General features: G+C 53.5%; 51 protein-coding genes, 1 tRNA gene and 6 pseudogenes (2 of these 58 only partly in view). 27 read left to right on the top strand and 31 right to left on the bottom strand.

Annotation, left to right across the window (positions count from 1 at the left end; translation table 11 throughout):
* The 6 genes and pseudogenes from GKR98_17585 to GKR98_17560 form a co-directional block, all read right to left on the bottom strand.
* Nucleotides 1-37, bottom strand: the start of a protein-coding gene (locus GKR98_17585) for a glycine/betaine ABC transporter substrate-binding protein (protein ID QMU59826.1). 932 nt of this gene lie to the left of the window's left edge; the window shows 37 of its 969 coding nt (coding positions 1-37); its start codon is at nt 35-37; its stop codon lies off the left edge, out of view.
* Between the two features lie 671 nt (nt 38-708).
* Nucleotides 709-978 (bottom strand): annotated as a pseudogene (locus tag GKR98_17580) (ISKra4 family transposase).
* Between the two features lie 39 nt (nt 979-1017).
* Complete coding sequence (locus GKR98_17575) at nt 1018-2514, bottom strand: C4-dicarboxylate ABC transporter permease (protein QMU59825.1); 1497 nt, start codon at nt 2512-2514, stop codon at nt 1018-1020.
* A gap of 3 nt (nt 2515-2517) precedes the next feature.
* Entirely contained in the window at nt 2518-2967 is a 450-nt protein-coding gene (locus GKR98_17570; GenBank protein QMU59824.1) for a tripartite tricarboxylate transporter TctB family protein, read from the bottom strand.
* Between the two features lie 3 nt (nt 2968-2970).
* The gene (locus GKR98_17565) at nt 2971-3909 is read right to left on the bottom strand and encodes a tripartite tricarboxylate transporter substrate binding protein (GenBank protein QMU60160.1); all 939 of its coding nucleotides are present in this window, start codon (nt 3907-3909) and stop codon (nt 2971-2973) included.
* Between the two features lie 44 nt (nt 3910-3953).
* Nucleotides 3954-4685 (bottom strand): UTRA domain-containing protein, encoded by a 732-nt coding sequence (locus tag GKR98_17560; GenBank protein ID QMU59823.1) that lies wholly within the window; start codon nt 4683-4685, stop codon nt 3954-3956.
* Nucleotides 4686-4766: 81 nt separating this feature from the next.
* Between GKR98_17560 and GKR98_17555 the strand changes: the two genes are divergently transcribed.
* Nucleotides 4767-5546 carry an amidohydrolase family protein gene (locus tag GKR98_17555; GenBank protein QMU59822.1) on the top strand — a complete coding sequence of 260 codons (780 nt, stop codon included), beginning with the start codon at nt 4767-4769 and terminating at the stop codon, nt 5544-5546.
* On the opposite strand, the gene GKR98_17550 is transcribed toward GKR98_17555, so the two are convergent.
* Nucleotides 5539-6027, bottom strand: a complete 489-nt coding sequence (locus GKR98_17550; protein ID QMU59821.1) for a transposase — start codon at nt 6025-6027, stop codon at nt 5539-5541. The two genes, GKR98_17555 and GKR98_17550, sit on opposite strands and share 8 nt — an antisense overlap.
* Before the next feature lie 274 nt (nt 6028-6301).
* On the opposite strand from GKR98_17550, the gene GKR98_17545 reads away from it, so the two are divergent.
* From GKR98_17545 to rocF, 5 genes and pseudogenes are all read left to right on the top strand, one after another.
* The gene (locus tag GKR98_17545; protein ID QMU59820.1) at nt 6302-6796 is read left to right on the top strand and encodes a hypothetical protein; all 495 of its coding nucleotides are present in this window, start codon (nt 6302-6304) and stop codon (nt 6794-6796) included.
* A 54-nt stretch (nt 6797-6850) separates the two neighbouring features.
* On the top strand, nt 6851-8155 hold the full coding sequence (locus tag GKR98_17540) for a hypothetical protein (GenBank protein QMU59819.1): 1305 nt from the start codon (nt 6851-6853) through the stop codon (nt 8153-8155).
* 60 nt (nt 8156-8215) lie between these two features.
* Nucleotides 8216-9679, top strand: a complete 1464-nt coding sequence (gene pepD / locus GKR98_17535) for a beta-Ala-His dipeptidase (GenBank protein QMU59818.1) — start codon at nt 8216-8218, stop codon at nt 9677-9679.
* Nucleotides 9676-10719, top strand: coding sequence for a hypothetical protein (locus tag GKR98_17530; protein QMU59817.1), 1044 nt, complete (start codon nt 9676-9678; stop codon nt 10717-10719). The genes pepD and GKR98_17530 overlap by 4 nt, the downstream gene beginning before the upstream one ends.
* Nucleotides 10720-10875: 156 nt before the next feature.
* A pseudogene (rocF, locus tag GKR98_17525) lies at nt 10876-12867 on the top strand (arginase).
* 73 nt (nt 12868-12940) lie between these two features.
* Here rocF and GKR98_17520 read toward each other — a convergent pair.
* Nucleotides 12941-13017, bottom strand: a tRNA-Met gene (locus GKR98_17520).
* Between the two features lie 116 nt (nt 13018-13133).
* Between GKR98_17520 and GKR98_17515 the strand changes: the two genes are divergently transcribed.
* Together GKR98_17515 and GKR98_17510 are read left to right on the top strand one after the other, a co-directional pair.
* On the top strand, nt 13134-13883 hold the full coding sequence (locus GKR98_17515; GenBank protein ID QMU59816.1) for a carboxyltransferase domain-containing protein: 750 nt from the start codon (nt 13134-13136) through the stop codon (nt 13881-13883).
* On the top strand, nt 13880-14881 hold the full coding sequence (locus GKR98_17510; protein ID QMU59815.1) for an urea amidolyase: 1002 nt from the start codon (nt 13880-13882) through the stop codon (nt 14879-14881). The genes GKR98_17515 and GKR98_17510 overlap by 4 nt, the downstream gene beginning before the upstream one ends.
* Here GKR98_17510 and GKR98_17505 read toward each other — a convergent pair.
* The 5 genes and pseudogenes from GKR98_17505 to GKR98_17485 all read right to left on the bottom strand — a co-directional run bounded on the left by GKR98_17505 (nt 14878) and on the right by GKR98_17485 (nt 20574).
* Nucleotides 14878-15615 carry an ATP-binding cassette domain-containing protein gene (locus tag GKR98_17505; GenBank protein QMU59814.1) on the bottom strand — a complete coding sequence of 246 codons (738 nt, stop codon included), beginning with the start codon at nt 15613-15615 and terminating at the stop codon, nt 14878-14880. The two genes, GKR98_17510 and GKR98_17505, sit on opposite strands and share 4 nt — an antisense overlap.
* A complete protein-coding gene (locus GKR98_17500; protein ID QMU59813.1) occupies nt 15615-16475 on the bottom strand; it encodes an ABC transporter permease subunit in 861 nt (286 codons plus the stop codon). Before GKR98_17500 ends, GKR98_17505 begins: the two co-directional genes overlap by 1 nt.
* Nucleotides 16476-17294 carry a transporter substrate-binding domain-containing protein gene (locus GKR98_17495; protein ID QMU59812.1) on the bottom strand — a complete coding sequence of 273 codons (819 nt, stop codon included), beginning with the start codon at nt 17292-17294 and terminating at the stop codon, nt 16476-16478.
* Between the two features lie 181 nt (nt 17295-17475).
* A pseudogene (locus tag GKR98_17490) lies at nt 17476-19882 on the bottom strand (FtsX-like permease family protein).
* Nucleotides 19879-20574, bottom strand: coding sequence for an ATP-binding cassette domain-containing protein (locus GKR98_17485; protein ID QMU59811.1), 696 nt, complete (start codon nt 20572-20574; stop codon nt 19879-19881). Before GKR98_17485 ends, GKR98_17490 begins: the two are co-directional and overlap by 4 nt.
* Before the next feature lie 40 nt (nt 20575-20614).
* Here GKR98_17485 and GKR98_17480 point away from each other — a divergent pair, with 40 nt between their 5' ends.
* Together GKR98_17480 and pxpA are read left to right on the top strand one after the other, a co-directional pair.
* Complete coding sequence (locus GKR98_17480) at nt 20615-21259, top strand: arylesterase (protein QMU60159.1); 645 nt, start codon at nt 20615-20617, stop codon at nt 21257-21259.
* A gap of 59 nt (nt 21260-21318) precedes the next feature.
* Nucleotides 21319-22095, top strand: a complete 777-nt coding sequence (gene pxpA, locus GKR98_17475; GenBank protein QMU59810.1) for a 5-oxoprolinase subunit PxpA — start codon at nt 21319-21321, stop codon at nt 22093-22095.
* On the opposite strand, the gene GKR98_17470 is transcribed toward pxpA, so the two are convergent.
* Nucleotides 22096-22362, bottom strand: coding sequence for a hypothetical protein (locus GKR98_17470; protein QMU59809.1), 267 nt, complete (start codon nt 22360-22362; stop codon nt 22096-22098).
* Between the two features lie 235 nt (nt 22363-22597).
* On the opposite strand from GKR98_17470, the gene GKR98_17465 reads away from it, so the two are divergent.
* Nucleotides 22598-22813: a hypothetical protein gene (locus GKR98_17465; protein QMU59808.1), complete on the top strand. Its 216-nt coding sequence runs from the start codon at nt 22598-22600 to the stop codon at nt 22811-22813.
* Between the two features lie 88 nt (nt 22814-22901).
* Here the strand turns inward: GKR98_17465 and GKR98_17460 are convergent, their stop codons facing one another.
* The 3 genes and pseudogenes from GKR98_17460 to GKR98_17450 form a co-directional block, all read right to left on the bottom strand.
* Complete coding sequence (locus GKR98_17460) at nt 22902-24233, bottom strand: trigger factor (GenBank protein QMU59807.1); 1332 nt, start codon at nt 24231-24233, stop codon at nt 22902-22904.
* A 370-nt stretch (nt 24234-24603) separates the two neighbouring features.
* Nucleotides 24604-25026, bottom strand: coding sequence for a hypothetical protein (locus GKR98_17455; protein ID QMU59806.1), 423 nt, complete (start codon nt 25024-25026; stop codon nt 24604-24606).
* A 559-nt stretch (nt 25027-25585) separates the two neighbouring features.
* A pseudogene (locus tag GKR98_17450) lies at nt 25586-27468 on the bottom strand (SLC13 family permease).
* 321 nt (nt 27469-27789) lie between these two features.
* Here GKR98_17450 and GKR98_17445 point away from each other — a divergent pair.
* The 6 genes and pseudogenes from GKR98_17445 to GKR98_17420 all read left to right on the top strand — a co-directional run bounded on the left by GKR98_17445 (nt 27790) and on the right by GKR98_17420 (nt 34597).
* On the top strand, nt 27790-28191 hold the full coding sequence (locus tag GKR98_17445; protein ID QMU59805.1) for a hypothetical protein: 402 nt from the start codon (nt 27790-27792) through the stop codon (nt 28189-28191).
* A 79-nt stretch (nt 28192-28270) separates the two neighbouring features.
* A protein-coding gene (locus tag GKR98_17440) for an IS3 family transposase (protein ID QMU59804.1) occupies nt 28271-29622 on the top strand; the annotation gives its coding sequence in 2 pieces (ribosomal slippage) (nt 28271-28606 and nt 28609-29622; 1350 coding nt in all).
* Between the two features lie 113 nt (nt 29623-29735).
* On the top strand, nt 29736-30569 hold the full coding sequence (locus tag GKR98_17435) for a 3-phosphoglycerate dehydrogenase (protein ID QMU59803.1): 834 nt from the start codon (nt 29736-29738) through the stop codon (nt 30567-30569).
* A 141-nt stretch (nt 30570-30710) separates the two neighbouring features.
* Nucleotides 30711-32075 (top strand): glutamine synthetase, encoded by a 1365-nt coding sequence (locus tag GKR98_17430; protein QMU59802.1) that lies wholly within the window; start codon nt 30711-30713, stop codon nt 32073-32075.
* A gap of 1 nt (nt 32076) precedes the next feature.
* A pseudogene (locus GKR98_17425) lies at nt 32077-33447 on the top strand (aldehyde dehydrogenase family protein).
* A 4-nt stretch (nt 33448-33451) separates the two neighbouring features.
* Nucleotides 33452-34597, top strand: coding sequence for an iron-containing alcohol dehydrogenase (locus GKR98_17420; protein ID QMU59801.1), 1146 nt, complete (start codon nt 33452-33454; stop codon nt 34595-34597).
* A 32-nt stretch (nt 34598-34629) separates the two neighbouring features.
* Here the strand turns inward: GKR98_17420 and GKR98_17415 are convergent, their stop codons facing one another.
* The 12 genes and pseudogenes from GKR98_17415 to GKR98_17360 all read right to left on the bottom strand — a co-directional run bounded on the left by GKR98_17415 (nt 34630) and on the right by GKR98_17360 (nt 45281).
* Nucleotides 34630-35511 (bottom strand): helix-turn-helix transcriptional regulator, encoded by an 882-nt coding sequence (locus tag GKR98_17415; protein ID QMU59800.1) that lies wholly within the window; start codon nt 35509-35511, stop codon nt 34630-34632.
* Between the two features lie 279 nt (nt 35512-35790).
* Nucleotides 35791-36786 carry a type II secretion system F family protein gene (locus GKR98_17410; protein ID QMU59799.1) on the bottom strand — a complete coding sequence of 332 codons (996 nt, stop codon included), beginning with the start codon at nt 36784-36786 and terminating at the stop codon, nt 35791-35793.
* A 10-nt stretch (nt 36787-36796) separates the two neighbouring features.
* The gene (locus GKR98_17405) at nt 36797-37777 is read right to left on the bottom strand and encodes a hypothetical protein (GenBank protein ID QMU59798.1); all 981 of its coding nucleotides are present in this window, start codon (nt 37775-37777) and stop codon (nt 36797-36799) included.
* A gap of 3 nt (nt 37778-37780) precedes the next feature.
* Nucleotides 37781-39175, bottom strand: a complete 1395-nt coding sequence (locus tag GKR98_17400) for an ATP-binding cassette domain-containing protein (GenBank protein QMU59797.1) — start codon at nt 39173-39175, stop codon at nt 37781-37783.
* Nucleotides 39176-39187: 12 nt separating this feature from the next.
* Entirely contained in the window at nt 39188-40396 is a 1209-nt protein-coding gene (locus tag GKR98_17395) for an AAA family ATPase (protein ID QMU59796.1), read from the bottom strand.
* A 34-nt stretch (nt 40397-40430) separates the two neighbouring features.
* Nucleotides 40431-41210, bottom strand: coding sequence for a hypothetical protein (locus GKR98_17390; GenBank protein ID QMU59795.1), 780 nt, complete (start codon nt 41208-41210; stop codon nt 40431-40433).
* Nucleotides 41131-41679: a hypothetical protein gene (locus GKR98_17385; GenBank protein ID QMU59794.1), complete on the bottom strand. Its 549-nt coding sequence runs from the start codon at nt 41677-41679 to the stop codon at nt 41131-41133. Before GKR98_17385 ends, GKR98_17390 begins: the two co-directional genes overlap by 80 nt.
* Nucleotides 41680-41683: 4 nt before the next feature.
* Nucleotides 41684-43609, bottom strand: coding sequence for a hypothetical protein (locus GKR98_17380; protein QMU59793.1), 1926 nt, complete (start codon nt 43607-43609; stop codon nt 41684-41686).
* A gap of 88 nt (nt 43610-43697) precedes the next feature.
* Nucleotides 43698-44531, bottom strand: coding sequence for a Flp pilus assembly protein CpaB (gene cpaB / locus GKR98_17375; protein ID QMU59792.1), 834 nt, complete (start codon nt 44529-44531; stop codon nt 43698-43700).
* A 48-nt stretch (nt 44532-44579) separates the two neighbouring features.
* Nucleotides 44580-44774: a Flp family type IVb pilin gene (locus GKR98_17370; GenBank protein ID QMU59791.1), complete on the bottom strand. Its 195-nt coding sequence runs from the start codon at nt 44772-44774 to the stop codon at nt 44580-44582.
* 13 nt (nt 44775-44787) lie between these two features.
* The gene (locus GKR98_17365) at nt 44788-44976 is read right to left on the bottom strand and encodes a Flp family type IVb pilin (GenBank protein QMU59790.1); all 189 of its coding nucleotides are present in this window, start codon (nt 44974-44976) and stop codon (nt 44788-44790) included.
* Between the two features lie 191 nt (nt 44977-45167).
* Nucleotides 45168-45281 (bottom strand): annotated as a pseudogene (locus tag GKR98_17360) (Flp family type IVb pilin).
* 791 nt (nt 45282-46072) lie between these two features.
* Here GKR98_17360 and GKR98_17355 point away from each other — a divergent pair.
* Both GKR98_17355 and GKR98_17350 read left to right on the top strand, forming a co-directional pair.
* A complete protein-coding gene (locus tag GKR98_17355; protein ID QMU59789.1) occupies nt 46073-46420 on the top strand; it encodes a competence protein TfoX in 348 nt (115 codons plus the stop codon).
* Nucleotides 46421-46423: 3 nt separating this feature from the next.
* Complete coding sequence (locus GKR98_17350; GenBank protein ID QMU59788.1) at nt 46424-47239, top strand: GNAT family N-acetyltransferase; 816 nt, start codon at nt 46424-46426, stop codon at nt 47237-47239.
* A gap of 54 nt (nt 47240-47293) precedes the next feature.
* Here GKR98_17350 and GKR98_17345 read toward each other — a convergent pair whose 3' ends face one another.
* A complete protein-coding gene (locus GKR98_17345; protein QMU59787.1) occupies nt 47294-47716 on the bottom strand; it encodes a nucleoside-diphosphate kinase in 423 nt (140 codons plus the stop codon).
* A 160-nt stretch (nt 47717-47876) separates the two neighbouring features.
* On the opposite strand from GKR98_17345, the gene GKR98_17340 reads away from it, so the two are divergent.
* From GKR98_17340 to GKR98_17330, 3 genes are all read left to right on the top strand, one after another.
* A complete protein-coding gene (locus GKR98_17340) occupies nt 47877-49727 on the top strand; it encodes an ATP-binding cassette domain-containing protein (GenBank protein QMU59786.1) in 1851 nt (616 codons plus the stop codon).
* Nucleotides 49728-50155: 428 nt separating this feature from the next.
* Nucleotides 50156-50719, top strand: coding sequence for a hypothetical protein (locus GKR98_17335; GenBank protein QMU59785.1), 564 nt, complete (start codon nt 50156-50158; stop codon nt 50717-50719).
* Between the two features lie 83 nt (nt 50720-50802).
* A complete protein-coding gene (locus GKR98_17330) occupies nt 50803-51384 on the top strand; it encodes a TIGR02281 family clan AA aspartic protease (GenBank protein ID QMU59784.1) in 582 nt (193 codons plus the stop codon).
* A gap of 7 nt (nt 51385-51391) precedes the next feature.
* On the opposite strand, the gene GKR98_17325 is transcribed toward GKR98_17330, so the two are convergent.
* Nucleotides 51392-51856 carry a DNA polymerase III subunit chi gene (locus GKR98_17325; protein QMU60158.1) on the bottom strand — a complete coding sequence of 155 codons (465 nt, stop codon included), beginning with the start codon at nt 51854-51856 and terminating at the stop codon, nt 51392-51394.
* A gap of 196 nt (nt 51857-52052) precedes the next feature.
* Here GKR98_17325 and lptF point away from each other — a divergent pair, with 196 nt between their 5' ends.
* The 5 genes in view from lptF to pdxA are tightly spaced (at most 11 nt apart) and all read left to right on the top strand, a layout consistent with a single transcriptional unit that may run on beyond the window.
* Nucleotides 52053-53195 carry an LPS export ABC transporter permease LptF gene (gene lptF / locus GKR98_17320; protein ID QMU60157.1) on the top strand — a complete coding sequence of 381 codons (1143 nt, stop codon included), beginning with the start codon at nt 52053-52055 and terminating at the stop codon, nt 53193-53195.
* Entirely contained in the window at nt 53192-54292 is a 1101-nt protein-coding gene (lptG, locus tag GKR98_17315) for an LPS export ABC transporter permease LptG (protein QMU59783.1), read from the top strand. The genes lptF and lptG overlap by 4 nt, the downstream gene beginning before the upstream one ends.
* The gene (lptD, locus tag GKR98_17310) at nt 54289-56418 is read left to right on the top strand and encodes an LPS assembly protein LptD (GenBank protein QMU59782.1); all 2130 of its coding nucleotides are present in this window, start codon (nt 54289-54291) and stop codon (nt 56416-56418) included. The genes lptG and lptD overlap by 4 nt, the downstream gene beginning before the upstream one ends.
* Entirely contained in the window at nt 56363-57649 is a 1287-nt protein-coding gene (locus tag GKR98_17305) for a peptidylprolyl isomerase (GenBank protein QMU59781.1), read from the top strand. The genes lptD and GKR98_17305 overlap by 56 nt, the downstream gene beginning before the upstream one ends.
* An 11-nt stretch (nt 57650-57660) precedes the next feature.
* Nucleotides 57661-57671: the start of a 4-hydroxythreonine-4-phosphate dehydrogenase PdxA gene (gene pdxA, locus GKR98_17300; protein QMU59780.1), read on the top strand. The gene runs 970 nt beyond the window's last position; only the first 11 of its 981 coding nucleotides appear in the window; it begins with the start codon at nt 57661-57663; its stop codon lies off the right edge, out of view.

Below are 57671 nucleotides of genomic sequence, written 5' to 3'. Positions count from 1 at the left end.
CCAACACGACGCCGGCAAAAAGCTTCGAAATTCTCATTTTGTCCTCCAGGTTTTATTTTTGGTTTGGGCCCTTGTAGAACAAGGCGGCACCAGTGTCACAAAATACCGAAGAAAAGTTAGTGATTACTGGTCAGCCTTTTATCAATAATGGCCGCCTTCACCTCGATGGAGGCGAGAATTCCGACAATGAAGTGCTGTTAACGTCAACCCGTCAGGAGTTTTGTCCGTAAGTTACTCACAAATTCCTTCGTCTAAACTTCCAAATTGAACACTACAAAACGACTACACAGTGCATTGCGCTACCGTCCACCGGCTCCCGAAACCATCCTCCCGATGGCAACGAGGCCGATCATGACCTAAAATACAATCTCGACCAGTCAGATGGGTTTGATCATCAGCACCCCACGTTCGGTCCATTGCCGACATTTGAAGCACCTCTTGAATGCCATTTTGGTTTCCGTAAGCCGCCATTCGGAATCGCTCAGCAATTTGACACGAGCAGATGCTTGCAATCCAGTGAAACGCTGGTTCTTGCGCAATGCCCGCGTTTGATCGGGAGAGTTAAAACTCCGTTTCAGGCATTGCAGCTGGTGGGTGTTTGATCAGGTCCGCGATCTCCGCCATTACGTCCGCAAGCAACGCCCCAAACTCTATCGCCCCAGCGATACCTTTGATTTGCTCCATCGTCCGCCCGGGATTGGAATGTCTACGGCGCTTTTTGCCCCTGCGGGCGTTCGCAATATCATTGACCAGTCCTTCGGCCCGCGATGTCGAGCCTGCTTTCCCGTTTCAACGGCGACGACCATAATCAAAGAGCGCCGCGCGATTGTGCTCCAGACAGATCCGCAGCTCCGGTGTTCGCACAATTGCCGAAAAGGCCGCGTCATTGGTTTTGCCAAAAGTCTCTCCACGCAAGTGCATGCCAAATCCGGAAAATGTTTCTATCAGATCAATGACCCGGGCTGTTTGCCCATGCCATTACGCCATTAGGCGGCTTCAAGATTTCTTTTCGAATTTTCAGTTCTGGGTGGCTGCCCTTCTGTTGCGTATTGCTTTTATGATTGGCCAAGCAATGATGAGGATTGTGGCTATCGCCAAAGCGGCTGAAATTGGACGAGTCAATAGTTCTGTCGCGTCTCCGCGGCTGATTAGCAATGCGCGGCGCACGCTTTGCTCGGCCATTGGGCCCAGGATCATTCCAAGGATGATGGGAGCAAGAGGGACGTTCACCTTTTCAAGAAAATAACCAGCAACACCGGCTGCCAGCATGACCCATAGGTCAACGGGTCTGCCATTGATGACATAGACGCCAACGCACATGAGGATCAGGATGGACGGCACTAATAGTACACCGGGAAGCCGCTGGAATTGCGCAAAGACCCGTGTCGCGATAGTGCCTCCAAGAAGGAAGATCAAAAGCGACGTGATCAGCATCTCCATCATGAATCCCCCAACGAGGACGGGGTTCTGGTGGAATAGCTGCGGACCTGGCTGCAATCCGTGAATCGTCAGCGCGCTCAGAACCAGCGCGGCGACCACGTTACCGGGGATTCCGAGCGACAATGCTGGAATCATCGATGCAGCGTTGTCGGCGTTGTTGCCGCATTCCGCAGCCGCGATGCCCTGCGGGTTTCCCTTGCCGAAACTATCAGGATCGTTTGAGGCATTCTTAGCCGCACCATAGCTAAGGAAAGCGGCGATATTGCCGCCAGCCCCGGGAAGGATGCCCACGCCAATTCCGATACCCGAAGAGCGCAACCAGGTCGGGAAAAGTCCTCGGATTTCGCCTTTCTTGAAAGGAACGTTGGTCAATTTCAACTGTGCCGCCGAAAGTCCCTTCAAATCGCATTTCTCAGCTAATTGAAGAACGGGCGGCAAGGCATATAGGCCTACAAGGACGACGATCAGGTCGAGCCCGCCCAAAAGCCAAGTTTGACCAAATGTATAGCGCGCTTGTCCAGACAGACTGTCGATGCCGATCGTTCCAATCAAAAGACCCAGAACTGCTGCCGTAATTCCCTTAATCGCATCTGAACCGACGAGGACACCAACTGATGCCATGCCAAAGATGGCTATCCAGAAATACTCTGCAGGGCCGAAGAAAAGAGTCACGCGGGCCAGAAGCGGGCCGATTGTCATCAAAGCGATTGCGGACGCGATGCCGCCGACCGCTGAGGACCAACACGCGATTTTAAGCGCTTTGGCGGCTTCGCCTTTATCAGCCATCGGAAAGCCATCGAAAGTGGTTGCAATGGATGCGGGCGTGCCGGGGATGCGCAGTAGGATCGCTGGAATTGCGCCGCCATACATGGAGCCGTTGTAGATGCCCGCGACCATGGCCAAAGCGACCAGTGGGTCCATCGAATACGTCAGCGGCAAAAGCAGAGCGATCGTCATGACCGGGTTCAAGCCCGGTAGAGCGCCGATAAAAACACCAAGAAGAGTGGCTCCAATCATGGCCACTATTGGCCAAAATGTCAGAACATTGCTGAGGGCATTTGTATAAAAATCCATAGCTTAGCCCCCTGCACCAAATATCGATTGCAGCGCTTCACGTGGTAGCGGCTTTTCGAGAAGGACTGAGAAGACGACGTAGACAACGCTCATAAACACTGCAGCCACAATCAGTGCATAGACCACTTGCCGAAACCCCAAAGCGAGCGGCAAAAGTACCATGAGCAACAACGAGGCAGTGTAAAACCCTAGTGGCACCACCAGCGCCACAAAGGCCACACCAGCAGCCACTGTGGTGAACATCTTGACGGGCGCACCGATCAATTCTCGTTCGTCGTCCGAGGCGGACCGGATGGCTTTGGCTGCCACCGCTCCGCCCAGAAGCGTCAGGATAATGCCCAGCACCATTGGGTATGTCCCTCCGGCACCTTGGTAGGACGTTGCCATCCATGCAGCGAAAATGCCCAGAGCCATGACAATGGCTCCAAGCGTGATATCCTGACGGCGTTCCATGATTTACAGCCCGAGGCCTTTGGACACTTCGGCTAGCGCATCAAACTCGGCTTGCAGACGTGCGCCAAGGTCAGAGCCCTTAACAACGTTTGGCACTTCGCCTTTTGTGGCCAAAAACTCCACATAGCCTGGATCGTTCACAGAAGCTTCGATGATGTTGGCCAGCATTTCAACGATCGCAGGGTCCATGTCTTTTGGCCCAAGGATTGCACGCCACAACAGGGTTTCCTTGTCGCCCATCCCAAGCGCTTCAAGGCCCGATGCCTGTGGAAGCGCGGGCACGTCCGCACCTGAAGTTACAAGCAGGCATTTGGCCTCGCCTGTTTCGACATATGGCAATACGGTCGAGATCGACCCGCCGTAAATATCAACATGTCCGCCAAGGAAGTTCTGCAATGTTTCACCTGCACCACCGAAGGGGATCGCGATAGCGTCAATGCCCTTGGCCTGGAAAACGCGTTCGGCAGCCAATTGCATCGTGCCGCCGATTCCATCATTTCCGTAGGTGTATTTCGCAGGATTTGCTGCCAGTTCCTCAAGGAAACCAGCACCATCATCTGCAGGGAAATCGGCATTGACGCAAAGGGTGTAAGCCGTTTCGGATGTCGATGCTATCGGCGTAAAGCTGTCCAAAGAATACGCCACGTTTTGCACTTGTGGCACTGTCGTAAGCGGGCTGTTCCAAGTGGCAAAAAGAGAATACCCGTCTGGCTTGGCTTGCATGAATTGTGATGCGCCGACGGAGCCACCGCCGCCGCCTACATTCAGAACCGCGATGGATGTACCAAGCGCCTCTTCTAGCAAGATCGCCAGCTTTCGTGCGCTGGTATCTGTGCCGCCGCCGGCCCCTGCCGGAATAGTCAGTTCAATGGCACGCTCAGGGTATTCCGCGAGTGCTGGTGTGGCCAGCGCCGCAACAGCTGTCAGGCCAATTAAAGTCACTTTAGTGTTCATTCTATTTCTCCCATTGATTGGTCGTAGTCTGTTCATGTGATTTCGCTGCGGTAGAGGAATTGCGCGGCACTTCCCTGCGCTATCCTCCATTCGACGGGGTTATCTTCGATATCAAAGGCTGTGCGGCGGATGACGGCCAGCGGTGCGCGGGGTTCTAGCCGCAACTGCTGCGCCACTGCGTCCGAGGCGAACCCAAACGACAAATCATCAATTGCTCGCTTCACCAGAACGCCAAATTTCTCGAAATAGAGCGGATAAAGCAGCGGCCCAAAATCTGTATCTGGCATTTGCTCAAACCCAGAGAAGCGTTTCAGCGGGATATATATTTCCTCGAACAGAACTGGGACGTCAGACAGGCTCCGCAGACGAACTATTTTTATGACGTTGTCAGTTCCAAGAGCATCAGCTGCTTCCTTCGGCGCGGCGGCGATGCTTCGCAGGATCAATTGGCTGGAGGGGATCGATAGCGGCGAGCCGTCGGATTCGCGTAATTGAAAGAACCGGAACAAGGTTGCATCAAACGAGGGCGCGCGAACAAACGTGCCAGAGCCTTGCCGCCGCTCTAACAATCCTTCGATAACGAGGCCATCGATGCCTTTGCGCACGGTTCCGACGGAAAGCCCATATTCTTTAGCCAGGCGCGACTCAGAGGGAATTGGCTCGTCCGCAGTCCACTCACCCTGTGCGATCCGATACGCAAGCGTGTCCCGAAGGCGCACATATGCAGGCAATCGTTCATCTGTCGTTGTAAAACCAGTAGCCATGAACTTCCTCCCGGGTTACTACTAGACCAAGATGATACATTTAGTCAACTAGTCATATATATGAATTGGAGGCCTTGCCGAATGATCCAGTTTGACTGCCACGCGCATGTTTATGAAACGGCGATGGCCATTTCAGGCGCTCGCTATACGCCAAAAACACCTGCGCCACTGGCTCATTGGCTGGATCACCAAACACAGCATGGCCTTAAAGGTGGTGTTATCGTGCAGGTCAGCTTTCTTGGAACAGACAATACTGAACTGTGTGCGGCGTTGGACAAGTTAGACCGCAAACGATTTGCTGGTGTCGCGATTGTCGCGCTGGACGTGAGCGACACCGATTTGGATCGGCTGGTTCAAGCTGGGATTCGCGGGATTCGGTGGAACCTTGTTCGCGGCGCAGAAATTCCAGACCTAGCAGGAAAGACAGCTCAGACGCTTTTTGAAAAACTGCGAAAAAGAAGTTTGCACCTCGAGGTGCACCTCGAAGGGCGGCGGCTGGCAACGAAATTGGCGTCACTGGCTGATCAGGGCGTCAAGCTGGTCGTAGATCACTTTGGATTGCCGTCGGAACCAAATCCAGAAGATGATCCAATGATCCAGGCAGTATCCGGTCTTGGTGATCTTTCAAATCTCTACTTCAAGTTCTCAGCTCATTACCGAACTTCATTCGACCTGCGCCCACATGCTCAATTCCTGCTTTCCAAGCTGCCCAACCACCACGTCGTCTGGGGCAGCGATTGGCCGCATACGCAACACGAAGACCAAATCACTTATCAAAAAACATTTGCGGCTCTGGATGATTGGCGACACGTCACTGACGAAGAATCTGCTAGATCTTTGTATGGTATCCAGATCACCTAAACTTGAATTTAGGGCGCTCTACAATTGTTCGACAACAGTACACAGACCTCAAAGCCGCCATTCGTGTTGTCCAGCCCACAAGCTCAGTGCCATTCCTGATTAGAGTTTCTGGCACGGGTGGCCGCATGTTGAGTGCCTGATGGGGGCGTGTGCGATTGTATTGCCTGAGCCAGTGATTGATGACGATCTGAGCCTGTTTTGTCGTCGCAAACCACTCAGCGTTCAGGACTTCCCGGCGAAGTGTTCCGTTGAACCGTTCGTTGTAGCCGTTCTCCCATGCACTGCCCTGCAGTCGTTTGAGTGCAAACGATGAGTGGGGTGATCCTGAGTAGATGTGGATCGGTTTGATGCCGACCTTTAACAACCAGTCCTGCATCGCTTCGGCGACGATCTCGGGGCCATTATCTGATCGGATAAATTCTGGAGTCCCCTGGCGCAGGAGCGGCGGATACAGCGCCTCCAAGACATCTTCGGCGCCCAACCTTGTGCGAACTGTGACGGCCAAAGCCTGTCGGGTGTATGCTGCAATGCCGCGAGAAAGTCAGCCTACGTTGCGAGGAGTAGATGCTTCGGTGAATGGGTTGGTCCCAAAGTGCAGTTTCGCACATGCTACTTTTACATGTCGGGTCGTGCACCAACTCGTTAACTTTCTCGATTCAGTCACGCCTATTTTTCCAAATTATGAAGAATTCTTGACAATTATTTCCGATAATGGAAAAATAATAATTAAATTATCCATTTTCGGAACTTAACGCGTGAGCAAGAAGCTGGACAGTCTGGACGAAGGCATAGCCAAACTTCTCGCAGAAGACGCTCGGATGTCCGCGAGTCAAATTTCCGAAACGCTGGGCGATGTAACCGAACGCACGGTGCGCAATCGAATTACTTCGTTGATCGAAAGGCGCATCTTGCTGACGACAGCTGTACTCGATCCTGTTGCAACGGGCCGCGTCTATTTGGACCTCAATATCGATACGGCCCCTGGAAAGATGGCGGACGTTGCAGACCGCCTAGTGGACCTGCCTCAAATTGACATGGTGAGCTACGGTGGCGGCTCTCACGACGTCTATGCATACCTATTGGCTGAAAGCCTTCAGTTTGGGTTGGCATTGGTCGAAGAAGTCGACCGAATTCCCGGCGTCATCAGCGTGAAAGTGACAACGCATATGGCTGTTTTGAAATCACACGGGTTTCGATTGCGGGCTGCTGACGATTTGCGGGCAAGGCTAAACGAGGAACGCGGAAATTAATGAAGCTAATGTCGCACCTTCGTGTGCGAACAAGACGACACCTGGGAGGGACAAATGACTGATCAAAATACCGCGCCGCAGGCGCCATTAACAGATCTATTGGATGACTACACAACCGTGCCTGTGCCGTTCGGAATCAATACGACTGGTTGGCAGGTGGCCGCAATTATTTGCGCAATCGGGATAACCTTGCCCGCAATGGTGTTTGGTGCGTTTTTGTCCGCAGAATATGGATTTGCGACAGCGAACCTTGATTTCTGGATTGGCTGTGGCATGGTAGCAGTTTTGGGTGCACTCACGGCTGTCATAGGTTCGCGATCTCGCCTGTCTACCTACATGATCCTGCAATTTCCGTTCGGTCAAAAGGGCGCTCGTTTGGTCAACCTTTTGATGGCAGTAATTCTTTTGGGGTGGTTTGCGGTCACGATTGAAGAATTTGGCATCGCGGTTGCGGCGGCCTTAGACAACATGCTTGGGGTTTCAGTTTCGGTCTGGGTGTGCGTTCTGCTTGGTTCGATTGCCATGACAGCAACAACGATATTCGGGTTTAGCGCGGTTGAGAAATTCTCTCGTTATTCTGTGCCACTTCTCGCACTTTTTCTTTTCTACGTTGCCTTCGCGGCTTCAGGTGGTGGAGAAGGAAGCAATGCCATCGATTTCGCTTTTAATCAGACCGATGGAAGCTTGGTCGCAGTGCTTACTGGCGCAATAGGCATGACGGTACTGACAGCAGTACTGATGCCCGACTTTTCACGCTATTGCCCCAACGACAAGCAGGCGATAATCGGCGCGCTTGTCGGTATCGGAATAACTTTTCCGGCTGTCTTAACTCTGGTCACCATCCCAGCCACGCGTACCGGCGAGGCTGATATCATGGCCATAATGGCTGCCATGGGTGTAGTCTTTGTCGCATTGTTCGTTTTGATATTCGCGACCTGGTCGACCAATATCACTAACCTCTATTCGTCAACGCTGACCATCTCAACTTTTGTGCCGAAGCTTCCATCATGGCAGGTGACGGTCATTGGCTCGGTCATTGCAACTGTGGCTGCATTGTTGGGAATTACGGCATATTTCATCAACTTCCTGATCTTGATCGGCGTGGCTGCTACACCCTTGGCCGGGATATATGTGGTTGATTACTTTTTGGTCAGAAAATCAGGTTACCAGGTCGAGGATCTGGAACAGCGCCCCGCAATTGGCATCCCAGCTTTGGCCGCCTGGGTCATCGGAACAGTCACTGGGTATATGACAGAACAAGGGATGTTCAGCCTTTCCGGCCTGTCGGCTGTGGATGCGCTTTTCACAACCAGTGTCGCTTATTTCATTATTGCGAAGGCCATGAAGACCGAAGGCTGATGGAAATTTCGGGGCGGGCCTGCCAAGGCCCGCCTTCGTTTCGCTGCGAAAGTTCACTCAATGAACTACTTAGATACCCTAAGACCGTCCTCTGTTTGGTCTCACTTCCTTGCTTTAAGCCAGATACCGCGGGGATCTGGAAAAGAAGAAGCGGCCAGTCACTTTGTGGCTGAACTTGGTCATGCACATGGGTTGGAAACTTACTCGTTCGCCAATGGCAATGTCATCGTCCGTAAACCCGCAACCCCGGGCATGGAAAATCGCCCGATGATCGCACTGCAATCGCACTTGGATATGGTTCAGGTGGCGCAGGAAGGGGTGGCAATCGATTTTGATCAGGACCCAATCGTGATTAAGAAATCCGGTGATTGGATAAGTGCCGATGGAACCACACTTGGGGCCGACAACGGCATCGAGGTTGCGATGACGTTGGCGATATTGACAACCGCAGATCATCCGCATCCGCCGATTGAGGCTCTTTTCACGGTGGACGAAGAGGTGGGCATGTCGGGTGCCGCCGCTTTGCGTGCAGGAGATCTGAAAGCCGGCGCACTGATAAACCTCGATTCCGAAGAAGACGACGTTCTAATGCTTGGCTGCGCCGGGGCCATCGATGTGATCATCGAGGCACGTCGCCCTACCGAACCCTGTCCTGCGGAGAATATTGTGCAAGCCGTTACCGTCTCAGGCGGAAAGGGCGGGCACTCCGGTGTTCATATTCATCTGGGGCGCGCCAATGCAATTTTTGAGCTCGCTAGGGTGCTGCGAAATTGTTCTGGCCTTGATCTCACATTGAAGTCGCTGACAGGCGGGCAATCCATCAATGCCATCCCGTCCGAGGCGGTTGCCGTGATTTCCATTCCGGAAGACCAACTGGTCCCGTTACAAAAAGTTATCTTGGACGCTGACCTCACTTTGAAAGATGCTTATCCCAGCGATCCCGGATTGAGCGTTTCGCTTGCAGCAACAACAGCGGATTGCGTTGGGTTTCGAAAAGAAGACAGCACTGCATTGCTAAAGGCGTTATGTGACATTCCCAGCGGTATAGTTGCAATGCGCGAAGACATCGAAGGTGTTGTTGAAACTTCAAACAGCGTCGGTCTGGTGTCTGCGAAGGCCGGACATATCAAAGTAGCCTGTCTGGCGCGAAGTTGTGTGGACACCGAGCTTGCCGCGTTGGTTGAAAACCTCCGGTGCGCGGCGGGATCATTTGCGGAAGACCTGCGCACCGAAAACGCACAACCAGCCTGGGAACCTCAAGGCGAAAGCGTATTGGCACAGGCCGCAGCGGCTGCGTATCGCAGTGTAAATGGCCACGAAATGCGCCGCGAAGTGATCCATGCCGGGCTGGAGTGCGGGGTTTTGTCCGCAATTTTCCCGCATATCGAAATGATTTCCTATGGTCCAACGATCCTGGACGTCCACAGCCCGGACGAACGCATCAGCGTGTCATCCGTCAAAAATTGCTGGTCCGTCCTTCTGGAAACGCTGGCGAACATTCCACCAAAAGAGGTTGCCCCATGACGAACCCTGCGCTGAACAAGATCGTTGCCGATCGTTTGATAAAGGACCTGTATGGCATAAAGGCCGGCGACGTTGTCGCAATTGGCACTAACGAGAAATATGAACCGGCAATCATTCAAGCGATGTTCGACGCGTGCGCAGATGTGGATGCCAAACCTCTTGTTTTGCAATACCGAGAGGCGCGACAGTTTGGTGCAGCGGGTATGGCGGATTGGCCCACCGCCGCTTTAGAGGCTGCATTGAAACACGTCGATGTTTGGCTGGATTTTGGCGAAAACCCGCTTCTTTACTCTCCGGTTTGGGAAAACGTCCTGAAAGAGAATACAAAAATTCGCTACAATGTGTTCGGCCCGTCAACGTCCGAAAGCCTTGAGAGGGTCTTCTGCCACTTTGATGTCTCTCTCATGGAAAAAATCCTGAAACGACTTGCCGAACTAGCCACCCAAACATCACGTGTTCGCGTCACGAACGCCCGGGGCACTGATGTATCCTTTGACACTGACCCTAACAATTTGATCGATTTCGACAGCGGCGATTATTCGGCGAAAAAATTTGGCACCGCTCCTGGTTATCTCAATCTTGTCCCCAAAAGTGGCTCAATGTCTGGACGCATTGTCTTTGACGCCATCATGCATGCGCAACTCACTCAGAACAGCCAGTGCGAATTCATTATGAGGGACGGCAGTATCGTTGAGTTTGTCGGCACGGAAGCGCAGCCGGTCAAAGCTCATGTTGATGCCTTCAATGAAGAAAACATGTACAAAATCAGTCACATGATGGTTGGCCTAAGCCCAAATATCCACGAAATTAGCAACGAGATCGTGGAAGACGAGCGCATTTGGGGCGGTGTTGATTTTGGGTTTGGACACACTTCTCCGATGGACATGCCACCAGACGGCCAACCGGCAAGCTCGCATTTTGACAGTGTTGTCGCCAAAGTGTCCATCTGGTTCGACGATGTGCAGATATTCGATGAAGGCGAAGTCGTTTGGGATGCCATCAAGGCAGATGCTGCAGTCTTGCGGTCCGTTTCGTCTTGAAGATCTGCATGATTGCTAGCCCGCTTCCGCGAAATTTGCTTCTACCTCTGATGCAAAAGCTCATAAGTTCTGAGAATTCCGGCAAGTATGCACGAAATGTGATCGCAGCCCTTCACCTGTTTAAACGTCCTGAAATCACATCAATCGAGGCGCAGCATGAATAAGATACATCTCCTTGGCGTTCCGATGGAGGAAGGTGCCGGTCGTCGTGGCTGTGTTATGGGTCCAGCCGCCTATCGCACTGCCGGACTGGGTGATGAACTTTCAAACCTTGGGTACGAGGTGACGGACCTAGGCGATGCCCAACCCGCCTCGATCAGCGACATCCCGACCAAGCACAGTCATCTAAAATTACTGCCTCAGGTCGCGGGATGGACCCGTTCGCTTCATGCCGAGGCCTTCAGTCTGGCCAAGGCCAACGCCGTCCCCATTTACATGGGCGGCGATCACGCTCTTAGCCTTGGAACGGTAACCGGCCATGTCGCGGCCGCGGCGGAAATGGGCCGTCCCCAGTATGTCCTTTGGCTGGACGCTCACGCCGATTTTAACACGCCAAGCAGTTCGCCAAGCGGAAACATCCATGGGATGCCATTGGCCTACGCCTGCGGGTCATCAGAATTTCCCGATTTATTGGGCAAGCCTTTGCCAGCCACGCTTGATCCAAACAACCTCTGTATAATCGGTTTGCGTTCGGTTGATGGAAAAGAACGCGAGATGCTTCAGGGATCTCGCGCAAGAGCTTACGATATGCGTGCGATTGATGAATCTGGTATCGCCCGCCTTCTAAACCCTTTTCTTGATGATATCCGAGAGAACAATGGGCTGCTCCATGTAAGTCTTGATGTCGATTTCATCGAACCCGATATTGCCCCGGCCGTCGGCACGACTGTTCCAGGTGGCGCTACTTTCCGTGAAGCGCACCTGATTATGGAGATGCTACATGACAGTGGGCTTCTCACATCCCTGGATCTGGTTGAGCTTAACCCGTTTCTTGACGAGCGCGGGCGCACTGCACGGTTGATGGTTGATTTGACAGCCAGCCTCTTTGGCCGCCGGGTGCTTGACCGTTTCACCTCCAGCTACTGAGGAACGACTATGCCTCCGTTACCTTCCAAACTTGCTTATGTCCCCTTTGTCTCGGTCGAACACATGATGGCGCTTGTCCACCATCTCGGAATCGAGAATGTCCTGCGGGCCCTGGCCGATGAAATCGAAAGCGATTTTAGACGCTGGGAACAGTTCGACAAAACTCCACGTGTTGCCAGCCATTCAGATGTTGGTGTCATCGAGTTGATGCCTACCTCGGATGGCGAGATGTACGGTTTTAAATACGTCAATGGTCATCCCAAGAATACCAAAGACGGGCTGCAAACAGTTACCGCTTTTGGATTGCTTGCAGACGTGGACACAGGATACCCGAAACTCCTATCTGAAATGACGCTACTAACTGCCCTACGCACGGCCGCAACTTCTGCAATGGTCGCACGACATCTGGCTCCTAAAGATGCCAAGACAATGGCAATGATCGGCAATGGAGCACAGTCCGAGTTCCAATGTTTGGCCTTTAAGGCGATTTGCGGCATCGAAACCGTGCGGCTCTACGATGTAGAACCGGCAGCAACGGATAAGGCCGCACGAAATCTTTCGGGTCTGGGGTTGAATGTTGTGAGCTGCAGAACCGGAGAAGACAGCATGGAAGGTGCAGAAGTCATCACGACCTGCACTGCAGACAAACAAAATGCCACCATCTTGACGGACAACATGATTGGCGAAGGGGTTCATATTAATGCAATCGGTGGTGACTGCCCTGGTAAAACTGAACTGCACCGCGACATTCTTCTAAGATCGGATATTTTCGTGGAATATCCGGATCAGACTTGGGTGGTGGGTGAAATCCAACAACTTGATCGCACTCACCCGATTACTAAGATTTGGAAAGTCATTGCGGGTCACGCATCTGGGCGCAGTAACGATAAGCAGATAACGCTATTCGATAGCGTTGGTTTTGCCATCGAAGACTTCTCTGCCTTGCGCTATATCCACAGCGCCATTCAAGATACCGAGTTCTTTATCCACCTCGACATGCTTGCCGACCCAGATGATCCGCGCGACCTTTTCGGCATGTTGCAACGTTCAGATGGAGAATAGCCACAATCGTTAGGCGGCTTGTCCGTCGTCAGGTTTACTGGAACGAATGCAGACCTGAACTGAGTGAGTGTTTTGGTAGCGGAGGAGGGACTTGAACCCCCGACACGCGGATTATGATTCCGCTGCTCTAACCACCTGAGCTACTCCGCCAAAAGCGAGGGCTGCGTAAAACGATTGGCCTATCCCGTCAAGACCTCAAACGCCTGTCCTTCTCAATTCGTTTGAACAACTTCCCTTCCCCGCCGCTTTCTGAAAATCTGGCTCCGATGAGTATCAAGACGAAAATGACAGATCCCCAGGTCCTGCCGCTCGGACCCGATGGCATCCTCGTGCGTTTCGGCGAAGCTCTCAGCGACAGCGCAAACCGCGCGGCACTGGCTTTTCGGGGCGCGGTCGAAGCGCGCGCGATCAATGGCGTATGCGAACTGGCCTCTTCACTCACGTCGGTCATGATCCGCTTTCAGCCCGACAGCTTGACCCGAAAAGCCCTATCCGGACATCTGCGTGATCTTCTTGACCAGCAGGACTGGACAAAGGCCCCCCTGCCAAGGGGACGCAAGCTCTGGACCCTGCCCGTTGTCTTTGGCGGTTCTCACGGCCCTGAACTGGATGAAACAGCCGCGCTGGCCAACATCTCACCTGATCAAGCCATCGACCAGATTTGTGCCGCCCAAACCCGTGTCCTCGCTCTGGGGTTCGCGCCCGGCCAACCCTATCTTGGCCTTTTGGACGATCATTGGAACATTCCCCGGCGCGCCGATGTCACCGCCCAGGTCCCGCAAGGGGCCATCGTCGTCGCGGTCCGTCAGATCATCCCCTTCGCCAACGCCGCCCCGACTGGTTGGCGACAAATCGGGCAAACACCGTTCAAATGCTTCGACGCAGTCCGCGAAAATCCAATCGCCTTCACGGCTGGCGACGAAGTCACATTCACCCCGATCAAGGCAAGCGCCTTCGACACCCTTGCCCAAAGCCCCGACGGCCTCGGCGGCGCAACCTTCACACCACTGCCATGACCGTCCGCTTAGATATTCTCGAAGCCGGTCCCGGGCTTTCATTGCAAGACCAGGGTCGCCCTGGCCACATCGGCATTGGTCTTTCCCCCGGCGGAGCGGCCGACCGTGATGCACTTCTTCACGGTCAAACCCTGCTGCAAAACCCACCCGAGGCCCCTGCCCTCGAAATGGCAGGTTTCGGAGGTAAATTCCGTGCCCTATCCACCACCCGCATCGCCCTCACCGGCGCGACCATGCGCGCAACTCTGAACAGCGAAGCGATTGAACCAAACACTACCTTTGCCATCCACCCCGGCGATACCCTCCAGATCGGCGCTGCAATCAGTGGTGTCTTTGGTTACCTCCACATCGCAGGCGGTTTTACAGCACAAGAAGCGCTCGGCGGACGCGGGTATCATGGCATTGCGGGCTTGGGCGCGCTCTGCCAAGCTGGCGACATACTAACAGCCCCGGATGATCCAACCCCCGACGCCCCGCGCCAGCGCCTAACCCTTCCAAAACCCAAAAACGATGCAATCCGCATCATGAACGGCCCGCAAACCGCTCTGTTTCCAGAAGAAACCCGCAGGCGCTTCGAAGAGACCATCTTCACCCGCAGCCCCCGTGGCAACCGTCAGGGCGTGCGCCTTGACCAAACCAGAGAGCCGTTTTCAACCGGCGGCCAACTCACGCTTACGTCCGACTTCATCGCAGCGGGCGATATCCAGATGACCGGCGATGGCACGCCCTACGTGCTGATGGCCGACTGCCAGACCATGGGTGGCTACCCCCGCATTGGAACTGTCCTACCCGCCGACCTGCCCCGCATCGCCCAGGCCCAACCCGGCACAAAGCTGACCTTTCGCTTTGTTTCGCTCGAACAGGCCGAAGCCGCCTGGCAATCTGACGACGCACGACGCGCCGCATTCGCCAAAGCATGCACCCCCCTAATCCGTGACCCGCACGAGATGGGCGATCTTCTCAGCTATGAATTGATATCGCGTCCCGTCGAAGACTAACTGCGCTCCAGAACCCGGCCCAGAAACTCCCGCGTCCGGGCGTGTTTCGGCTCGGAAAACAAAACCTCTGGCGGTCCCTCTTCAAGGATGACGCCTTTTTCCAGAAAACAAACCTTATCCGCCAACTCGCGCGCAAATCCCATCTCATGGGTCGCCAGAACCATGGTCATCCCCTCGCTACGCAACTGGCGCAAAACGTCCAACACCTCGCCCACCAATTCAGGGTCCAAAGCCGAAGTGATCTCATCAAACAACATGATCTCGGGCTTCATCGCCAAAGCCCGCACAATCGCCACCCGTTGCTGCTGCCCGCCCGACAATTGATCCGGGTAATGCCCCATCCGATCCGCCAGTCCGAAACGCTCGAACAACGACGTCACCTCTGGCAGCAACTCATCGCGGGTTTTCCCGCGAATACGGCGCGGTGCCAGCATCACGTTTTCCACGGCCGTCATATGGGGAAACAGGTTAAAGCTCTGAAACACAATTCCGATCCGCTGGCGTATAGGCTGCGGGTCCAATCCGGGCTCCGAAATGTCCTGACCGTCCAGCAGAATGATGCCGTCATCCACCGGCTCAAGCAGGTTCATGCACCTCAAAAGCGTCGACTTTCCCGACCCGGAAGCTCCGATCAGGCAGACCATCTGCCCATTCCCAATGGTCAGATCAATGCCCCGGCAAACCGCATTGTCACCGAAACTCTTGGTGACCCCCTGCAATTCCAGAACCGCCATCAGCTTCGCGCACGTCGTTGTTTTTGCATCAGATAATCCGCATAGCGCGTCGCCGGTATGGTCAGCGCCAAAAAGATCAGTGCAGCCCCGACATAGGGCGTGAAATTCGCCATCAGCGATTTATAGACCCCCGCCTGACGAAAGATCTCCACTGGCCCGATGAAACTCAGCAACGCCACATCCTTTTGCAGCGCAATGAACAGGTTCATATTCGCCGGCACCACGCGACGCACCGCTTGCGGCAGGATCACAAACCGCATGGCATCCGCATGGCTCAACCCTAAAGACGCCGCCGCTGACCGCTGGCTTTGATGGATGCTCTCAATCCCCGAACGGAACACCTCGGCCACATAGGCCGCGTAGGTCAAGACCAGCGCCACGGTCCCCCAGATATAGGGCGAGTTCCAGGGCCTCGGCAGCCCCAGCCCCGGCACGCCGAACCCGATCAGATAGATCACCAGAATGACCGGCACGCCGCGAAAGATATCGGTGTAAAGAATGCCGAACAAGCGCAATGGATACAAAGCAGGCGACTGCGCATCCCGACACAGCGCCACGGCCAGCCCAAGAATGAAGATCAACGGCGCAGACCAGGCAAAAATCGCGACATCCAGCAGGAAGGCATTCAGCAGCCCCGGAAAGGTCTTGGCGAAAACCTCGGCATTGAAGAAGCTTTTCTTCACGCCCTCCCACCCCGGCGCCAATGGCACCAGCACGACTATCGCCAGCAAAACCGCAAGGGTCGAACCCGCCGCGATCATGTTCGAGCGTCGCCGAACCGCAGCCTCGTATATCTGTCGTCGGGTTGGTCCCGAAGGCGCAGCGCCCTGCCCCGCGCCCCCGGATGTCACATCGGCCATTTACTCGATGACCGGCACACCTGTGGTCTCAGACAGCCACTGAGCTTCAATCGCCGCCAGCGTGCCGTTTGCGGTTAGTTCCGCCAAAGCCTCGTCCACGCAAGCCTTCAAAGGGTTGCCCTCTTCCATCAGCATCCCGAATTGATCCGGGTTTTCGCTCCGTTCCGGCGGAAACTGCCCCAGAACAACCCCGTCATCCATCAAGACCGCCGCCGTAAACAAAGCCGTCGGCAAATCCATCAAGGCCGCATCAATCTGATTGGCCTTCATCGCCTCCACCACATCAGCATTGTCACCATAAAGAAGCGGGTCCTTCATCGGCTGCACAATCTCGTTCAGCATTGGCACAGCGGTAGTCGAGGCATGTGCCCCCCAAGCCAATGCCTTCAAAGACGCCAAATTCGCCTCCGCCCCGCCATCCACAACCGGCTGGCGCGTTACAACTGCCATAGCAGCCGAGTAATAAGGCGTCGAAAAGTCAACAATCTCATCACGTTCCGCTGTGATCGAATATTGCTGCATATTGAAATCAAAGTCCTTGGCACCGGGCTGGATCGCCTGATCAAACGAAGACCGAACCCAGTTCACCTGCCCGTCTTCAAACCCCATGGCATTGGCCACCGCATAGGCCACCGCCGCCTCGAACCCTTGCTTGGATTCCGGCGCATCATCAATCACCCAAGGAAAATAAGCCGGGTTACCGGTCGCCACGGTTAACACGCCATCGTCCAAAGTCTTGCCAGCTGCACAATGCCCACCGGCCATAGCCGCCGTCGCGCTCATGGCCATCACAAAGGCCGTCGTTGTCATCAGTTTCATGGTTCTCTCCCCAAATAAGCTGCCAAAGAGAATGCCCCACCACAGCGAATTGTCCACCCCCACAAACAAATATCCGCCGACATCGCAAGCCAGCCGCCAAACTGCACTTCTTCTGATCGAAAATACTCTGGGGGTCCGGGGGTGAAAACCCCGGCGGATCGCTTCCCGAAGGGAAGGGAAACTACTCCCGCGCCCGCAAAACCTGCGCAGGCCGCGCTGCCAGCGCGCTCCAGGCAAACGCCAACCCTGACAAAGTGGTCGCCAACACACCGCCCACGACGATCATCAGCGCCGACACGGGCTCAAAGGCAAACTCCACGCCCATCACAAAGCGCATCACGCCCCAGCCCACCAGCCACAATCGCCACCAATCCGGCAGCCGCGCCCAAGATCGCCGACCGCAAAGCAAAACTCGCCAAGATCGTCGCACGGGTCGCGCCCAGCGTCTTCAAGACCGCCGCTTCATAGGTGCGCGCGCGAACCCCGGCCGCCGCCGCGCCGATTAACACGATCCCTCCGGTCACCAATGTCGCCAAAGCCCCGTAAGTAATCGCCGCCGCAATCCCCGCCAGAACCCCGCTCACCCGATCAATGGCATCACGCACCCGGATCGCGGTCACATTGGGATAGGCATTCGAGATCTCGCGCAAGATCGCCCCTTCCTCATCTTCATCCGCATAAACCGTCGCGATATGCGTATGCGGAGCCCCCTGCAAAGCGCCCAGCTTCAGCCCCATCTCCAGCGCCTCTTCGGTCGCGAAACTCACCAACGGTGGCCCGGCATAATCGTGTGGCCACCATTCCCCATGGGTCACCACCGCCTCATCCGGTTTCTCAGCCGAATAAGTCACGCCACGATCCCCCTGCAAAACCCAGTGATCGCCCCCGACCTCTGCCGCAGGTCGTCCATTAATCTCGGTGATAATCCCGCGCAGCATCGGGGCCGTTTGCACATCCGCCACCGCCCCATTCACGTCCAACCGCTTCCGAAACTCGTCCAACTGCCCCGGCTGAATATCCAACATAAAAAACGACGGTGCCACATCCGGTAAATCCCGCGCAATCGCCCCGCGCAGGTTCGCATCAATCTGCCCGACTGCCGCCAATACCGTCAGCCCAAGACCCAGCGACAAAATAACCGACGAAGCCTCGCCCCCCGGTCCACCAACCGAGCCCATGGCCAGCCGCAAAGCGCTCCGCCCTCGCATCAGCACTGTCACCGCCAGCCGCCACGCAATCCCGCGCACGCCCCATGCGACCAAGACCAACACAACAAATGCACCGCCAAGGCCCAGCGCCGCCCAGACCGTCAGGCTCACCAACCCCGAAAACGTGGCCGCCAACATCACCAGTGCTGTCAGCAACATCAACGTCAGACCAATCCACCGCGCACGGGGCAACTCCCGTCCCCCGCCAGCGCTATCTCGAAATAAGGTCGCCGCCCGCACCTGTTCCGTCCGCGCCAAGGGCCAGATGGTGAACACCAAAGCCGCCAGTGCGCCATACAAAGCCGCCTCGCCCAAGGGCCGCAAATGCAATCCAAACTCTGCTGGCACCGGCAATTGCGCCTCGATCAAGGGCGCAAACAACAGCGGCACCACAGCCCCTAGCCCAACGCCCAGCGCAATACTCAACACGGTCAACACGCCGATTTGCAAGAAGTAGGTCAGGAAGATCACCCGCGCCTCGGCTCCCAATGTCTTCAGCGCCGCGATCACCTCGGTCTTCTCGTCCAGATACGCCCGCACCGCCGCCGAAACGCCAACGCCGCCCACAGCCAGCCCCGCCAGCCCGACCAACACCAGGAATGACCCCAACCGGTCCACAAACTCCGATATCCCCGGCGCGCCATTCCGGCGATCGCGCCACCGCGCACCAGTTATCGCGGCCTCAGCCCCCGCCGCCAGCACATCCAAGTCCGCGCCATCTGCCAGCTTCAGCTTGTATTCGGTTTCAAACAATGTCCCCGGCTGGATCAGCCCACTTTCGGCCAAGGCCTCGGTCCGAACAAGAGTCCGTGGCCCCAAGGCAAAACCACCCGTCGCCGAGTCCGGTTCCCGCAACAATGCCGCCCGCAACTCAAACGCCTGCGCGCCCATCTGAAACTGTTCGCCAACGACGATACCCAACCGAGCGATCAGCACCGGGTCCATCACCGCTCCGGGCACGCCATCCTGTACAGACAGAGCATTATCCAACGCCATCTCAGGCTCCAACGACACCGCGCCATACAAGGGATAGGCATCATCGACACCCTTCACTTGCGTCAACCCACGCTCTGCCCCCTCGCCCGCGCCAAACACCGCCATCGACCGGAAATCGACAATCTCGGAAACTTCCATAGCAACTTCATCGATCCAGATACGCTCTTCAGCTTCGGCAAACCGATAGGTCAGTTCCAGCGCCGCATCGCCCCCCAGGATCACCGCACCTTCGCGGTCCAGCCCGGCCCGGATGCTCTCGCGCACCGTGCCCACAGCAGCAATCGCTGCCACACCCAGTGCCAGACAGGCAAGAAACACACGAAAGCCTTTCAGCCCACCACGCAGCTCGCGCCGCGCAATCCGCGATGCAATCGCAAAGCTCATTCAGCCGCCTCTGCGCCAGCTTCCAAGTCCAATGCGCCATCCACCAGCCGGATCACCCGGTCACAGCGCTCGGCCAACTCGGGCGCATGGGTGACCAAAACCAACGTTGATCCATGCCGGTCGCGCAGCCCAAACAGCAAATCCATGATCGCTTGACCCGTCGCGCCGTCCAGATTGCCCGTCGGCTCATCCGCCAATAGAATATCCGGCCTCGGTGCCGCCGCACGGGCCAGGGCCACCCGTTGTTGCTCGCCGCCCGACATTTGCGCCGGATAGTGATCCACCCGGTCCGCAAGTCCCACAGCTTCTAACTCTGCCCGGGCACGCTCAAACGCATCGCGCACACCCGCCAATTCCAGCGGGGTCGCCACATTCTCCAATGCCGTCATTGTCGGGATCAGGTGGAAAGATTGAAACACCACTCCCATATGTCCCCTGCGAAAGCGCGCCAGCGCGTCTTCGCCCAGAACAGACATATCATGCCCAAGCGCATTGACCTCGCCACCTGTGGCGCGTTCCAATCCGCCCATGAGCATTAGGAGTGATGACTTGCCCGATCCAGAAGGCCCCACCAGCCCAACCGTTTCACCACGGGAAATATCCAGGCTGATGCCTTTCAAAATATCGACACGGCCCGCATTGCCGTCCAGAGTCAATTCAGCGTCTTTCAGGGACAGAATGGTATCGGTCATGAAATCGGGTCCTGAGGCATTGGTCTTAGGGGCATATGGGGTGATACGCGCCATACGCAACGCCGGATTGATGATTATTGTCAGCACCGGGCTGGCTTCCGCGGAACCCGTGACCGTCGCGGCCCTAGGCGACAGCCTCACCCAAGGCTTCGGTCTGCCCTCAAATGACGGCTTCGTACCGCAGCTTCAGCGCTGGCTGGCGGATCAAGGGTCAGACGCCCAACTGATCAATGCTGGCGTCTCCGGCGACACCACCGCTGGCGGCCTCAGCCGCATCGAATGGACTCTGACCCCCGTCGTCGATGCACTCATCGTCGCCCTTGGCGGCAACGACCTTTTGCGCGGCATGGACCCCGCCGCCAGCCGCACCAATCTCGACGGCATACTGAAAATCGCAGCCCAGCGCGATCTGCCTGTCCTACTCGTCGGCATGGTCGCACCGTCCAACTACGGCGTCGATTACAAGCAGGCCTTCGATGCCATGTATCCAGACCTCGCCGCACAGTATGACACCGCTCATTACCCCAACTTCCTGAAGGCCCTCGCTGATCTCGAAGATCGCGCCACCGCCCTGCAACTCTACATGCAAGCCGACGCCATTCACCCCAACGCCGCAGGAGTCACCTTGATAGTAGCCGACATAGGCCCTGCCGTTCTGGCCCTTACTCAAGACGCCACCAACTGACCCCTTGCCAAGCCCGCGAATTTCGCGATCACTCAAAGGCAAGCAATCAGGGGCACCACATGACACTCACCGTCGATCTGAATTCCGACATGGGCGAAGGCTTTGGCCCTTGGCCCATGGGTGACGACGAAAGCCTTTTGAAAATAGTCACCTCCGCCAACATTGCCTGCGGGTTTCACGCGGGCGACGCTGACACCATGTCGAAAACTATGGCCCTCGCCGTCGAAAACAACGTCGGCATCGGCGCGCACCCCGGCTTTGACGACCTCCAAGGGTTCGGACGCCGCCAGATGGAAGTGCCCCACGCAACCCTCGCCAACCAAATCCGATATCAGGTCGGAGCTGCCCAGGCCATGGCCCGCAGCGTCGGCGGTGAAGTGCGCCACCTAAAACTCCACGGCGCACTCTCGAATATGGCCTGCACCGACGAAGCCATGGCCCGCGCCTGTTACGAGGCAGCCCTGGACGTCGCGCCCGACATCATCATCATGGGCCTCGCCGCCACCGCCATGGAAACCGTTGCCCGCGATCTGAAATGCAAATGGGCGGGCGAAATATTCGCCGACCGCGCCTATAACGCCGACGGGACCTTGGTCGACCGCCGCCAACCCGGCGCGATGATCCACGACCCAGCCGAGGCCGCCCGCAATATGATTGAGATGGTAAAAGCCGGTGCCATCATAACCGGCACAGGCGAACGTCTGGAAACTCGCATCGACACGATCTGCGTACATGGAGACAGCGCCGCAGCGCTCACTTTGTCCAAATCTGTCAGGGAAGGATTAGAAAGCGCCGGTGTCACGCTACATGCGTTCACCGGCGCTCCTCTGAGTTGATCAGGCGGCAGCAACCAGATCGGTTGTAACGCCATTCGCCATCATCTGGGACCATCCGGCATCCAACGGCGACAAAGCCGAAAGGATCGACAGAATACGCTGACTTGGCAAACCTGTGAAGGTTGCGAAATTCAGCTCGTCCTCAAGCGAATTCAATTCATCATCGCTCAGATTTTCCAACATGTTCTCTAAAGAAGTCTTGTTCATCGTCTCATTCGATGACGTCAAAACTTCAAAGTCCATGTCTTCACTACAGAAATCAAACATTTGTGCACCTCACTTTACCACGCACTCTGTGTGTAAAAATAAATCTAATGCAGCATAAGGGATATTCCAAGGACTAGATGTGGCAATACCTCGGCATTTGGAAAACAGAGTGTTCACCCCTTTGAACAACGAAACATGCAAATTTCACTAAATCTGACCAGTCCTGCCCCATTTTGGCCCGGATCGGCAGCCATAAAGATGGTGTTACGAGTTGTTCCAAGTGTGAGTAAAGTAAATGACCAAAGAAATTTCCGATGCCGCTATCAAGGCACGCCCATTCACCAAATATGCCTACTTCATCCTGTCCAGCGGCCTGTACTGCAGCTACGCGGCATGGAAGTCCAAAGGCGAACCCAACCCATTCCTGAAAGAAAAAGCCGAACCCCGCTTTACCAATCGCGGCGAGATCGACGCTCTTTTGCATTCCCGCGCTTATACCCGTCTCTGCTAACCTCAAAACCTTTACCACGCTTTGCCTAGCAGAAACAAAAAAAGGCCGTCCTATTTGGACGGCCTTTTTCTACAACTATGGCGGGAAACTATTCGTCGTCCAGCGCCTCAACAGCTTTTTCCAGATCGTCTTTTGACACATCCTTGTCAGTGACATTCACCTGCTCAAAAACGTGATCGACAACTTTGTCTTCAAAGATCGGCGCCTGAATTTGCTGACGCATCTGTGGGTTCTGCTGAACGAACTCAAAGAACTGACGTTCCTGTCCCGGATACTGACGTGCCTGTGTCATGACCGCCTGAGTCATCTCGGCGTCCGACACTTCAACTTCGGCCTTCTGACCAATCTCCGCCAACAGCAGCCCCAGGCGAACACGGCGTTCAGCCAGCTTATTGTGCTCATCAGTCGGCTCGATGTTGTCGTGATCGTGGCCTTCAACGTCAGGGTTCTCGTCATGCCACAACTGATGGGCAATCTGACCGGCTTCGGCTTCCACCAGCGATGGCGGCAAATCAAACGACACGGCCTTATCCAGCGCGTCGAGCAGACCACGCTTCATGACCGCGCGAGCTGCGCCACCAAATTCTGATTCCAAACGCTCTGTTACCTGAGTTTTCAGCGCTTCCAGATCGTCCGCACCAAACTTCTTGGCCAGTTCGTCATCAATCTCGGCAGCCTTCGGCGCTTTCACACCCCTGACTGTCACATCAAAGACCGCAGGCTTACCAGACAGATCGGCATTGCCGTATTCTTCCGGGAAAGTCACTTCGACGGCTTTCTCGTCGCCAACCTTCAAACCGACCAACTGCTCTTCAAAACCGGGGATAAACTGACCCGATCCCAGAACCAGTGGGAAATCTTCCGCCGCGCCACCTTCAAAGGCTTCACCGTCAACCTTGCCCAGGAAGTCGATCACAACCTGATCGCCGTCCTTGGCTTTCGAGCCCTTCTTGCGGTCGTCGAAGTTCTGGGCGTTCTCGGCCAGGTTCTTCAATGCTTCATCGATCGAGGCATCGTCCGGCTTCACAACCAGTTTGTCCAATTTGATCTTGCCGAATTCCACATCCGGAATTTCCGGCAGGGCTTCGTAAGACATGGCAACTTCAACGTCGTCGCCTTCTTTCCAGTCCTCGTTGGTCATCTCGACCTTGGGCTGCATCGCAGGACGATCACCGGAATCTTCAAAGTGACGCGACATCGCACCATCGATGGTTTCCTGCATCGCTTCGCCCAGAATGCGCTGACCAAACTGCTTTTTCAGCAAAGCCATCGGAACCTTGCCCTTGCGGAAGCCCTTCATTTCGATGTCTGGGGCCGCTTCGGTCAGCTTCTCGTTCACTTTCTCGTCCAGCTCACCAGCCGATACAGTGATGTTATAGCCGCGCTTCAGCCCTTCGTTCAGGGTCTCGGTGACCTGCATGTCGTTCCTCATTTCACAAAGCCAGACCCGTCCGCTGACGGGCCTAAAAATCAGCGGCCCTTCTAGGCACCAAAGGCGCAGGTTGCAAGTCGAAAGGACCGGGATCGCTGTGTTTTGAAACGAGTCCGCAAAGGCCTTAGAAATCGCACCGGGTCCGGCGGACCAGTCCAGAGGCCATGGCTGGTCCAAAACCCAGACACCGGACCCAATGCACAGGCACCTTAGCGCGAACTTTTAGGGTGTTGCGTGATCGGGCCAATGACCGTGCGCCGGGGTCGCAACCCCGGCCACAGCATACAGAACCGCCGTCGACATGTTTGGCGCTTCGGCCCGGCTATGCCAGGCAGACACAATGATCGACCGAAAGCTCCTACCGATTGGCGATGATGCCGCCGGCTTCCTGATACACGATGGTGCCATCCGTCCAGATTTGCGTCCCGCCATCCCCGATAAGGTCAAGGTTCCGCGCGTCGATGCCCTCGACCACGATGACGCCAACCATCTCTTCGGCAGTATCCCCAGTCAACAGCACGTCATAGGTTCCGGTCTCAAACGCCGTCGGCGCGCCACCCGCATCAACATAATTACCAATCGATCCCGAGGCCCATCCGTTTTCGTCTCTCACTCCGGGGCCCACGACAAAGACCAAGTCAGGCAACCCTGCGCCAGCAACCGGCTCCACGTCATCGTCAATAGAGAGATTAGTTTCGCTAGAAATAACACGCCGGTCGCTAATGGTTCCGGTGATGGCCCCACCATTCGCGAAAGTTCCAAAATCCACGACCAAAGCCACGTCACCCTCAACGAAATCGAGTCAGATGCCGCGTCATAGGTAATCGACACGGCATAGCCACCGCCATTCGCGTTTTTGGCCTCGTACACTTTTATCGCGTCAGATGCAGGGGCCGTCGGCGCGCCGCCCCAACGATGCCTGTACCACTTCCTCCGCCGCATGCGCTTAAGCCAACCGTAGCCAACGCCAAAACAGAAAATGCTTCATTTCATCCCCTAGGTTCCGTCAGTTGACCAACACTGGAGCCAAGGTTCTTTTAAGGATCGACAATCACCTTCGGTTTGGCACACGGCCGGAGTCGTTTTGAAAACCATGCTCATGCGAACGGCACATGAAAAACGGGAAGTCTGGACGCGATTGAAGACGACATCCGGGCAGGACGCAAAATCACCATAGACCGACGACGCCGAGTGTTGCGTGGTTGCGCAAGTCGTCGCACGCGTAGTTAAGAACACCCTACCGATGCGTTCGGGTCCACCGACGTAATACCGACACGATACAGACAGCAGCGATTTCCACCCAAACACCTCGATTAACCAATGTTATAAGGCCGTGACCGCTAGAAAACTATGTTCAGCATCGTCAATGAAACAACCAGGAACAAAATGGTCATGATCCCTCCGCTCTTGACGAAATCCATCACCTTATAGCCCGCCGGCCCCATGATCAGCGCATTCACCTGATGCGTTGGAATGATGAAGGAATTCGATGTCGAGATCGCCACCGTCAAGGCGAAAACAGCTGGATTTGCCCCTGCCGCTATGGCAATCGAAACCGCCAAAGGCACCAACAGTACCGTCGCGCCCACGTTCGACATCACAAGCGAGAAAACCGTCGCCAGAATGGCAACCCCTACCTGCAAAGACCAGATCGGCCAGCCATCAAGGATGAGCAAAATCTGATGGGCAATCCACTCTGCCGTCCCAGTGTTTTGCACGGCTTGACCCAATGGAATAAGGCTCGCGAGTAAAAATACGGTGTTCCAGCCGACGGCGCGATACGCCTCGTCAATGCTTAGAACTCGAGTCAAAAGCATGCCCACTGCACCAGTCAAAAGACACAACGACAACCGAACATCCGAAAACAAAATCAACGACAGCGAGATGGCGAAAAACAGCAACGCCCAACCAACTTTGTGCGGTCGCAACTCTTCCTCGGGAAAGTCTGTCGTCACCACGATGAAATCCCGATCGCGTTTGATCCGCGTCAAGTTATCCCACCGCGTATGCGCCACCAGCATGTCGCCCGCGTGAAACGGGACCAACCCAATCTGAGTTGGCTCATGCACCTCGGTTTCCACGTGGCTCAAGGTTTCTTCACCACGATGGATCGCCAGCAAACTCAAGCCGTAGGTCTTTCTTAGCAACAATTCCCGCGGACACTTCCCAATCAGACTTGAGTCCGGCGGAATAACCAACTCCGCAATCCCCGCATTGGTCTGCGCAAAGTCCTCGACAAAGATGTCGAGTTCGGGCCGCACATGCAGTCCGAATTTTTCTGCAAAGGAGCGAACAACCCACTCTTGCCCTATGATCGCCAAACGGCACGGGGCAGCAATCTCTGCTGTAAGTATCTGAATCATTGACGACTTACCCCTATAGTAAGTCGAAATGATGTAGATGTGATGCTCATTATTGATATCGGCCAGTATCTTGCCAACCAGCGGGCTGTTCGCGGGCACATCCACTTCGAAGACATTGGCGTGAAGGCCATAAATCCTTTCAAGATATTCTGCAGTGCCATGGCTGGACGACACATCAATCGGCGCCGAAGACTTGGGCAAAACCCAGCGTCCAAGGAACAGGAAGTAAAGAATGCCAGTAATGATCAAAGCCGCACCAATCGGTGTCACCGAGAACAAACCAAAGTGTTCCATTTGCTGATCAGCAGGCAACGTCTGGTTGGCGGTATCGATCAGATCATTCAATAAAATCAACGGCGATGACCCCACCATCGTCATCGTGCCACCAAGAATTGCACAAAAGCCATAGGCATCAGCAACCGGCTGATCGGAATGCCAGAACGCACCGAAATCCGGCTGACCACCGGCAAGAACAACGCAGCCGCCCCAACGTTTTGCAGAAAGCTCAATATAAACCCAACGGTTCCTGAGACAATGGGCAACACTCGTGCCTCGGTCGTGCCGCCATGTTTCAGGATCGCCGAAGCGACCTTGTTCATAAGCCCGGTTCGATCAAGCCCCGCCCCCACGATCATCACCGCAATTATCGAAATCACAGCATTCGACGCAAAGCCATCAAACAGATGCGTGACATCCGCCAATCCATTGAGACCGGGCACATAACTCAGCAGGCCCACGCAGACCAAAACCAAAAGAGCTGCCAGGTCTATTCGGATGAGCTCAGATACAAACAAAAACACCGTGAAAGCCAAAAGCCCCATCACGACGCCCATCTCTGTGGTAAACGCCACTGCCTCCATCGAGCACAATCCCCCGTCCATTTTAAACACGGTGCGAGATCAGTGTCCCTCAGCGCACTGTTTTGCATCGCGCCGTGTGGTTCGGGCACTTTGAACCAGTTCGGGGCGGCTTGTCAGGTGCTAATTGATCTTCGGCGCAACATTGTTGCTTTTTACACCTCAGTTTTGGGCAATAACGTCCCAACGGCACTCTGTAACATTGAACATATCAATGCCCTGGCCGGTCTCTTCACCTAATTTAAATCAAGTGCCGTCAGACACATCGCATAAACAGCTACGAATTCATCTGTAGTTCGGCAAAGACACTGTTCCGGAAATTCAATGCTCAAGATTACAAGTCCGACAGAACGCGAGATCACGGAAATCAAGGCGGTCTTCCAAAGCGACTGGTACGGCAAAATCTATTCAAGACATCTTGCCGCTCTCAAGAAGCGGAATGAAACCAATTTTGATTTCTATATCCGTACCGGCGCTCGGCTTGGGCATGAACCCCATCCTGGATTCTCCGAATTACTTTATCGAAACCGGAATCCGGATATCTGGCAGGAAATCATGCGCGGATCTCTGGCATTTGGATTTGTGCATTGGCTTCGGGCAGGGCTTTTTGAAACCAGCCGGAAATACATTTCCGACGATGATATCGTCATTCAAAGGCGCATTGCCGCCAGCATTGATCTGAACGTCATCGAAAAGAAGCACCCCCAAGTTTACGAAACTGTCTGACGTCAGCGCCTATGGGTCCAATTAGGTTAATTTGATAAGAGAGAGTTGTTGGCTCATCGTAACCACTGAGGAGTGGGACATGAGACAGACAACTGGAACTCGCAGGAGCCCCGGCGAGAAGATCGTCAAAGAGATCAAACGGGCGACGCGCAAACAGTATTCGTCAGAAGAGAAGATCCGGATCGTGCTGGATGGCTTGCGTGGCGAAGACAGCATTGCTGAGTTGTGCCGTCGTGAGGGAATATCTCAAGGTATCTACTACAAATGGTCCAAGGACTTCATGGAAGCTGGCAAACGGCGGCTTGCTGGAGATACGGCGCGTGCGGCTACGACCGACGAAGTCAAGGACCTGCGCCGCGAAGCCCGAGACCTGAAGGAGGTCGTTGCCGAGCAAACACTGGAACTGCGTCTTCTCAAAAAAAGCATGACCGGCGGTGGGGGCGACCAAGAATGAGGTATGCTGCATCTGAGAAGTTGGAGATCATCCGGCTTGTTGAGGGGTCGCATTTGTCTGCTCGTCGAACATTGGCAAAGCTGGGCATCCCCCGCACCACATTTTACCGTTGGTATGATCGGTATCGGCAGCGCGGCGACGCTGGCCTTGTGGATCAAGCGCCTAAGCCCAGACATGTCTGGAACCGCATCCCCGACGAAGTCCGGCGCAAGGTCGTCAAGCTGGCGCTGCAGGAGACGGAGCTGTCGCCGCGCGAACTGGCAGTGACGTTCACGGATCGGGAGCGCTACTTCGTCTCGGAATCTTCAGTCTATCGGGCCCTGAAGGCCCACGATCTGATCACCAGCCCGGCCTTTATCGTGCTCAAGGCGGCAAACGAGTTCAAAGACAAGACCACTGCGATCAACCAGCTTTGGCAAACCGACTTCACCTATCTCAAAGTGCTTGGCTGGGGCTGGTTCTATCTCAGCACAATCCTGGACGACTACAGCCGCTACATCATCTCGTGGAAACTCTGCACGAACATGCGGGCAGAGGACGTGACGGACACCCTGGATTTGGCGCTACAAGCATCAGGGTGCGATCAGGTTCACGTCATCCACAAACCCCGCCTCCTCAGCGACAACGGGTCCAGTTACGTCTCTGGCGATCTGGCTGAATGGCTGCAGGACAAAGGCATGAAGCATTCTCGGGGCGCACCATATCATCCCCAGACACAGGGCAAGATCGAGAGGTGGCATCAAACCCTGAAGAACCGCATCCTATTGGAGAACTACTTCCTTCCGGGAGACCTCGAAACCCAGATCGAAGCCTTCGTCGATCACTACAATCACAAGCGCTACCACGAGAGCCTGAACAACGTCACACCCGCCGACGTCTACTTCGGGCGTGACAAAGCCATTCTAAGACAACGGGAAAGGATCAAACGAAAGACGCTCGAAGCGCGGCGCTTGCATCACAGACAGCGCGCCGCATAATAACATCAACCAGACGAGCCAAACTCTTTACTTGTTTAAGCAACTCTTGGTTCCCAAAACCCTGACGACGGACATTACCACACCTTCCTTCGGCCGAGGCCATTCTGTTGCGGATGCAGGATCTGACAGCCGAGTCCATATCTCAGGCGGAACAACTCCGCCTTGTTTCCCGCCATGGGGTGGGGTTCGACGCCGTTGATGTCGATGCTTTGTCAGCGCGGGGTATTCCTTTGAGTGTCGTTGGAGATGTGAATGCCCAAACAGTGGCAGAACACGCAATGATGCTGCTCTTATCTGCAAGTCACCGCGTCAATTCGTACGACAAAGCTGCCAGACCCGGCGGCAACTGGGATTATCGAAATAGCCTGTGTGCAAGGGAGATTTCGGGAAAAACTCTGTTAATTGTCGGTTTTGGTAGAATTGGAAGACTGTTGGCACGGATGGTTCGAGGATTTGACGTAAATGTCCTGGCGTTCGATCCCTTCCTAGATCCAAATGAAGCTCTACCGGTGGGCGTGACCAGAGTTGACGACTTGCATTCTGGACTTGGACAAGCGGACATGGTGTCGTTGCATATGCCGAAACTTGATGATCGCCCTGTATTGGCAGCTCGGGAACTGGCACTTCTGCCTTCACATGCCGTTGTCGTGAATACTGCCCGCGGCGGATTGGTTGACGAGGTCGCCCTTTCCGAAGCCCTGGCCAACGGTAAACTGCACTCTGCCGGTCTTGACGTATTCGAAGCCGAACCGCCCTCGCCTGAATTGGACCTCTTGAAATCTGACAAAGTCGTTTTGACACCGCACATCGCCAGCATGACTTCGGAATGCGCCGAACGGATGGCCGTAAAAGCGGCGCAAAATATCCTGGATGTGTTTTCAGGCAATCTTGATCCGGCCTTGGTCATAAACTCGAAAGAGATTGGATTATTGGATAGCCGGGCCTGAAATCTCGCATTTGTATAGCGCGACAAAAATCGGCTTTCGAAATTAATCAGCCTTGCGGGTCTGGCGTTCCTGACAGCCTGAGGTAATCATTGGCCCAGCGGCTTGCCCGCTGCGAAAAGACAAAATTGAAAGCGAAATACCATGTCAGGAATAATGAGCTTTGACGACTTAAAGTCCAAAGTTGCCTCAGGAGCTATCGATACCGTGCTGGTCTGCTTGGTGGACATGCAAGGGCGACTTTTGGGCAAGCGATTTCATGCAGTCAATTTTGTCGAAACTTCCTTCAAGGAAACCCACTGCTGCAATTATTTGCTGGCTACTGACCTAGAGATGGCAACGCCAGAAGGTTACGCGGCCTCAAGTTGGGAAGGCCGCTACGGCGACTACATCATGGCCCCTGACCTGACGACAATCCGTCCGGTTCCGTGGCTGGAAGACACAGCAATGGTGTTGTGCGACGTGCTGGATCATCACAATCACAAAGCGGTAACGCATTCACCGCGTGCCATCTTGAAGAAACAAATCGCCCGACTGGAAGCCCTTGGGTTCGACGCCATGATGGCAACAGAGCTGGAGTTTTTTCTGTTCGAGAAAAGTTTTGACGACATACGCCGCGACAAGTTCCGCGACCTCGCACCGATCAGCGGCTACAACGAAGATTATCACATTCTTCAGACCACCAAGGAAGAAGCCGTGATGAGGCCAATCCGAAATCACTTGTATGCTGCTGGATTGCCTATTGAAAATACCAAAGGCGAAGCAGAATCCGGGCAAGAAGAGCTGAATATTCGGTATGCTGCGGCTTTGGATTGCGCCGACCATCATACGATCGCCAAGAACGCCATCAAGGAAATCGCCTGGCAGCACGGGCATGCCGCAACGTTCCTTCCTAAATGGGATCACGACCGTGTTGGTAGTTCGTCACACGTTCATCAGTCTCTTTGGAAAGATGGCGAGCCGGCCTTTTTCGACCCGGATTCTGACCTGGGCATGTCCGAAACGATGAAGCACTACATGGCTGGGCTTATTGCCTATGCTCCTGATTACACATTCTTTCTTGCGCCGTATATCAACAGCTATAAACGTTTTGCCAAAGGCACATTCGCACCGACAAAAACGGTTTGGTCCGTCGACAATCGAACAGCCGGCTTCCGCCTTTGCGGCGATGGATCGAAAGGTATCCGGGTAGAATGCCGGATCGGCGGTTCAGACTTGAACCCTTATCTTGCGCAGGCTGCTATGTTGGCAGCTGGCATAAAGGGACTTGAATCCAAGATGGAACTTCCCGCCGCCACAACCGGTGACGTTTACGAAGATGCAAAGGCGGCCAACATTCCACAAACGCTTCGTGCAGCAACTGAAACTCTACGCAACTCAGCCTTCTTGCGTGAAGCGATGGGCGACGATGTGGTTGATCACTACACGCGCTGCGCAGAATGGGAACAGGAAGAATTTGATCGCGTCGTGACCGACTGGGAAGTTGCGCGCGGATTTGAAAGGGCGTGACATGATCCGTTGTATCTCTCCTATCGATGGTTCGGTGTACGCGGAACGAAACACACTTGATCGATCCGACGCTCTTGGCGTCATCGAACGTGCCAGAAAAGCCCAGGTAGCCTGGGCTGAACTACCGCTAGACCAGCGTATTAAGATGGTGCTGGATGGCGTCGCCAATGTCGGGTCGATGAACGACGACATCGTTCCAGAGCTTGCGCATCAATTGGGTCGCCCAATCCGCTATGGTGGCGAGTTCGGCGGTTTCAACGAACGTGCAAGTTACATGGCCGAGATCGCCAGTGATGCTTTAGCGGACATTGTGATCGAGGACAGCGAAGCCTTTAGACGGGTCATAAAGCGAGTGCCTCACGGCGTCGTCCTTGTCGTGGCACCTTGGAATTATCCCTATATGACGGCGATCAACACTGTGGCCCCTGCCCTGATCGCAGGAAACTCTGTGCTATTGAAGCACGCATCCCAAACGCCACTTGTGGGCGAACGGATGGTGGAGGCCTTTCAAGACGCCGGGATTCCCGCAGACGTTTTTCAAAACGTGTTTCTGGATCACCAAACAACCAGCGACCTGATAGCGGCCAAGTGCTTTGGCTTTGTGAATTTCACTGGCTCGGTTGCTGGCGGTCGCGCGATTGAAACAGCAGCGGCAGGAACCTTTACGGGAGTCGGTTTGGAGCTTGGCGGCAAGGACCCCGGATATGTTTGTGACGATGCTGATATCGATGCCGCCGTCGACACGTTGATCGATGGAGCGATGTTCAATTCGGGTCAATGTTGCTGTGGGACCGAGAGGATTTACGTTTAGGAACAACACTTTGATGCATTCGTGGACAAAGCTGTTTCAACTGTAAATGATTTTAAGTTGGGTAATCCACTGGATCCTGAGACGACATTGGGACCCATGGCGCACGAACGTTTTGCTGAAGAAGTCCGCTCGCAAACCGCCGAAGCCATTGCAGAAGGAGCCGTTGCGCATATCGATCCGGCTAGATTTCCAGAAAATGGCGGGGCCTACCTGATGCCACAAATCCTAACCCAGGTGACGCACAACATGCGGGTTATGCGGGAAGAGAGCTTTGGACCCGTCGTCGGGATCATGCCGGTAAAAGACGACGCGGAGGCAATTGCGTTAATGAACGACAGCGATTTCGGTTTGACGGCGTCCGTTTGGACAAAAGACACGGCACGCGCCGAGGCAATTGCGGATCAGATTGAAACTGGAACCGTATTTATGAACCGCGCAGATTATCTTGATCCGGGCCTTTGCTGGACCGGCTGCAAAGATACCGGCCGCGGTGGTGGATTGTCCGTTATCGGGTACCACAACTTAACACGCCCGAAATCCTATCATCTGAAGAAGGTCTGATCCCATGACATTGACCGCGAATTGGTCGTACCCAACGGCAATCCGTTTTGGTGCGGGGCGGATAACCGAAATCGGCGAAGCTTGTGTCGCCGCCGGAATAAAAAGACCGTTGCTGATCACTGATCGTGGCCTAGCCGAGTTGCCAGTTACCAAACGGACATTGGACCTGCTGGATTCAGCGGGACTAGGACGCGCAATATTCTCGGACGTCGACCCAAATCCAAACGAAAAAAATGCCCTAGCCGGTGTTCAAGCGTTTAAGGATGGTGGCCACGATGGCGTTATCGCGTTTGGCGGCGGCTCTGGGTTGGACCTAGGGAAACTTGTGGCATTCTGGGCCGGCCAAACCCGACCACTTTGGGATTTCGAAGATGTCGGCGATTGGTGGACACGCGCGGATCCGGATGCCATCGCACCAATCGTAGCCGTGCCGACAACAGCGGGCACTGGATCCGAGGTCGGGCGAGCATCCGTCATTACAAATTCGGAAACTGCAGAAAAGAAGATTATCTTCCATCCGAAGTTTCTTCCGTCAATTATCATCTGCGATCCAGAGCTGACTATCGGGATGCCAAATTTCATAACGGCCGGCACCGGCCTTGATGCCTTCGCGCATTGTGTTGAAGCGTATTGTTCGCCGCACTATCATCCAATGTCCCAAGGCATGGCTTTAGAGGGCATGCGGTTGGTGAAAGAGTTTCTGCCTCGCGCCTATAACGACGGCACCGACATCGAAGCCCGCGCGCACATGATGTCGGCAGCCACGATGGGAGCTACAGCTTTCCAAAAGGGATTGGGTGCAATTCATGCCTTGTCACATCCCATTGGCGCGATTTATCACACCCACCACGGCACAACGAACGCCGTCTGCATGCCTGCGGTCCTTCGGTTCAACCGATCCGTAATTGAAGGCATCCTTGCCAATGCCGCGGACTATCTTGGCATCGAAGGTGGCTATGAGGGGTTTTGCCGATTTGTTGACGATTTTAATGCCTCGCTCGGCATTCCAATGAATTTGGCCGGGCTGGGAATTGAGAACCCAGACATCGAGCGCATCGTTGCTGGCGCGATTTCCGACCCCAGTACAGGTGGAAACCCCGTCCAAATGACACCCGAAAATACCCGGAAGTTGTTACTAGAAATCGTCTAGCCGCCAGAATGCCACTGTTTGTCCAGACAACGTCAGGACCGTTGGGATCTGCGACCTATACCGACTTTGTCACCAGTGTTGGAAAGAATGCGGTAAACCAGTTCCGCCAGTCCTTTGGTGGCTGTCTTGGCATAAATCGAACGCAAATGGCTTCGAACTGTTGCCTCCGACAAGCCCAATTCTTCGGTCACGGCTTTCACGGCCAAACCACGCGACAACAACAGGCATACACGGAATTCTGCGCGGCTCAACTTAGCAGGATTTGAAACTCCCAGAATATCTTCTTCAACGCCAATCCGGGACGATGTAGCACGAATCCGTGCCTGGATCATGCGCTCATCCATTTGGGACTGCGTGACCAAGCCGGTCTTCCGCCCGGCCCAGGCGCGTACAAGTGTTGGAAATACGCGTTCTGCTTCGGTTTTGTCAGAATGACTGAGATCTCGTGAGAAATGGAATTCAAGATAGTCAAACTGTATACCCGTGGTCTCAAGGGCCACGATGGCCACATCTGACACAGCGCGGTTTGCGCGCCAGTTATTGAGATTTTCTGACGGAACAAAGTCGGGATCCGCCAGATGGTCGCTCAGAAACCAGACAGCACCTGCCTGAATTTTATTGAAATAGCCGCCCAAAACCTCAGACGCATAAGCGCGTTTGATTTGGTCGACCATGCGGTCACCATCACGAACATCAAACTGCGCAACGACGCGGCTACGCCCTTCATTTCTGGAATCACGAGATACTACAGCTGCCTCTGCAGAAATTGCATTACCTAGCGCAGCTAGAGCTTCATCAAGAGGCATTGATCCGTGCAAAGCGCCACACCAACTGGCAATGCCATCCAGTATTTTGAGGTCCTGCCCCAATCCGGAACCCGAGTTCTGGTCCCTTGCAATTCGTTCACTGTACAATACGAACACTCCTAATAATCACACACAACGGAGTCCGTAATTCGAAATCCGCACCGCCCAGTGCCCAGAAAAACCGCCATTTATTATTGGGACATTCGTCCACCCACACTTCAAATGACTAGCATTGTCGAGAATTGTCAAGAAATCCTCCATTTGGATGAAAATAACACCCAGAGATTGCAGATAATCCGCCACAACGGAAACAATCCGGCCATTTGGGCCGGATTGTCATTTTATTTAGATGTAAAGCCCGCCAGTCAGTTGGGCCAGAAACCGACCTCAGTTGAATGTATTCATCCAGCGAATTGCAATCGGTCCCAGGATGAGCAGGAACAACGCCGGCAACATCAATGACGCCATAATGCCTGACATTTTGACAGGCATTTTGTTCGCCATTTCCTGCGCTTTTAACTCGCGTGTAATCCGCATCTCACTTGCGTAGGTGGTCAGAGCATCAGAGATGCTTGTGCCGAACTGGATCGATTGCAAAACCACGCTCGCAAACGACGCAACTTCGTCCACATTGCCACGGGCAGCCATATCCAACAGAGCTTTCTCGCGATCACCACCAGCAGAAACTTCAAGCTGAACAAGCCGAAATTCCTGAGATATTGCGGGCGCAGAGATGTCCATCTCATTGGAAACGCGTGTCATTGCTGCGTCAAATCCCAATCCGGACTCAACTGATACCTGCATCAGATCCAATGCGTTAGAAAAGGTTTCCAAAATTTCCATCTGACGCATGTCGACTTTAGAACGTAGCCACAGCGCAGGGCCAAAAAAACCGATGATCAGTAGCGACGACGAAATATAGTAAGTGATCAGTCGGCTTTGTCCATCCAGGAAACCGTCGATTGCATCTGGCAGCGGAATGAACGTGTTCTGACGTAAGGCCAGTAGCAACAAATACGATCCTGGCAGCAAAGCTGCGAGGATGATCCTTATCATGTAGTATTTGGCCACTGCATTCTGGCCAATAATACCCGCGTTCATGAGCTGGCGACGCACCTGAGTCCGCTTCTCACGACTTTGCGGCATCAACGCTTTCATGAAGCCTTTTGGGTCAACGTCAGCGTTGTTCAAAATTCCCGCTTCGAAACTTGTACGGCGTTTGACAGGGCGGCCAGCGTGATAGCGCCGGCCGACAGGGTCGGCCGAAACCAAACCGCCAAAGAACCCATACACAATCAGGATCGATCCAATGAAGATCCCAAGAATGATTAGTCCACCAGAGGAACCAACATTTCCGAAAAAGGCTGTAATTTGTTCAAACATCTTGGCCTCCTCAGAACCGGAAGTTTACTAGTTTACGCATTGCCAAGGCATTCAGTATGACAAGGGTAATAATGGCAATGCCAAGAGGCACAGCCTCGGGCTCATTTGCAATTGAGCCATAATAGCTTGGCGTCATGATTTGCATAGCGACGAAGATCAGAACAGGAATGAAACTTAGGAAAGCTGCTGTCAGCCGTCCTTCGGCAGACAATGCTTTGATCCTCTTACGCATGTTCAGACGGTCTCGAATGGTCCGCGAAAGCACTTTGAGAACTCTCGCCAAATCGCCACCCGTTCCGTGCTGAATAGCTATGGCCGTCGCAAGATAGTGGACATCTTCTTGATCGATACGCTGCGCAAAATCACGGAATGCTTCAACCAGTTCTTCACCAAAGGCCACCTGGTCCACGACAATACCAAACTCGGACCCAACCGGATCAGGCATTTCGTTCGCCACAGCATTCAAAGACGTGTTCAGCGGGTGCCCCACCATCAAAACACGTGCCATAAGGTCCAATGCATCAGGCATCTGATGAACCAAAGCACTAAGGCGCTCATTACGCTTCATACGCACTTGCAATATTGGCAGGAAAAGCCCAACCACAAACCCTAAGACAGCGGCATTCAAAATACTCATGAACCGTGCGCTTACGACGAAAATCGCGATCGCTGCGGCGATACAAGTCATCAAGAAGGCGCCAGGCGCCATTGTGATACCGGCCTGCCTAAGAACAATCGGAAGGTCGCCGATCAACGGCAGCCGTTCGACAAAGCTCTTCTTCTCGGTAGGCTTCAGAATTTTCAGTATCTGCTCAGTCGTTGCGCCTTTTGCAATCAACTGCATGCGTTTACTTTTTGCTTCCTTAGCACCTGAGCTTTTTGAAAAGAACTGTCGCAGGCCTTCCAACAGCAACAAGCCACCCAGAAATGCCCCCAGGTAAATCACAAACTGGAGGTCGACCTGAAGAATGAGTTCTCTAATCTGTTCCATCAGTTAGGCCCCCCGAGCAAGAAAGTTCGTCTGACCAAGATCCACGCCAGCCGCCAGAAGTTGCTCCGCGCATTTCGGACGCATGCTGGTGGCGGTGAATTCACCCTGTACTTCGCCGTTCTCGCCCTTGCCAGTTTTGCGAAACACAAAGATGTCTTGCATGGTGATGGTCTCGCCTTCCATGCCGGTAATCTCGCCCACGCTCATGACTTTCCGATTGCCATCAGCAAGACGGTTCAATTGCACGACGACATTAATACCAGATGCAAGCTGCGAGCGGATGGCCGAAAGTGGCAAATCAAGTCCAAGCATGGAAACCATCTGCTCAACTCGACTTAGAGCATCTCGCGCCGTATTGGCGTGAACAGTCGTCATTGACCCATCGTGACCGGTATTCATAGCCTGCAACATGTCAAATGTTTCCGCGCCGCGCACCTCGCCAACGATAATGCGATCAGGACGCATACGCAGAGCGTTCTTGACCAGATCGCGCTGGTAGATGGCGCCGGTGCCGTTTGGGCTCGGTGGGCGTGTTTCCAACCGCACCACGTGATCCTGCTGAAGTTGAAGTTCCGCAGCATCTTCGATCGTGACGATGCGCTCAGATTCATTGATCGAGCGTGACATTGCGTTCAGCAATGTTGTCTTACCCGAACCAGTTCCGCCGGAAATCAGAATGTTCATCCGTGCTTCAACCAACGCCCGCAGCAGAGCAGCCGCAGGTTCTGAAATCGAATTCAACTCAACCATTTTGTCCAAAAGAATGGGCTTTTTGGAAAATTTCCGAATTGAAAGCGAAGGTCCATCAATTGCACAAGGGCGAATAATAGCATTCACCCGGCTGCCGTCCGGCAATCGTGCATCAACCCATGGCTGACTTTCATCAACGCGACGACCAATCGACGACACGATTTTGTCGATGATACGCAGCAGGTGGCGTTCATCTCTAAAACGAACGCTTGTTGGCTCCAGAACGCCAAATCGTTCGATGTAAACCTGGCTATGCGAATTGACGAGAATATCGTTGATCGTCGGGTCCGCCAGAAGCGGCTCCAAAGGACCGTAACCGAGGACTTCGTCCATCAACTCATCGACAATTTGCTTGAAGTCCTCGGTCCGCATTGGCCGCTTTTCTTCGGCCAATACTGTCTGGACCAGACTGGCAACCTCACGGCGCAATTCGTCCGTAGCAACCTTGTCGATCACGCTAAGATTGAGACGCTCCAGGAGAGCTTCGTGAAGACGGCTTTTCAGATCAAGACGATCTGAAAACTCTTTGTCAGTCTTTGTTAGAGAGCGAAGCGCATTTGACGTCACGGCCGTTGCCGCTTCCATGCCGACAACATTGGTTGTGCCTTCGGCCGCAGGTTTGTCGCTTTTTCCGAACTGTTTAAACATGAGGGACTCTCCTTAAACTCTTACTTCTGTGCTGTTTTTCGGCAATGCTACAATTGTCGCCTTCGCCAGGGCCGCAATTCCCTTGGCAATGTCCGAACGACCCGACACTTCCGAAATCGGCTTTCCATAATCCACAGCTTCGCGAGCTGCCTTGGGATCATGTGCAATCCAGTGGTTGAACTTCACGTCCAATGCTTTCGCTGCTTCCTTGTGATGATTGCGGAGTAACATTGGTTTCTTTTCGTGATTAATGACGATCTCGATTGGCAACTGTGCGTTGTCCGCGAGAACGAACTCCATCAAACGGCGCGTAGCCCGCACTGCTGGGACTGACATGTCCGTTACGATCATCAATTGATCGCATTCACCTAAAATGGGTTCAATCCAGGACACAAGCGCACGAGGAAGATCAACTACCACATAATCATACATAGTCTTCAACGTCTTAATAAGACCTTCGATCTGTGCGGGCTGCATTGCCTCAAGTGGAACAAATCTAGAAGGGGCAGCCAATACAGAAAGACCAGAAGGCAGCGTTGTGATAGACTGTTCAATCCACATAGCATCAGGAATGAATGCTTCCGCAGCAAGCTGCATCAGTCCTTCCTGCTGTTCGATGTCCAGAAAATCACCAACAGTTCCAAACTGAAGATCAAAATCCACAACGATTACTTTATTGGCCGCTTCTTTCTTGAACGCGCCCTTGCGATCCAAGAGCTGATCTGCAAGGTTCACAGCAATGGTTGTAGCACCAATTCCACCCCGAGCTTGCTGAACAGCGATTAGGCGTCCGTTGGCTGCACCGGCCCCGGAGTAGCTTTCGATAACTTCAGCGCGCTTCTTCTCAATCCAAGTGCCGATTTGCTCGGCCAACTCATCCTGAGACATCGGATAGGGCAAAACATCGTCCACCCCTGCCCGGCTCAGCGCTCGCGCTTTTGTCAATGGCAGGTCACCGTCGGTCAGTGCCAGATAGATTGTACCATGGCCGCGCTGGTCTGTTAGAACCTCAATGGCACTAAGATCAGCAGCATTGGAAGGATCGGTCGCAAAAATCACTACATCGTGGTCCGCCGCCATTTTCACGGCCGCGCCGTTTAACTGCGACACGCTTGATTCTTCACGGCTAACGCGCGCGGACTCCAAGGTATCAAGTGCGGCCGTCACCGAGCTGGAAATCTCTTCATCTGCTGAAATGAGAAGTACAGAACTTGTGCTCATATCAATTCTACCTGTCTTAGTTGCCCCACGCGCATTATCCGCGCACCCCGATATTCATTTCTTCTGCCGGCAAAGTGACCGAAATTGCTGGGAACGGAATGCTCCCAGGAATGTTGTTCGTTTCGCCACTGGCGTTCGCGGCAAGCGCGGACAATGGCGTGATAAATGTGAACTGGAATTCATCATAACCTGTGCCACCAGCAGCAGCATTTCCAACCAGCCTGACGGTAATCTTTGGTACATATGGTCCGCCAAGGAAGCCTAGTTGAGAATCGTATTCATAAGACAGGAACACGTTACTAGTAGTCGCATCATTTGGCATAAGTGCCTGTATTTGCGTCCATATTTCGGTTGCAGTTGCTGCTGCCAATAGGTTTTCAGGTTCAGGCTCAGAGAGCAGACACGTTGCAGGCAGCGTTGACTCGCAAACATTGGGACCAGAGCGGCAAAGATCGCCCGCGGTTACGCCAGTTGTCGTGCCAGGAGGCGCGCGATGGTAGGTTGGAACACCAGTGCAAACAGGCGTGCGCACAGCAGCGATGCGAACCGCCTGTTGCATGGCCTTCTCAGTCACAACCCAATTATAACCCAAGCGGCCAAAATCCAAAACGGCAAACAAGATCAAAAGGAATAACGCGATGCAGATCGCAAATTCCACCATAGTTGTGCCGTCCTCTGCCTTTTTGAAGGCCCGGACACTGCCAAGAATTTTTGAACTCACCAGCTTCATGTCATCAAACTCCAAAAATTCTGGATTGATCACGGATAGTCGCGCGAATGGTCGGAATTGTAATGCCATTAAGATTGAAGACATTTCCCAGCGGCAACTGCACGTCTACGATGGTTTCGACTTCGGCGACAGGCACCCGATCTTGTCGGTAGTCGCCTTCTACCCCACGGCAAAAATAGGTCGAAGACGTGCTAATCAGGAATACCTTTGTCGGAAGAAATCCTTCTTCGTTGATCATTGTGCCTTTGACGATCTGGTAAGTCTGATCCGGCGACGCATTTGTTCCGACACCCGTTACGGACAACAGAGGCATTGAATCATCGCTTGTTTGATTGAAACAGATGTTTGATTGCGTGGTACGAGCTAGGTATCTGGCTGCGTCTCGCACCCCCACTACTGCAGCTTGATACGAAAAGAATATCCGCGCGAACTCTACAATCACCGCGAATGCCAAAAGGAACAGCGGAAGAAAGATTGCAAACTCAACCAGTGCGACGCCGTCTTCCTTGCGCGCAAACCGCCGTGTCTTAGATGTGATGTTCCAAATACTCATGACGTCACCGATACAATTGGATTAGATTTTGGAACCTACCGGTTTCGATGACATCGTCGCCGGTGTTCAATGCCGGACCAATCACCTCGATCCACATATCAAACTTTTTCTTATCGGTCGGATCGCCCTTAACTGGACGCGTTATGAAGGATTCAATGAAGTATTTTGCCTTAACTTCCTTGTCCTTACCTGTAATGCCACCGTTAACGCCATCTTCACTGCAATCGACAACAGCCGCGACGACCGTGCGACGACGAGGGTCGATCGAAAAACCACCTGGTGGGTCGGCGTTAGGCGCACACTGAGGGAATCCATCTTCCACGCGTGCGACCTTCGAACCGTCGTCGAATTCCAACGAAGGCATCATGCTTATTGGATCACCGCCGGCATCTTCCGGGATGTTGACAGTGAATCCATCAGGGAAGAAACCGTCTGGCGACGAGAGATAGCTTTCGAATGCCGCCTTAGGCGTGTCGCCTGGCACATATCCGTCCAATTCGGACCAATAGGTTACGATAACTTCGGCAACGTAGTATTCAAACCTTGTCGCTGCCGGAACAGTTCCCGGACCGACGACAGTTGGCTTATTATAAAGGACGATGTCATTGTCACCAGAGATCGTCCGGGGACGAAATGGATCATCAACATGATAGCCAGCCGCCGCACCAGTCGTGATAATCTCGGTCGGCTCGGTTATTTCGGTAGTTAGAGGATCATCTACGCTGAATGAGCCATAAGATTCACCATCAATGGAAAAGTTTGCTTCGACGTAGTGATTTCGGCCAACAGACCAATCGCCGTCGCCATACCGTGTGCGACCATCGTCATACAGGTCGCATCCAGCAGTACTGCCGCCAAAACCCGAGTCAAAGCAATCATCCTGTGGGAACGGCATCGTGTCCACGTCTAGCACGCTGTTTCTAAGGCAAGCGTCGCCACTGGAATCCACAAAACCACGCTTGATCAAAGGAGCAGGCTGGAATGTTGAGTTAGAAGCATATTGCGAGACAGTCGCGTTAAACATATCGAACCGCGTGTTGAACACAGCGCTTTCGATGCCCTGCTTTTGGCCCGGCAAAGTGGTAAGCAGACCATTCTCAAAGCAAGTCGTCACGCCGTTCTCGGCGGCAATCAGGCAGGTCAGCAAAGGCGAACCGGTTAGGCCAGCGCAGGCGCCATATTCTGCGACAATGCTGTCTTCGGGTATATTCTCGCGAACGTCCAACCACCCGAAATTTCCCGAATCCCAGAACGAATTACCACCCTGACCGGTGCGCAGAAGAACCTGGTCACCGATGTGATTTGCCGGGTCCCAATCATTAAAGCCACCATCCGAAGTTGTTCCGTCATCTGCGGTGCCGTCCGGCAGGCAGAAGAAAACCGGCGCAATGTCGCAAGCCAGACTGGTGTATCCGCCAGTTGCCTCGGCAGCGACATTTTCACTTGGCAAAGGATCAGAGGAGAAAATCGAGAGGATACGTGCAAAAACCCAGGGAACTTCTACCGGAGTGACCTGAACGCGAACGAAGCGCGCACGCGCATCATTCGCCGGGACTTGATCCAACGCAGTTGCCCACTGGGTTTCGTCGTCTGGCAATGTCTCATAGAATATCAGTGTAAAATCCGCTGGGCCCGACAACGTCGTGTCGCCCTCGCCGAACGTAAACTTGTCAGCGATCAGCTCGTTCGCAGCTTTGGTCGAGCGCGCTATTGCACCGTCAAAGCCATTCAGCTCACCGGCCGCTGCCAATGCGACATTGTCAGCAAACGACTGAAGTTCAGTTTGCGTCGAAGCGCGACGGCCAAGGTCGAATGACAAGGCTGCAATTAAGAAAACTGCAGCAACGCACATGGCAAAGAAAACCAGCAGCGCCCCATCTTCGTCCCGGGAGAATTTTGCTTTTTCCATCTTGATCACTCGAACCAACATTCCCAATTGCCCCCCGGCCTATACTATTCATGCGTTTAAAATTTGGCGCTGACCGGGCGAGCAGGTGCCGGACAGCGCCAATTCTGTGTCAATTCACGATGTCGTCTTTGTTGGTATCAGCAACTTCCACTTCGGAAAGACTGGTGGCACCGCGGCGAACTTTCACCGTCAACTTTGGCCCTTCTTCGGTGGGCGACTTGTCACGAATGATGTCAGACAGACGGATTGAGTCCAACGGCTCATCAACAACAGCGTCCAAAGTGCGAAGCGACAGGCTTAGACGTCCCGCTTGCTGAGCAAGGGCAAGTTTCTGTCCTTGCTCCGGCGTTACCTCGACGGTTACCGTTTTAGCAACGTTCGCTTGTTCGTTCAGTTCATCAGCCTGCTGGTCGACACCAAGAATACGAATATTCTGAAGGATTGTTATGGCGCGCAAACTAGAGCCACCACCTTGGGTCAAAACAACGTCAACCGTGTCACCTGGCGTCACAAATCCGCCAACAGCGGTTTGTGCGTTCACACGGATCGCCATGGCGCGTGTATTCTTTCCAAGCGTCTGAACGATTGTAATTTTTTCGCCAAATTCTGAAACTTTGTTTGCCAGGACCAGCTCGCCCTGCGCCATGCCGCGTTTCGCGCGACGAGGATCGTTGCCTTCAGTCGGCAGCAAAACGTCGTAGCCAGAAAACGTTCCTGGCGGAACCGCTTCGGCGGGCCACATGATTGTTGTCAGCTTGTGACCTTCAATCGTTGTCCCGAATGGAATGTCTTGTCCTGCGACAACAACACTGACCAACGCTGGCGCGCTAGGGTCAATAGAAGCCGTTGCTGGTTGAACTTGTAGTAATTCTCTTGAGGCATAAACCGATGCCCCGGCTATCGCCATGCCGGCCATAGTGATTATGAGGGAACGGACTCGCATATCGATACTCCTAAACCAAGGGCCGGCCGAACCGGCAAATTTCTAAACTCAAAAAGCGTCCGTAGTCGCTTGTATTTGATTGCCGACTTCACCGCCAAGTGCAGCGATTGTGGCGCCACCAACGATGATGACGACTAGCAGCGCAACACCGTATTCCACCAAAGTTGCTCCGCTAACGTCGCGGGCAAATTTCTGGAAGCCGATTCGAAGTGCGGCCGTCTGTTCGATAAACTGCTGTTTCATTTCAATCTTCCAATCATTCCTGAATGATTAGGGCTTGTTCAGCAGAGGCCATGTTGACGCCAGTCGACGCCGCCAAAACTGACAATCCACCGCCACCCACGGCAATTGCAATAATCAATGCGACACCATATTCGATCAGGGTTGCGCCATTTTCTGACTTTGCGAACTTCTGAACAATTGGACCCAAAATATTTACACACATAACTCATTACCACCTTGGATTAAATCACATACTGATTGGCGTTTTGCCAAGTTGTGGGCTGCGCCGCCCAGTTCAACGGGCGGCGCAACGCTAAATCTCAGCCGTTAGCCGGGACACATAGTACCGTCAGAGCCACCGCTCACGGTCAACGAGACACATGCACCATCCATGTTGGCGGCTGTGCCTTTTGCCAGTGCTGTCACGAATGTGCCGCCGACCAGAATAGCAACGATCAGTGCAACACCGTATTCGACGAGAGTCGCACCGGATTCGCTTTTACGAAAATTTTTGAAAAGATTGCGCATATTAGTTCTCCTTACACACGCTTTGGAACTATGCCGCGGGGATGCGGCGTTACTAGTGAACCGGCGACTTGTCCCCCCGGCCCGAAGATGACTTTAAGGTTCTGTTAATTCCCGTTCATCGTCCGTTTAGATGAAATATGCACCCATAGGTTGTAAAAACTACAAAAGTTGACGGGAATGTGGCTAAATCCGCTCCATGACTGCCCAAATGAGGCAGCGATTGGTGGCAAATATCCGCCGATAGCCTCCGAATCGGATGTCCGAGGGATTCTACTGTTGGCGAAACACATTCAATCATCCCCCAATCCAATAACTGTGTCGAAATTGGAAATTTATGTAAGGTATTCCTCACATTACTCACCCGAATCTTGGCCTAATTGGTCTATATTTTAGTAAGGCAGCGTCAATTCTCGCCGCCTCCTCTATCAAACGGCGCAAAAAACCACCCTAGGGGATGCGGCAACTGGCAAGAAACCGCCGCCACCTTCCCGCCACATTCCGGCCACATTTGGTTTCACGCTCAAACCACAATTCCCCCTCAATCTGAACGCATCCATAGGCGAGCCTTCTAATCAGCCGGTCGAAAGAACGGCGCTCGGGGGCTCCATAGTGGACCAGTCCAATGTTCAAAGACGAAGAAGACCCAAAAGAAATTTCGCAGCCGCCTTCAAAAGAAGAGGAGCTGCGCAAATCCAAATCAGAAAAGAAAGAGGATGATACCGACTTCACATTCCGTGATTGGGCTGACATCTAGTCTTTCAACTTACCGATGCCCCAAGTAGCCTTCGAGGATGTCACAGCCCGTCTCGACCATCCGTAACTTAGGCCCAGCATCTGACGCTGCATTCGCCCGGGCTGGCATTGCAAGCGCTGATGACCTCCGTGATTTGGGTGCGGATGCGGCTTACGCCAAATTACTGGCGCATGGGACACGCCCACACTTCATTGGGTATTATGCATTAGTAATGGGGCTACAGGGGCGTCCGTGGAACGATTGCCAAGGCAAGGAAAAGATAAACCTTCGCGTGAAGTTCGATCAGATCAAAGAGCAATGCCGCCCTGCCCCTCCTGCAATTGGGAAACTTCCACAATCTCTCGCGGTCGAGCTTGATAAGCTCGGCGTTCAAATTAGCGAGTAAGCGATGGATTTCCGCAGCGCATCACTTTCCGAACTGGCGTTGGTTTTGGACTGGGCGAAGGCAGAAGGCTGGAATCCGGGACTTGAAGATGTCGCAGCATTCTACTCCGCCGACCCAGGAGGGTTTTTCGTGGCCGTCGAAGACGACCAACCAGTTGCAAGTATCTCCATAGTCAATCACTCGGACAGGTTTGCGTTTCTTGGACTATATATATGCACGCCGGAATTTCGCGGTCGAGGAATTGGTTTCGAGCTTTGGCAGCACGGACTGATGCATGCAGGCAATCGAACCGTTGGCTTGGATGGCGTTGCCGAACAACAAGGCAATTATCGTAAATCGGGATTTGAACTATCGGGGACAACTCAAAGGTATGAAGGTCTCATTGAAGGCCGCGGTCAAAACGCAATTAGGGCATTCAGCAAATTGGATACCTGGGTTCATGATTTGGACAGCAGTGCAACAGGCGTAGACCGGCAAGAATTTTTGAACACCTGGATCGAACAAAAAGAAACCAGATCTACTTTGGTATCTGCTGATCGAGATGGCTTTGTAACTGTGCGCAAATGCCAAAGCGGAGTGAAGATCGGACCGCTGACCGCAACCACCCGCAAGATTGCAATTGATTTGCTTCATGCCGCAGCGGCGATATTTCCGGGGGAAGACTGCATTATTGACGTGCCCCAGGAACAGCAGGAATTGGCGGAATACTGTGCCATCTTAGGCATGAATGTAACGTTTGCGACAGCGCGCATGTATAAGGGGAAGCCACCTGCGCCAAACCAATTGATCCATGCGGTGGCCACATTGGAACTGGGATAAAAAAGGCCGCACTAACGCGCGACCTATAATCAAGCGATATTTAAATCGGCGATTTTAGCCGACAAGCTCTAGACCCGAGAAGAAATACGCAATTTCGACTGCAGCCGTCTCTGGTGCATCCGAACCATGCACCGAGTTTTCTCCAACTGACTCAGCGAATTCTGCACGAATTGTGCCTGCATCGGCATCAGCGGGGTTTGTTGCGCCCATGACTTCGCGGTTTTTGGCAATTGCGCTTTCGCCTTCCAGAACCTGTGCAACAACTGGTGCTGAAGCCATGAATTCACAAAGTTCGCCATAGAAAGGACGTTCGGCGTGGACTTTGTAAAACTCTCCTGCCTGCGCAGGTGTCAGGTGAATGCGTTTTTGTGCGACGATGCTAAGGCCAGCTTCTTCGAACTTCGCGTTGATTTTGCCTGTGAGGTTACGCTTGGTCGCGTCAGGTTTGATAATGGAAAGTGTGCGTTCGGTTGCCATTTGACATGCCTCTTTGACGGAACAGCAGACCACCCAATGCGCCCTGCTCTGAATTTCGCCGTCCGCCTAACATGGGGCGCAGCCGATGGGAAGGATGAGTTCAGGAATTCGAAGCTTAGAGCGCTTTCGTCTGCCAAAGAGCTCTGTTAATGCGCTCTTCATGCTTCGGATCGACAACATATCCTATTCCATTGAAGGCCGACTATTGATCGACAATGCGTCGGCGGTGGTTCCGACTGGGCACAAAGTCGGTTTCGTCGGTCGCAATGGGACTGGCAAGACCACTATATTCAAACTCATCCGCGGCGAGCTTGTACTTGAAGGCGGCGACGTTTCCATTCCCAAGGGCGCGCGCATTGGTGGCGTTGCTCAAGAAGTTCCGGGATCGGAAGTCTCATTGTTGGACACGGTTCTCGAGGCCGACACCGAAAGAGCAACTCTTCTCAAGGAAAGTGAAACGGCGAATGACGGCACTCGCATCGCGGAGATTCAAACCCGATTGGCAGACATCGACGCCTGGTCAGCCGAAGGCCGTGCAAGTTCGATTCTGAAAGGTTTGGGTTTTACAACCGAAGAACAGGCGATGCCCTGCTCTGCCTTTTCCGGAGGTTGGCGCATGCGCGTGGCATTGGCCGGCGTCTTGTTTTCCGCACCGGACGTCTTGTTGCTGGACGAACCGACCAATTACTTGGATTTGGAAGGCGCACTTTGGCTTGAAAGCTATTTGGCAAAATACCCCCATACCGTCGTTGTCATCAGCCACGACCGTGGGCTTTTGAATCGCGCTGTTGGCTCTATTCTTCACCTGGAAGATCGAAAGTTGACCTTATACCAGGGAAACTACGATACATTTGCAGCCACGCGCACGGCGCGTTTGGCCGCCGCAGAAGCAGTTGCAAAAAAACAGGAAGCTCGGCGTGCGCATTTGCAAAGTTTCGTCGATCGGTTTCGCTACAAAGCATCCAAAGCAGTTCAAGCTCAGTCTCGGCTAAAAATGATCGCCAAGATGCAACCGATCACAACGCCGCAGGAAGCGGCTCTGAAGCGATTCTCATTTCCCCAACCCGAGGAATTGTCGCCGCCTATTATTTCCATGGATCGCGTATCGGTCGGCTATGACGGCAATGCAGTTCTTTCGAAGCTGTCGCTGCGCATTGATCAAGATGACAGGATTGCACTGCTTGGGCGTAATGGCGAAGGCAAGTCGACACTTTCGAAACTTTTATCCGACAAGCTGCCACCTATTGACGGACACTTAACCCGCGCCAGAAAACTAAAAATCGGATACTTCGCTCAGCATCAACTGGATGAGCTTCATGTCGATGAGACCCCGATTGACCATCTGCGTCGTCGGCTGCCAGATGCGACACCTGGCAAAATTCGAGCGCGCATGGGCGGATTTGGCATTGGCGAAGCGCAAGCAGAGACCGTGGCCGGTCGATTGTCTGGTGGCCAAAAAGCGCGGTTGTCATTGCTGCTCGCCACCCTGGACGCCCCGCATCTACTTATCTTGGATGAACCTACAAACCATTTGGACATGGAAAGTCGCGAAGCGCTCGTTGAAGCACTGACCGCATATTCCGGTGCTGTCGTTTTGGTCAGTCATGACATGCATCTTCTTTCGCTGGTGGCAGATCGTTTGTGGCTGATCAAAGATGGTCGGGTTGCGCCCTACGACGGAGACCTCGAAGAATACCGGGCCTCACTTCTGGACCAGCCATCATCTAAGCCAAAGAAAGCAAAACCAGACCAAAAGAAGAACAGTCGCGTGGACATCGCTGACCTTAGGCGTGCAGTTTCCGCCGCCGAAGATCGGGTCAACAAACTTACACAAATACATGAACGGCTGTCCAAAAAACTCGCCGATCCGGCAATGTATGAACCAAACAGGCAGGGCGAAGCCGAGAACTGGCAAAAAAAGTTCTCTGAAGTGGAAGAGGGATTAAGCCGTGCTGAAGCCCTTTGGCTGAAAGCTTCTGAGCGGTTAGAGCGAGCACAAAGGCCGCATTGAAACTCAAAAATGGGCTATCTCGCCCAAAATACACATTTTCACCACAGTTTTGACCGAAATTCGCCGAAATTTTTTGCGAATTTAGCCATGTTGTATGTTGTTTAGTGAAAGGCTTGTTTAGCCATGGATACTCTATCCCAGAATCTCAATCTGATTTTCCCCGCTGTGTTTGTTTTGGCTGCCTACTGCGCTTACGCATTGGGAAGGCGTGCATATTTTGGTCGCGGCGAAATCATTGAAGAGCGCGAGTTCAAGTCTTCACGCCAAGCCCGTGCTATTCACGCAGATTGCAAAGTGGGCGAGATCAAGCTTTCATAAATCAAGAGCCGATACCATTGATTTGGCTGCAAAACATCCCTTCAAAGCCAAAGTATCGCCAGAATTTGGCAGTTAGTTAAAATGAAATTCATTTTAGCGAGAATTGCCTGATGACCGTGCATGCCAATGCTTTTTATGGACAAATAGAGACCGGTCGCCGTTCTGCGCCGCTTCAAATGCGCGAGACCAGCTGGGGCTATATCGTAGCCGAAAAGACTTCGGGCTCGGATGATGGCCACCATGCTGAAGCTATTTTGCGCGTTCTAGCAGTCTTCATGCTATTTTCGTCGATCCTTCCGTGGGTGTATTTTGGTGGCGATCTGGCAAACAACACGATTGCCGCGAAACTTGCATTGTCGTCCGGCTTTTTCGTCATAGGAGTCGCAGCGTATCTTCACGCCGGTCGGGGCTTCAAGAACGAAATCCAAATTGATAGTGAGCGCCGGGAGTTTCGCTTAGCAACGCGCAATTCGCGCAACATTGCTTCGGTGCGGCGTACAATCAAAATGAACAATATCGACAGTTGCTTTTTAAAGCGCTCAACGCGTAGGCACGCCACTTCTCAAATGTTTCTTCGTCTGCGCGGACGCGCGCAACCGATTGCTATTGCGGCGGGAAGTGAACGGGAATTGCGCCCAATGCTAGAACGAATTGCATACGTAGTCCGCCACTGATCAGGACCAAATTGTACTGTGCCGATCTCACAAGCTTTTGAGTAACCACTTTTGGATGATCGAAAAGTAACTATCTAAGAGACATGGAAAACATTCAGATCGACAACCTGATCTACCTAACCGTTCTAGGTGTGGCAGTCGCCGGTTGGTTTATTGCTGAGAACCGCCAGGGCCTTGGGAAAACGATGCGCATGGCTGTTGCGTGGGGTCTCATATTCATGGGGTTCATCGCGGCATATGGTCTTTGGGAAGATGTGCGAACGGACCTTGTTCCGCGCCAGACCGTACTCGCTGATGGACACTCTATCGAGCTTCCCCGCCAGTCTGACGGGCACTTTCATGCAGTTGTCGATATCAACGGGCGCTCGTTAGACTTTCTGGTCGATACTGGTGCGACCGACGTAGTGTTGACTCCAACGGACGCTCGCCAAGTCGGCATCGACGTCGATAATCTGGCGTTTCTCGGCTCCGCGAGCACTGCAAATGGTATCGTCAAGATTGCCTATGAACGTGTCGATGACATATCGATTGGGCCCTTCGAGCTTTCCAACTTTCCAGTTGCTATCAATTCTGCCGAAATGGGCGGCAGTCTCCTTGGCATGAGTTTTTTAAGCCAATTCGACAAGATTGAGATTGAAGGGAACAGCATGACCTTGATCCCCTGAGGCCAATTCACTCTTCGGTTGGTTGATTGCTGGCCTTCATTACCCAAGACCCATCCGTCTCCGCCCAATATTGAGCGCTTATTCCAGCACTAGAAATTGCACGCCATTGTTCACGCGCATTCGAAACCGCGCTATCATCTGCTCCGTCAAACAGAATGCAGTATCTCTCCGTCTCGCGCACGTCCTCAACATCAAGTTTTGAATTGCCCAAGACGATCACGCATTGAGCTCCGTTTGCAGTATCTGAGTCCGTTAATAAGACAGGCTGGCGTTCATCGTGGGGTCCGCCAGATACGCCGTGTGGCAGGAACCCGTCACCTTGCCACAAAATGCGATCAATACGTTCAGTCAGCTCTGAATCCGGGCACTTGATCGTAACACGCCAGTTATTCGCTAAGGACTTGGTGACCAAAGTCCTCAGAGTAGATTCGAGCGGACGCTCAGTAACATGATAGAAATAGGCCGAGCCCATCATTTAACCCTTCAGAAGCCACCAGATTCTTAGCCTATCTCACATGTCGAAACTTGGCATGCAGATATCGCTTATCTTGGAGGTCTTTGTCTAAAGCAACAGGCGCCGATCCGCCAAATACCGTGTTGAGCAAGTGTTTCCACCAGTTCGCGGATGGTTTAAGAATTCTGCAACGGCATCAGGCACTTTATTCATGATTGGTAAATTCGACAGATATCTGTTGGCTCAGTTCCTGATGTTGTTCGGGATCTTCGCACTCGTCCTTGTCTTGGTTTACTGGATCAATCGAGCCGTAGTCCTTTTTGACCAGCTCATCGCAAACGGACAATCCGCTGCAGTTTTCCTTGAGTTCTCGCTATTATCGCTGCCGAACGTCATCCGCATTGTCCTGCCGATTGCCGCCTTCGCCGCATCTGTCTACGTAAGCAACCGACTGACCACCGAAAGCGAGCTTGTTGTTGTTCAGGCCACAGGGTTTTCGCCCTGGAGGCTTGCAAGACCGGTGCTGGTATTTGGCTTGGTCGTTGCTGTTTTGACCAGCATCCTCGCGCATATCTTGGTCCCATCGAGCCTTCGCCAATTGGCCATTCGCTCTGACGAGATAGCGCAAAACATGACCGCCAGACTATTGAGCGAAGGCCAGTTCCTGCACCCGACAACAAATGTGACCTTTTATATTCGTGAAATCTCAGCGCGTGGAGAGCTAAAGAATGTCTTTCTTTCCGATGCCCGCGACCCGACACGAACGCTCACCTATACCACGCGTGAAGCTTTGCTAATCCGAGGAGACACAGCCCCAACATTGATTATGCTGGAAGGGCTGACACAGGTCCTAGATCGTGAAACACGGCTTTTGTCAGTCACTCAGTTCGAAGATTTCGCGTTTGATTTGTCCGGCTTTGTGGATATGTCACCGCCTGGCAGGCTTCGCCCTCAGCAGATGCCAACGGGCGATCTTTTGCAGGCCAGCCAGGAAGATCAACAGGCAACGAATTTGCCCTCGTCAACGCTCATCGCCGAGGCACATGAACGATTTGCTCTTGCATTAAACGGTTTCATTGCGCCTCTAATCGGATTCTCAGCACTACTTCTAGGTGGATTTTCACGTTTCGGCGTCTGGCGTCAGATCATCTTTGCAATCGGTATATTGGTCGTGATTCAGATGGTTACGCGGATTGGCCAGGACGCGGTTCAAGCAAATGCTTCAAGTTGGCCATTGGCTTACCTCGGGCCCACACTGGGATTGGCCTTGTTCGCGACGATGCTTTGGGTTGCTGCGCATCCGGGCTTGCTTAGGTTCGGCAAAAGTAAACCACCAAACCCGGGGCCTGCAAAATGACGCTCCACATCTACTTTGCAAAGCGCTTCCTGCGATCCTTTCTGTCAACGCTGATGGTGTTCTTTGTCATTCTGTTCATGGTGGACATGATTGAGCAAATCCGTCGTTTTGGTCCCAGCGATGCATCGTTTAAAGATTTCATTGTTTTAACATCACTGAACATTCCGGAAACCCTGTACCGAATTTTGCCATTGGTTACGCTCCTATCCACGCTGGCACTCTTCCTAGGATTGGCACGATCATCCGAACTTGTCGTGACCCGCGCTTCTGGAAGGTCAGCGCTAAAATCCTTGATTGCTCCCACACTGATGGCTTTGTTGGTAGGTGCGATTTCTGTTGGTGTCTTCAACCCGATTATCGCCGCCACCACAAAACAGTATGAGACATACGGATCCAAACTAACCGGAAGCGGTGCAACGACATTATCTGTTACCAAAGACGGGTTGTGGCTCAGGCAGGGTAATGCATCAGGACAAACCGTAATCAGTGCAAGTCGGGTCAATCTTCAGGGAACAGTACTGTTCGATGTGAGTTTTCTGGGTTTTGATCTTGATGGTCGGCCGACATTTCGGATTGAGGCAGAGAAAGCCGAGTTGAAGTCCGGAGCCTGGGCAATTGAAAATGCTAAGGAATGGCGGTTTGACAATAACAGCAAAATTCCCGAGGCCGCCGCCTTTCAAGCCAAAAAACTCAGCCTGGCATCAAGTTTGACGCAGGACCAGATACTGGACAGTTTTGGCTCACCCTCGTCCATTCCGGTTTGGGAATTGCCTCGTTTTATCGAACGGTTGGAAACCGCAGGATTTTCGGCACGCATTCACCGAACCTTTCTTCATATGGAATTGGCGCTGCCGTTACTCCTTGTAAGTATGGTGCTAATAGGTGCTGGATTTACGATGCGCCACACGCGTTTCGGGCGCACGGGCATCATGGTTCTTGGCGCACTCGCATTAGGATTCGGATTGTTTTTTATTCGCAATTTTGCGGCCATTCTTGGCGAAAATGGGCAAGTTCCCATCCTACTGGCCGTTTGGGGCCCTCCACTTGCGGCCATATTGCTTCCGTTAGGATTGCTTTTGCACCTGGAAGACGGATGAAGCGAATATTCCGAAAATTCATGGCGATCCATCTACTGGCGTTGACCGTTCTGTTAAGCGCTCCAGCTTCTGCACAGAACCAAGCGACGCTTTTGGCCGACTCCATTTCGGTTGATCCTCAGGGCATCATAATTGCCGAAGGGAATGTCGAAGTATTTCACGAAGAGACACGGCTAACCGCGACTCGCGTTATTTATGATCAGCGTGCAAATCAGTTGAACATCACCGGCCCTATCGTAGTCACAGACAGCGACGGCAGCGTTTTTGCAGCGCAGTCTGCGACACTAGACTCAAGCTTGCGCGACGGAATATTGCAATCCGCCCGATTGGTTCTGAACCGGCAACTCCAGCTGGCTGCCAACGATATATCACGCATTGACGGTCGATATACGGCTCTAAACAACACTGTGGCTTCAGCCTGCCGTGTCTGCTCGGACAACCAGACGCCACTTTGGGAAATACGTGCCAGCCGTGTCGTCCACGACAATCAAGAACAGCAACTGTATTTTGAAAGCGCTCAACTGAGGTTTGTTGGCGTACCCGTATTCTATATCCCGCGGCTTCGCCTGCCAGATCCAACCCTTGAACGCACCAGTGGCTTCCTTATCCCTCGACTTCGTACATCCTCTGACTTGGGCACCGGTCTGAAGTTGCCGTATTTCTATGCAATTGGACAACACGCCGACTTAACTGTGACACCATATTTATCGGCTTCGACTGAGACTCTCGAATTCGGGTATCGACAAGAAATCAGAAACGGACAACTGTCATTTGATGGTGCCTTTTCAAACGACGACATCGACAGCGACCGAGGGTATGTGTTTGCGACTGGCCAATACCAATTGCCAAAAGATTTTCGCCTGTCGGGACAGCTCGAACTCGTTTCAGACCCTGGATACCTTTACCTTTACAACTACTCTGACAAAGACCGCCTGACCAACAGCATCTCTGTTGATCGCGTCCGCGAAAAAGATGTCTTCAGCTTCAGCGTCTCAGAGTTCCGCACTCTCAGAGAAAGCGAAATTCCGATACGCGACACGCTGACGGACCGCTTCTTAGAAACTCGATACCGGCGAAAATTACCCAACCTCGTCTTTGGCGGCCAAACCGACGTCTTCGTTAGCGCCGTTACACTTAACCGGCCATCGTCCGCTGACATTGATGGACGAGATGTTTCGCGGGTCGGTATCGGCGCCGAATGGAAACGGAGCTTTCTGTTCAGCCACGGTATCGTCGCAAAAACTGAACTTGGTGCACAGGCTGATGCCTATAACATCGGACAGGACAGCAACTTCGAATCTAATCTGATCAGAACAGTACCGCGCGGCGCATTGGAACTGCGCCTGCCCATGATCCGCAACAATTCTGATGGTTCATCTGACTTGCTTGAACCAATTCTTCGACTGGACATCGCAGATGCCAGTGGCGGATTGGTTCCATTAGAAGACAGCAACATTGTTGAGTTTGACGAAGCTAACCTTTTCTCGTTTTCCCGATACCCCGGTGTTGACGGTGTTGAAAACGGTGCACGACTTGCGGCTGGCTTGAATTGGAAGCGAAGAACAGCGCAAAACACTACATATGATCTTGCTCTTGGCCGCGTCGCTAGCCTTGATGGCTCGCTTGGATTTGCAGCAGGAACTGGTCTCACTGGCGACCAATCAGAGTGGCTGGTTGCGGGACGAATGCAAATGAACAGCAATCTGGCTATCGCAAGCCGTTCTCTTTTTGATGACAACGTGGCAGTTACCCTGAGTGAAACCCGAATAGACTGGGCAAGCCAAACAGCGTCAGTTGGATCTAGTTACATATTCGCAGCCCCGGAACCAGCTGAAGGTCGACTGGAAAGGTTGTCCGAATGGTCATTCGACGGCTCCCTGGCCATCACTGAAAACTGGACGGCAAGCACCGATTGGCGATATGACTTTCGCGCGGGTCGCGCCGCCAAAGCCGGACTGGGCCTTAACTTCACCAATGAGTGTGTGGAAATCGATCTTTCAGTCTCGCGCCGCTACGCGACCTCAAGTAGTGTAACGCCAACAACGGATTTTGGCTTTCGAATTTCGCTGAATGGGGTGGGTGGAGCAAGTGCTGGACCGACAAACAAACACACTTGCAGCGGCTAATTCGATGTTTGGAGGGCGGATGATCCGAATAATTCTGACAGTGGCGGTTGCGCTGTTGTTGTTGCCGACAACAAGCACGGCATTGAATGCACAAAGTAGGTTTACCCCGGCTATTCAGGTGGGCGATCAAATCGTTACACGGTATCAGCTGGACCAAAGAACCCTGTTTCTTTCGCTCTTGAACGCCCCTGGTGACCCGCGCCAGTTGGCGCGCGAACAACTCATCTCCGAGGCCATTCAGCTATCGGCCACTCGACAAGCTAACATTGCGCCCAGCGACGACCAAATCTTGTCCGCTCAATCTGAATTTGCCGCCCGCGCAGATCTAACAGTCGATGAATTTGTTGGCGCACTTGCCGAAAGCGGCGTCAACGCACAGACATTTCGCGATTTCATGGCGGCAGGAGTTGCCTGGCGCAGTCTGGTGCGGCAAAGATTTGGTGAAACTGCTGCCGCAATCTCGACGGATCAAATTGAAAGAGCTTTGGCCAGAACCGGCACAGAGGGCGGTGTCAGAATTCTGGTTACTGAAATTCTACTACCAGCGACCTCCCCCGAAACAACCCGAGCGTCTCGCGCAAGAGCCTCTGAAATTCGCTCGGTCACAACTGAAGCAGAGTTCTCCGGCTTCGCCAGACAGTATTCTGTTGCCAATTCGCGGTTCAACGGTGGCGAGCTTGGATGGGCTCCGCTAACTGCCCTTCCGCCCGAGGTTAGTGCCGAAATCAGTCGCATCAATCCAGGGCAAATATCGCGCCCTATCGATCTGGAAAACGCCATAGGCCTTTATTTCCTTCGAGACATCGAGCAAGTGGCTGCCGGAACACCAAGCACCCTAGCTGTCGACTACGCACTGTTTGTTACCGGCGGTGATCAAGCCAGCGCAACTGCATTAATGGGCAGCATCGATACGTGCGATGACTTATATGGCGTTGCGCAAGGCTTACCGCCGCAGCGGCTTACTCGCGAAAACACACCTATACAAGGACTTCCAGACGACGTTAGGGCAGCCATCACAGGTCTCGATGTAGGTGAGGCGACTACAAGTCTTCGCAGAAACGACCAGATCACAATCCTTATGCTGTGCAGCCGTAGCCCGGCACAGGAAAGTACGGTCGATATGGAAATCGTCCAAAACAGAATGGCGAATTCACGCATGGGCGTCATGGCAGCCGATTACCTGGCGAACTTACGCGCCAGCACGCACATCGTCGATCTAACGGCGCAATAGGTGTTACGACTGTGAGGCAATC

It is taken from the genome of Boseongicola sp. (assembly GCA_014075275.1).
Classification (GTDB): domain Bacteria; phylum Pseudomonadota; class Alphaproteobacteria; order Rhodobacterales; family Rhodobacteraceae.
The sequence above is the reverse complement of the archived record's forward strand: the minus strand, read 5'-3'. Positions and strand labels throughout refer to the sequence as shown.

What these genes read in the sequence shown, in the direction of transcription:
- GKR98_17575 (QMU59825.1), bottom strand. Translation starts at nt 2,514, where the DNA reads ATGGATTTTTATACAAATGCCCTCAGCAATGTTCTGACATTTTGGCCA.
- GKR98_17570 (QMU59824.1), bottom strand. Translation starts at nt 2,967, where the DNA reads ATGGAACGCCGTCAGGATATCACGCTTGGAGCCATTGTCATGGCTCTG.
- GKR98_17560 (QMU59823.1), bottom strand. Translation starts at nt 4,685, where the DNA reads ATGGCTACTGGTTTTACAACGACAGATGAACGATTGCCTGCATATGTG.
- GKR98_17555 (QMU59822.1), top strand. Translation starts at nt 4,767, where the DNA reads ATGATCCAGTTTGACTGCCACGCGCATGTTTATGAAACGGCGATGGCC.
- GKR98_17540 (QMU59819.1), top strand. Translation starts at nt 6,851, where the DNA reads ATGACTGATCAAAATACCGCGCCGCAGGCGCCATTAACAGATCTATTG.
- pepD (QMU59818.1), top strand. Translation starts at nt 8,216, where the DNA reads ATGAACTACTTAGATACCCTAAGACCGTCCTCTGTTTGGTCTCACTTC.
- GKR98_17530 (QMU59817.1), top strand. Translation starts at nt 9,676, where the DNA reads ATGACGAACCCTGCGCTGAACAAGATCGTTGCCGATCGTTTGATAAAG.
- GKR98_17515 (QMU59816.1), top strand. Translation starts at nt 13,134, where the DNA reads ATGAGTATCAAGACGAAAATGACAGATCCCCAGGTCCTGCCGCTCGGA.
- GKR98_17510 (QMU59815.1), top strand. Translation starts at nt 13,880, where the DNA reads ATGACCGTCCGCTTAGATATTCTCGAAGCCGGTCCCGGGCTTTCATTG.
- GKR98_17505 (QMU59814.1), bottom strand. Translation starts at nt 15,615, where the DNA reads ATGGCGGTTCTGGAATTGCAGGGGGTCACCAAGAGTTTCGGTGACAAT.
- GKR98_17500 (QMU59813.1), bottom strand. Translation starts at nt 16,475, where the DNA reads ATGGCCGATGTGACATCCGGGGGCGCGGGGCAGGGCGCTGCGCCTTCG.
- GKR98_17495 (QMU59812.1), bottom strand. Translation starts at nt 17,294, where the DNA reads ATGAAACTGATGACAACGACGGCCTTTGTGATGGCCATGAGCGCGACG.
- GKR98_17485 (QMU59811.1), bottom strand. Translation starts at nt 20,574, where the DNA reads ATGACCGATACCATTCTGTCCCTGAAAGACGCTGAATTGACTCTGGAC.
- pxpA (QMU59810.1), top strand. Translation starts at nt 21,319, where the DNA reads ATGACACTCACCGTCGATCTGAATTCCGACATGGGCGAAGGCTTTGGC.
- GKR98_17470 (QMU59809.1), bottom strand. Translation starts at nt 22,362, where the DNA reads ATGTTTGATTTCTGTAGTGAAGACATGGACTTTGAAGTTTTGACGTCA.
- GKR98_17465 (QMU59808.1), top strand. Translation starts at nt 22,598, where the DNA reads ATGACCAAAGAAATTTCCGATGCCGCTATCAAGGCACGCCCATTCACC.
- GKR98_17460 (QMU59807.1), bottom strand. Translation starts at nt 24,233, where the DNA reads ATGCAGGTCACCGAGACCCTGAACGAAGGGCTGAAGCGCGGCTATAAC.
- GKR98_17445 (QMU59805.1), top strand. Translation starts at nt 27,790, where the DNA reads ATGCTCAAGATTACAAGTCCGACAGAACGCGAGATCACGGAAATCAAG.
- GKR98_17435 (QMU59803.1), top strand. Translation starts at nt 29,736, where the DNA reads ATGCAGGATCTGACAGCCGAGTCCATATCTCAGGCGGAACAACTCCGC.
- GKR98_17430 (QMU59802.1), top strand. Translation starts at nt 30,711, where the DNA reads ATGTCAGGAATAATGAGCTTTGACGACTTAAAGTCCAAAGTTGCCTCA.
- GKR98_17420 (QMU59801.1), top strand. Translation starts at nt 33,452, where the DNA reads ATGACATTGACCGCGAATTGGTCGTACCCAACGGCAATCCGTTTTGGT.
- GKR98_17410 (QMU59799.1), bottom strand. Translation starts at nt 36,786, where the DNA reads ATGTTTGAACAAATTACAGCCTTTTTCGGAAATGTTGGTTCCTCTGGT.
- GKR98_17405 (QMU59798.1), bottom strand. Translation starts at nt 37,777, where the DNA reads ATGGAACAGATTAGAGAACTCATTCTTCAGGTCGACCTCCAGTTTGTG.
- GKR98_17400 (QMU59797.1), bottom strand. Translation starts at nt 39,175, where the DNA reads ATGTTTAAACAGTTCGGAAAAAGCGACAAACCTGCGGCCGAAGGCACA.
- GKR98_17395 (QMU59796.1), bottom strand. Translation starts at nt 40,396, where the DNA reads ATGAGCACAAGTTCTGTACTTCTCATTTCAGCAGATGAAGAGATTTCC.
- GKR98_17390 (QMU59795.1), bottom strand. Translation starts at nt 41,210, where the DNA reads ATGTCTTCAATCTTAATGGCATTACAATTCCGACCATTCGCGCGACTA.
- GKR98_17385 (QMU59794.1), bottom strand. Translation starts at nt 41,679, where the DNA reads ATGAGTATTTGGAACATCACATCTAAGACACGGCGGTTTGCGCGCAAG.
- GKR98_17380 (QMU59793.1), bottom strand. Translation starts at nt 43,609, where the DNA reads ATGTTGGTTCGAGTGATCAAGATGGAAAAAGCAAAATTCTCCCGGGAC.
- cpaB (QMU59792.1), bottom strand. Translation starts at nt 44,531, where the DNA reads ATGCGAGTCCGTTCCCTCATAATCACTATGGCCGGCATGGCGATAGCC.
- GKR98_17370 (QMU59791.1), bottom strand. Translation starts at nt 44,774, where the DNA reads ATGAAACAGCAGTTTATCGAACAGACGGCCGCACTTCGAATCGGCTTC.
- GKR98_17365 (QMU59790.1), bottom strand. Translation starts at nt 44,976, where the DNA reads ATGTGTGTAAATATTTTGGGTCCAATTGTTCAGAAGTTCGCAAAGTCA.
- GKR98_17355 (QMU59789.1), top strand. Translation starts at nt 46,073, where the DNA reads ATGTCACAGCCCGTCTCGACCATCCGTAACTTAGGCCCAGCATCTGAC.
- GKR98_17350 (QMU59788.1), top strand. Translation starts at nt 46,424, where the DNA reads ATGGATTTCCGCAGCGCATCACTTTCCGAACTGGCGTTGGTTTTGGAC.
- GKR98_17345 (QMU59787.1), bottom strand. Translation starts at nt 47,716, where the DNA reads ATGGCAACCGAACGCACACTTTCCATTATCAAACCTGACGCGACCAAG.
- GKR98_17340 (QMU59786.1), top strand. Translation starts at nt 47,877, where the DNA reads ATGCTTCGGATCGACAACATATCCTATTCCATTGAAGGCCGACTATTG.
- GKR98_17335 (QMU59785.1), top strand. Translation starts at nt 50,156, where the DNA reads ATGACCGTGCATGCCAATGCTTTTTATGGACAAATAGAGACCGGTCGC.
- GKR98_17330 (QMU59784.1), top strand. Translation starts at nt 50,803, where the DNA reads ATGGAAAACATTCAGATCGACAACCTGATCTACCTAACCGTTCTAGGT.
- GKR98_17325 (QMU60158.1), bottom strand. Translation starts at nt 51,856, where the DNA reads ATGGGCTCGGCCTATTTCTATCATGTTACTGAGCGTCCGCTCGAATCT.
- lptG (QMU59783.1), top strand. Translation starts at nt 53,192, where the DNA reads ATGACGCTCCACATCTACTTTGCAAAGCGCTTCCTGCGATCCTTTCTG.
- lptD (QMU59782.1), top strand. Translation starts at nt 54,289, where the DNA reads ATGAAGCGAATATTCCGAAAATTCATGGCGATCCATCTACTGGCGTTG.
- GKR98_17305 (QMU59781.1), top strand. Translation starts at nt 56,363, where the DNA reads ATGGGGTGGGTGGAGCAAGTGCTGGACCGACAAACAAACACACTTGCA.